Annotated in this window: 70 protein-coding genes and 2 tRNA genes (2 of these 72 running past the window's edge); 12 read left to right on the forward strand and 60 right to left on the reverse strand. The window is 54.0% G+C overall.

Features of this window, described 5'->3' with window-relative positions; translation table 11 throughout:
- The 50 genes from TK_RS07485 to TK_RS07725 all read right to left on the reverse strand — a co-directional run.
- Window positions 1-78, reverse strand: the 5' end (the start) of a protein-coding gene (locus TK_RS07485) for a 30S ribosomal protein S9 (protein WP_011250451.1). The gene continues 330 nt to the left of window position 1, outside the view; only the first 78 of its 408 coding nucleotides appear in the window; it begins with the start codon at window positions 76-78; the stop codon falls past the left edge of the window.
- A gap of 10 nt (window positions 79-88) precedes the next feature.
- The gene (rplM, locus tag TK_RS07490) at window positions 89-517 is read right to left on the reverse strand and encodes a 50S ribosomal protein L13 (protein ID WP_011250452.1); all 429 of its coding nucleotides are present in this window, start codon (window positions 515-517) and stop codon (window positions 89-91) included.
- Between the two features lie 6 nt (window positions 518-523).
- Window positions 524-889: a 50S ribosomal protein L18e gene (locus tag TK_RS07495; protein ID WP_011250453.1), complete on the reverse strand. Its 366-nt coding sequence runs from the start codon at window positions 887-889 to the stop codon at window positions 524-526.
- A gap of 61 nt (window positions 890-950) precedes the next feature.
- A tRNA-Leu gene (locus TK_RS07500) sits at window positions 951-1,038 on the reverse strand.
- Between the two features lies 1 nt (window position 1,039).
- The gene (locus tag TK_RS07505) at window positions 1,040-1,819 is read right to left on the reverse strand and encodes a DNA-directed RNA polymerase subunit D (protein WP_011250454.1); all 780 of its coding nucleotides are present in this window, start codon (window positions 1,817-1,819) and stop codon (window positions 1,040-1,042) included.
- A gap of 30 nt (window positions 1,820-1,849) precedes the next feature.
- Window positions 1,850-2,272, reverse strand: a complete 423-nt coding sequence (locus TK_RS07510; RefSeq protein ID WP_011250455.1) for a 30S ribosomal protein S11 — start codon at window positions 2,270-2,272, stop codon at window positions 1,850-1,852.
- Window positions 2,269-2,811 (reverse strand): 30S ribosomal protein S4, encoded by a 543-nt coding sequence (locus TK_RS07515; RefSeq protein WP_011250456.1) that lies wholly within the window; start codon window positions 2,809-2,811, stop codon window positions 2,269-2,271. Before TK_RS07515 ends, TK_RS07510 begins: the two co-directional genes overlap by 4 nt.
- 10 nt (window positions 2,812-2,821) lie before the next feature.
- Window positions 2,822-3,271, reverse strand: coding sequence for a 30S ribosomal protein S13 (locus TK_RS07520; protein ID WP_011250457.1), 450 nt, complete (start codon window positions 3,269-3,271; stop codon window positions 2,822-2,824).
- 42 nt (window positions 3,272-3,313) lie between these two features.
- Window positions 3,314-3,400: transfer RNA gene (locus tag TK_RS07525), tRNA-Ser, on the reverse strand.
- The gene (locus TK_RS11750; RefSeq protein WP_011250458.1) at window positions 3,386-3,973 is read right to left on the reverse strand and encodes a class I SAM-dependent methyltransferase; all 588 of its coding nucleotides are present in this window, start codon (window positions 3,971-3,973) and stop codon (window positions 3,386-3,388) included. Before TK_RS11750 ends, TK_RS07525 begins: the two co-directional genes overlap by 15 nt.
- 40 nt (window positions 3,974-4,013) lie before the next feature.
- Entirely contained in the window at window positions 4,014-4,811 is a 798-nt protein-coding gene (locus TK_RS07530; RefSeq protein ID WP_011250459.1) for a hypothetical protein, read from the reverse strand.
- 30 nt (window positions 4,812-4,841) lie between these two features.
- Window positions 4,842-5,858: an RNA-guided pseudouridylation complex pseudouridine synthase subunit Cbf5 gene (locus TK_RS07535; RefSeq protein ID WP_011250460.1), complete on the reverse strand. Its 1,017-nt coding sequence runs from the start codon at window positions 5,856-5,858 to the stop codon at window positions 4,842-4,844.
- A 9-nt stretch (window positions 5,859-5,867) separates the two neighbouring features.
- Window positions 5,868-6,107: a type II toxin-antitoxin system HicA family toxin gene (locus tag TK_RS07540; RefSeq protein ID WP_011250461.1), complete on the reverse strand. Its 240-nt coding sequence runs from the start codon at window positions 6,105-6,107 to the stop codon at window positions 5,868-5,870.
- On the reverse strand, window positions 6,079-6,300 hold the full coding sequence (locus TK_RS07545) for a type II toxin-antitoxin system HicB family antitoxin (RefSeq protein ID WP_011250462.1): 222 nt from the start codon (window positions 6,298-6,300) through the stop codon (window positions 6,079-6,081). Before TK_RS07545 ends, TK_RS07540 begins: the two co-directional genes overlap by 29 nt.
- Before the next feature lie 44 nt (window positions 6,301-6,344).
- Window positions 6,345-7,055 carry an SDR family NAD(P)-dependent oxidoreductase gene (locus TK_RS07550; RefSeq protein WP_011250463.1) on the reverse strand — a complete coding sequence of 237 codons (711 nt, stop codon included), beginning with the start codon at window positions 7,053-7,055 and terminating at the stop codon, window positions 6,345-6,347.
- Window positions 7,056-7,162: 107 nt separating this feature from the next.
- Window positions 7,163-7,414 carry a 50S ribosomal protein L14e gene (locus TK_RS07555; RefSeq protein ID WP_011250464.1) on the reverse strand — a complete coding sequence of 84 codons (252 nt, stop codon included), beginning with the start codon at window positions 7,412-7,414 and terminating at the stop codon, window positions 7,163-7,165.
- The gene (gene cmk / locus TK_RS07560; protein WP_011250465.1) at window positions 7,415-7,996 is read right to left on the reverse strand and encodes a (d)CMP kinase; all 582 of its coding nucleotides are present in this window, start codon (window positions 7,994-7,996) and stop codon (window positions 7,415-7,417) included. It abuts the gene before it with no gap.
- Between the two features lie 11 nt (window positions 7,997-8,007).
- On the reverse strand, window positions 8,008-8,280 hold the full coding sequence (locus tag TK_RS07565; RefSeq protein WP_011250466.1) for a 50S ribosomal protein L34e: 273 nt from the start codon (window positions 8,278-8,280) through the stop codon (window positions 8,008-8,010).
- A 41-nt stretch (window positions 8,281-8,321) separates the two neighbouring features.
- Window positions 8,322-8,846, reverse strand: coding sequence for an EMC3/TMCO1 family protein (locus tag TK_RS07570; RefSeq protein ID WP_011250467.1), 525 nt, complete (start codon window positions 8,844-8,846; stop codon window positions 8,322-8,324).
- Window positions 8,839-9,429, reverse strand: coding sequence for an adenylate kinase (locus TK_RS07575; RefSeq protein ID WP_011250468.1), 591 nt, complete (start codon window positions 9,427-9,429; stop codon window positions 8,839-8,841). Before TK_RS07575 ends, TK_RS07570 begins: the two co-directional genes overlap by 8 nt.
- 82 nt (window positions 9,430-9,511) lie before the next feature.
- A complete protein-coding gene (gene secY / locus TK_RS07580) occupies window positions 9,512-10,960 on the reverse strand; it encodes a preprotein translocase subunit SecY (protein WP_011250469.1) in 1,449 nt (482 codons plus the stop codon).
- Between the two features lie 40 nt (window positions 10,961-11,000).
- A complete protein-coding gene (locus TK_RS07585; protein ID WP_011250470.1) occupies window positions 11,001-11,447 on the reverse strand; it encodes a large ribosomal subunit protein uL15 in 447 nt (148 codons plus the stop codon).
- Between the two features lie 11 nt (window positions 11,448-11,458).
- Entirely contained in the window at window positions 11,459-11,926 is a 468-nt protein-coding gene (locus TK_RS07590; RefSeq protein ID WP_011250471.1) for a 50S ribosomal protein L30, read from the reverse strand.
- 11 nt (window positions 11,927-11,937) lie between these two features.
- A complete protein-coding gene (gene rpsE, locus TK_RS07595; protein ID WP_011250472.1) occupies window positions 11,938-12,645 on the reverse strand; it encodes a 30S ribosomal protein S5 in 708 nt (235 codons plus the stop codon).
- A complete protein-coding gene (locus TK_RS07600) occupies window positions 12,642-13,247 on the reverse strand; it encodes a 50S ribosomal protein L18 (protein WP_011250473.1) in 606 nt (201 codons plus the stop codon). The genes rpsE and TK_RS07600 overlap by 4 nt, the downstream gene beginning before the upstream one ends.
- Window positions 13,248-13,257: 10 nt before the next feature.
- Complete coding sequence (locus tag TK_RS07605) at window positions 13,258-13,710, reverse strand: 50S ribosomal protein L19e (RefSeq protein WP_011250474.1); 453 nt, start codon at window positions 13,708-13,710, stop codon at window positions 13,258-13,260.
- Window positions 13,711-13,714: 4 nt separating this feature from the next.
- Window positions 13,715-14,095 (reverse strand): 50S ribosomal protein L32e, encoded by a 381-nt coding sequence (locus TK_RS07610; RefSeq protein ID WP_011250475.1) that lies wholly within the window; start codon window positions 14,093-14,095, stop codon window positions 13,715-13,717.
- 16 nt (window positions 14,096-14,111) lie between these two features.
- Window positions 14,112-14,666, reverse strand: a complete 555-nt coding sequence (locus TK_RS07615) for a 50S ribosomal protein L6 (RefSeq protein ID WP_011250476.1) — start codon at window positions 14,664-14,666, stop codon at window positions 14,112-14,114.
- Between the two features lie 10 nt (window positions 14,667-14,676).
- Window positions 14,677-15,069, reverse strand: coding sequence for a 30S ribosomal protein S8 (locus TK_RS07620; protein ID WP_011250477.1), 393 nt, complete (start codon window positions 15,067-15,069; stop codon window positions 14,677-14,679).
- Between the two features lie 11 nt (window positions 15,070-15,080).
- The gene (locus TK_RS07625; protein WP_011250478.1) at window positions 15,081-15,251 is read right to left on the reverse strand and encodes a 30S ribosomal protein S14; all 171 of its coding nucleotides are present in this window, start codon (window positions 15,249-15,251) and stop codon (window positions 15,081-15,083) included.
- Between the two features lies 1 nt (window position 15,252).
- Complete coding sequence (locus tag TK_RS07630) at window positions 15,253-15,804, reverse strand: 50S ribosomal protein L5 (protein ID WP_011250479.1); 552 nt, start codon at window positions 15,802-15,804, stop codon at window positions 15,253-15,255.
- Window positions 15,805-15,817: 13 nt separating this feature from the next.
- Window positions 15,818-16,549, reverse strand: a complete 732-nt coding sequence (locus tag TK_RS07635; RefSeq protein ID WP_011250480.1) for a 30S ribosomal protein S4e — start codon at window positions 16,547-16,549, stop codon at window positions 15,818-15,820.
- A complete protein-coding gene (gene rplX / locus TK_RS07640; RefSeq protein ID WP_011250481.1) occupies window positions 16,549-16,914 on the reverse strand; it encodes a 50S ribosomal protein L24 in 366 nt (121 codons plus the stop codon). Before rplX ends, TK_RS07635 begins: the two co-directional genes overlap by 1 nt.
- A gap of 11 nt (window positions 16,915-16,925) precedes the next feature.
- Window positions 16,926-17,351, reverse strand: coding sequence for a 50S ribosomal protein L14 (locus tag TK_RS07645; RefSeq protein WP_011250482.1), 426 nt, complete (start codon window positions 17,349-17,351; stop codon window positions 16,926-16,928).
- Window positions 17,352-17,354: 3 nt separating this feature from the next.
- Window positions 17,355-17,699 carry a 30S ribosomal protein S17 gene (locus TK_RS07650; protein WP_011250483.1) on the reverse strand — a complete coding sequence of 115 codons (345 nt, stop codon included), beginning with the start codon at window positions 17,697-17,699 and terminating at the stop codon, window positions 17,355-17,357.
- Window positions 17,696-18,073, reverse strand: coding sequence for a ribonuclease P protein component 1 (locus TK_RS07655; RefSeq protein ID WP_011250484.1), 378 nt, complete (start codon window positions 18,071-18,073; stop codon window positions 17,696-17,698). The genes TK_RS07650 and TK_RS07655 overlap by 4 nt, the downstream gene beginning before the upstream one ends.
- A complete protein-coding gene (yciH, locus tag TK_RS07660) occupies window positions 17,959-18,225 on the reverse strand; it encodes a stress response translation initiation inhibitor YciH (protein WP_232500643.1) in 267 nt (88 codons plus the stop codon). Before yciH ends, TK_RS07655 begins: the two co-directional genes overlap by 115 nt.
- 36 nt (window positions 18,226-18,261) lie before the next feature.
- Window positions 18,262-18,462 carry a 50S ribosomal protein L29 gene (gene rpmC, locus TK_RS07665; RefSeq protein WP_011250486.1) on the reverse strand — a complete coding sequence of 67 codons (201 nt, stop codon included), beginning with the start codon at window positions 18,460-18,462 and terminating at the stop codon, window positions 18,262-18,264.
- On the reverse strand, window positions 18,449-19,078 hold the full coding sequence (locus TK_RS07670) for a 30S ribosomal protein S3 (protein ID WP_011250487.1): 630 nt from the start codon (window positions 19,076-19,078) through the stop codon (window positions 18,449-18,451). The genes rpmC and TK_RS07670 overlap by 14 nt, the downstream gene beginning before the upstream one ends.
- A gap of 5 nt (window positions 19,079-19,083) precedes the next feature.
- Entirely contained in the window at window positions 19,084-19,554 is a 471-nt protein-coding gene (rplV, locus tag TK_RS07675; protein WP_011250488.1) for a 50S ribosomal protein L22, read from the reverse strand.
- Between the two features lie 10 nt (window positions 19,555-19,564).
- On the reverse strand, window positions 19,565-19,966 hold the full coding sequence (locus TK_RS07680; RefSeq protein WP_011250489.1) for a 30S ribosomal protein S19: 402 nt from the start codon (window positions 19,964-19,966) through the stop codon (window positions 19,565-19,567).
- Between the two features lie 5 nt (window positions 19,967-19,971).
- On the reverse strand, window positions 19,972-20,691 hold the full coding sequence (locus TK_RS07685; RefSeq protein ID WP_011250490.1) for a 50S ribosomal protein L2: 720 nt from the start codon (window positions 20,689-20,691) through the stop codon (window positions 19,972-19,974).
- Window positions 20,692-20,704: 13 nt separating this feature from the next.
- Window positions 20,705-20,965, reverse strand: coding sequence for a 50S ribosomal protein L23 (locus tag TK_RS07690; RefSeq protein WP_011250491.1), 261 nt, complete (start codon window positions 20,963-20,965; stop codon window positions 20,705-20,707).
- Window positions 20,966-20,971: 6 nt separating this feature from the next.
- Complete coding sequence (gene rpl4p / locus TK_RS07695) at window positions 20,972-21,739, reverse strand: 50S ribosomal protein L4 (protein WP_011250492.1); 768 nt, start codon at window positions 21,737-21,739, stop codon at window positions 20,972-20,974.
- A gap of 10 nt (window positions 21,740-21,749) precedes the next feature.
- Window positions 21,750-22,790, reverse strand: coding sequence for a 50S ribosomal protein L3 (locus tag TK_RS07700; protein ID WP_011250493.1), 1,041 nt, complete (start codon window positions 22,788-22,790; stop codon window positions 21,750-21,752).
- A 1-nt stretch (window position 22,791) separates the two neighbouring features.
- Window positions 22,792-23,562: a putative RNA uridine N3 methyltransferase gene (locus tag TK_RS07705; protein ID WP_011250494.1), complete on the reverse strand. Its 771-nt coding sequence runs from the start codon at window positions 23,560-23,562 to the stop codon at window positions 22,792-22,794.
- Between the two features lie 621 nt (window positions 23,563-24,183).
- Window positions 24,184-25,560, reverse strand: a complete 1,377-nt coding sequence (locus tag TK_RS07710; RefSeq protein WP_011250495.1) for an ATP-binding protein — start codon at window positions 25,558-25,560, stop codon at window positions 24,184-24,186.
- A 63-nt stretch (window positions 25,561-25,623) separates the two neighbouring features.
- On the reverse strand, window positions 25,624-26,766 hold the full coding sequence (locus TK_RS07715) for an RNA ligase (protein WP_011250496.1): 1,143 nt from the start codon (window positions 26,764-26,766) through the stop codon (window positions 25,624-25,626).
- Between the two features lie 148 nt (window positions 26,767-26,914).
- Window positions 26,915-27,463 carry a 50S ribosomal protein L16 gene (locus tag TK_RS07720; RefSeq protein ID WP_011250497.1) on the reverse strand — a complete coding sequence of 183 codons (549 nt, stop codon included), beginning with the start codon at window positions 27,461-27,463 and terminating at the stop codon, window positions 26,915-26,917.
- Window positions 27,464-27,557: 94 nt separating this feature from the next.
- Window positions 27,558-28,721 carry an MFS transporter gene (locus tag TK_RS07725; RefSeq protein WP_011250498.1) on the reverse strand — a complete coding sequence of 388 codons (1,164 nt, stop codon included), beginning with the start codon at window positions 28,719-28,721 and terminating at the stop codon, window positions 27,558-27,560.
- A gap of 163 nt (window positions 28,722-28,884) precedes the next feature.
- Here TK_RS07725 and TK_RS07730 point away from each other — a divergent pair, with 163 nt between their 5' ends.
- Window positions 28,885-30,042: a pyridoxal-phosphate-dependent aminotransferase family protein gene (locus tag TK_RS07730; protein ID WP_011250499.1), complete on the forward strand. Its 1,158-nt coding sequence runs from the start codon at window positions 28,885-28,887 to the stop codon at window positions 30,040-30,042.
- A gap of 80 nt (window positions 30,043-30,122) precedes the next feature.
- Here the strand turns inward: TK_RS07730 and TK_RS07735 are convergent, their stop codons facing one another.
- The gene (locus tag TK_RS07735; protein WP_011250500.1) at window positions 30,123-30,704 is read right to left on the reverse strand and encodes an ATPase, T2SS/T4P/T4SS family; all 582 of its coding nucleotides are present in this window, start codon (window positions 30,702-30,704) and stop codon (window positions 30,123-30,125) included.
- 212 nt (window positions 30,705-30,916) lie between these two features.
- Here TK_RS07735 and TK_RS07740 point away from each other — a divergent pair, with 212 nt between their 5' ends.
- Window positions 30,917-31,816 carry an asparagine synthetase A gene (locus tag TK_RS07740; RefSeq protein WP_011250501.1) on the forward strand — a complete coding sequence of 300 codons (900 nt, stop codon included), beginning with the start codon at window positions 30,917-30,919 and terminating at the stop codon, window positions 31,814-31,816.
- 2 nt (window positions 31,817-31,818) lie between these two features.
- Here the strand turns inward: TK_RS07740 and TK_RS07745 are convergent, their stop codons facing one another.
- The 3 genes from TK_RS07745 to TK_RS07755 form a co-directional block, all read right to left on the reverse strand.
- Window positions 31,819-32,649: a 7-cyano-7-deazaguanine synthase gene (locus tag TK_RS07745; RefSeq protein ID WP_011250502.1), complete on the reverse strand. Its 831-nt coding sequence runs from the start codon at window positions 32,647-32,649 to the stop codon at window positions 31,819-31,821.
- A 93-nt stretch (window positions 32,650-32,742) separates the two neighbouring features.
- Window positions 32,743-35,004: a 6-pyruvoyl-tetrahydropterin synthase-related protein gene (locus tag TK_RS07750; protein WP_011250503.1), complete on the reverse strand. Its 2,262-nt coding sequence runs from the start codon at window positions 35,002-35,004 to the stop codon at window positions 32,743-32,745.
- Complete coding sequence (locus tag TK_RS07755; protein WP_143598702.1) at window positions 35,001-35,432, reverse strand: hypothetical protein; 432 nt, start codon at window positions 35,430-35,432, stop codon at window positions 35,001-35,003. The genes TK_RS07750 and TK_RS07755 overlap by 4 nt, the downstream gene beginning before the upstream one ends.
- 50 nt (window positions 35,433-35,482) lie before the next feature.
- On the opposite strand from TK_RS07755, the gene TK_RS07760 reads away from it, so the two are divergent.
- The gene (locus tag TK_RS07760; protein ID WP_011250505.1) at window positions 35,483-36,763 is read left to right on the forward strand and encodes a glycosyltransferase family 2 protein; all 1,281 of its coding nucleotides are present in this window, start codon (window positions 35,483-35,485) and stop codon (window positions 36,761-36,763) included.
- 54 nt (window positions 36,764-36,817) lie between these two features.
- Here TK_RS07760 and TK_RS07765 read toward each other — a convergent pair whose 3' ends face one another.
- Genes TK_RS07765 through TK_RS07775 form a run of 3 tightly spaced genes read right to left on the reverse strand, consistent with a single transcriptional unit; the run spans window position 36,818 to window position 39,740 of the window.
- Window positions 36,818-37,315, reverse strand: coding sequence for a hypothetical protein (locus TK_RS07765; RefSeq protein ID WP_011250506.1), 498 nt, complete (start codon window positions 37,313-37,315; stop codon window positions 36,818-36,820).
- Complete coding sequence (locus TK_RS07770) at window positions 37,312-38,226, reverse strand: tRNA-5-methyluridine(54) 2-sulfurtransferase (protein WP_011250507.1); 915 nt, start codon at window positions 38,224-38,226, stop codon at window positions 37,312-37,314. Before TK_RS07770 ends, TK_RS07765 begins: the two co-directional genes overlap by 4 nt.
- A 47-nt stretch (window positions 38,227-38,273) precedes the next feature.
- Window positions 38,274-39,740, reverse strand: coding sequence for an NAD(P)/FAD-dependent oxidoreductase (locus TK_RS07775; RefSeq protein ID WP_011250508.1), 1,467 nt, complete (start codon window positions 39,738-39,740; stop codon window positions 38,274-38,276).
- 159 nt (window positions 39,741-39,899) lie between these two features.
- Here TK_RS07775 and TK_RS07780 point away from each other — a divergent pair, with 159 nt between their 5' ends.
- The 5 genes from TK_RS07780 to hisS all read left to right on the forward strand — a co-directional run bounded on the left by TK_RS07780 (window position 39,900) and on the right by hisS (window position 44,869).
- Complete coding sequence (locus TK_RS07780) at window positions 39,900-40,457, forward strand: CBS domain-containing protein (RefSeq protein ID WP_011250509.1); 558 nt, start codon at window positions 39,900-39,902, stop codon at window positions 40,455-40,457.
- 48 nt (window positions 40,458-40,505) lie between these two features.
- Window positions 40,506-41,648 carry a cation:proton antiporter gene (locus TK_RS07785; RefSeq protein WP_011250510.1) on the forward strand — a complete coding sequence of 381 codons (1,143 nt, stop codon included), beginning with the start codon at window positions 40,506-40,508 and terminating at the stop codon, window positions 41,646-41,648.
- 10 nt (window positions 41,649-41,658) lie between these two features.
- Window positions 41,659-42,783 (forward strand): cation:proton antiporter, encoded by a 1,125-nt coding sequence (locus tag TK_RS07790; protein ID WP_011250511.1) that lies wholly within the window; start codon window positions 41,659-41,661, stop codon window positions 42,781-42,783.
- A gap of 100 nt (window positions 42,784-42,883) precedes the next feature.
- Window positions 42,884-43,495 (forward strand): MarC family protein, encoded by a 612-nt coding sequence (locus TK_RS07795; RefSeq protein WP_011250512.1) that lies wholly within the window; start codon window positions 42,884-42,886, stop codon window positions 43,493-43,495.
- 63 nt (window positions 43,496-43,558) lie between these two features.
- Window positions 43,559-44,869 carry a histidine--tRNA ligase gene (gene hisS / locus TK_RS07800; RefSeq protein WP_011250513.1) on the forward strand — a complete coding sequence of 437 codons (1,311 nt, stop codon included), beginning with the start codon at window positions 43,559-43,561 and terminating at the stop codon, window positions 44,867-44,869.
- 59 nt (window positions 44,870-44,928) lie between these two features.
- On the opposite strand, the gene TK_RS11835 is transcribed toward hisS, so the two are convergent.
- Together TK_RS11835 and TK_RS12305 are read right to left on the reverse strand one after the other, a co-directional pair.
- Window positions 44,929-45,879 (reverse strand): phospholipase D-like domain-containing protein, encoded by a 951-nt coding sequence (locus TK_RS11835; RefSeq protein WP_011250514.1) that lies wholly within the window; start codon window positions 45,877-45,879, stop codon window positions 44,929-44,931.
- Window positions 45,880-45,922: 43 nt separating this feature from the next.
- Complete coding sequence (locus tag TK_RS12305; RefSeq protein ID WP_269763431.1) at window positions 45,923-46,048, reverse strand: hypothetical protein; 126 nt, start codon at window positions 46,046-46,048, stop codon at window positions 45,923-45,925.
- A 100-nt stretch (window positions 46,049-46,148) separates the two neighbouring features.
- Between TK_RS12305 and TK_RS07810 the strand changes: the two genes are divergently transcribed.
- The 4 genes from TK_RS07810 to TK_RS07825 all read left to right on the forward strand — a co-directional run bounded on the left by TK_RS07810 (window position 46,149) and on the right by TK_RS07825 (window position 52,704).
- On the forward strand, window positions 46,149-46,427 hold the full coding sequence (locus TK_RS07810; RefSeq protein ID WP_011250516.1) for a hypothetical protein: 279 nt from the start codon (window positions 46,149-46,151) through the stop codon (window positions 46,425-46,427).
- Between the two features lie 223 nt (window positions 46,428-46,650).
- Entirely contained in the window at window positions 46,651-48,054 is a 1,404-nt protein-coding gene (locus tag TK_RS07815; protein WP_048053736.1) for a hypothetical protein, read from the forward strand.
- Between the two features lie 158 nt (window positions 48,055-48,212).
- A complete protein-coding gene (gene alaS, locus TK_RS07820) occupies window positions 48,213-50,966 on the forward strand; it encodes an alanine--tRNA ligase (RefSeq protein ID WP_011250518.1) in 2,754 nt (917 codons plus the stop codon).
- 271 nt (window positions 50,967-51,237) lie between these two features.
- Window positions 51,238-52,704, forward strand: coding sequence for a sodium/proline symporter (locus TK_RS07825; protein ID WP_011250519.1), 1,467 nt, complete (start codon window positions 51,238-51,240; stop codon window positions 52,702-52,704).
- A gap of 67 nt (window positions 52,705-52,771) precedes the next feature.
- Here the strand turns inward: TK_RS07825 and TK_RS07830 are convergent, their stop codons facing one another.
- Window positions 52,772-52,961, reverse strand: the end of a protein-coding gene (locus TK_RS07830; RefSeq protein WP_011250520.1) for an iron-containing alcohol dehydrogenase. 875 nt of this gene lie beyond the right edge of the window; the window shows 190 of its 1,065 coding nt (coding positions 876-1,065); the start codon falls outside the window, past its right edge; its stop codon occupies window positions 52,772-52,774.

Genomic DNA, 52,961 nt, shown 5'->3' on the forward strand with positions numbered 1-52,961 from the left:
GACGCGGCCCTTTCCTTCCCTTATGGTGGCCCTCGCAACGGCCGTCTTCCTCTTACCAGCAGTCTGGATGACCCTCATCTTTCTCACCTCAGAACTTTCCACCGAGGAACTTCGCGACCTCTCCAACGGTAACGTACTTCGGAGTGGCAAGCCTCGACATGTGGGCCTCGCTTATGGTCTCGAACTCCTTGCCCTCGAACTCCTTGGGAACTCCGACGTAGACCTTGAGCCTCTTGAAGGCCTTCCTTCCGCGGTCGGTCTTCCAGGGGAGCATGCCCCTAACAGTTCTCCTGACGATCTCGTCGCTCCTCTTCGGATAGAACGGGCCCCTCCTCGGGTTGGTCCTGGTTCTGAGCTCGGTCCTCTGCTTGTACTTGGCGAAGATGTCCTCCCTGTTGCCGGTGATGATGGCCTTTTCGGCGTTGACGATGACTACCTCCTCGCCCTCGAGGAGCATCTTGGCGACCTTCGAGGCGAGCCTTCCGAGTATGAGTCCTTCAGCGTTAATTATCCTCATGGCCCATCACTCCATTATGATTACTCCACTACCCTTCGGGTTTCTCTCCATAAGCTCCTCAATGCTTATGGCCTCTCCACCGGCCTCGATTATCTTCCTCCTGGCTGCCTCGCTGAACTTCCAAGCTGCAACGACGACCTTGTGCTCAAGCCTTCCTGCACCGAGGACGCTTCCCGGGACGATAACAACGTCGCCCTCCTTGGTATAGCGGTTGATCTTGCTGATGTTCACCTCAGCCCTCTGCCTCCTGGGCCTCTCAAGGCGCCAGGCGATGTCCTTCCATATCTTGACTCCTTCCTCGTTTGACTTTTTCCTGAGGGTGCGGATGAGCCTTCTCAGGTTAATATCGGTCGGTCCAGTTCTCTTAACCATGAACATACCTCCTCAAAGCTCTCGCAGGGAAACCGACAGTCGGACGGGGTGAGCGTAATTATGGTGCGGGGGCGGGGATTTGAACCCCGGAACCCCTGCGGGACGGGACCCTGAATCCCGCGCCTTTGGCCAGGCTCGGCTACCCCCGCGTCAGTCGGCTAATTTATGGAGCTCGTTTATAAATCTATCGCTCTTCCTCATGAGTATTTTGAGCGCTATGCTCACGATTTCCTCAACGGGAAGTTCACCATTCGTTTCGACGGTAAACACGAATGAACCGGGCACTATCTCCTCTCTGATCCCCTTACCCATGTGCTCCTCGAACTTCCTGGGAAGGTAAAAGGCCTTTATCGTGGTTATGACTATCTCCTCATCACTCTCCTCGACGGGGAGTCCACGCCTCTCAGCGAGCTCTTTGAGCTCCTCCCAGTCGGGAACGTCTTTGCTGACGTGTATCTTGGTCAGGTACTTGTAGTAAACGAAGCCCGGTTGCCACTTGGCGTGATCCTTTCCGCGGCCGAGCCTCGCATAAGCGTTGAACGTTAGCCTTTGTCCTTCTGCGAGCTTTACTATGGGGATGTTCGGGTTGGCGGGCTTTACATCTCCATCGCTACTCTTGAGGTCGCCCGAGTACACCATGCCAGGGCCCTCAGCCTCAAGCGAGAGGGTAACCGTGTAGTCATCAAGCTCAAGGGCATCGAGCGAGAACCTCTCATGAGGAGTCGTGAGCGGTATCATGGCAAGCCTGTGCGCTATTATCTCGTCGAAAAGTGCAGAATCGTTCTCTAGGAACTCGACCTCATCAACGGCAAAGGTTGGGACTTCCGAGAGAATAGTCCTTCTAAGGGCGTTCGCGAACGGTACATCAACGCCGCTGACGATGAACTTTATTGAGTCGGGCCTCTTCTCAAGAATCTTGAACTCTACCATTGGCATCACCAAAAAAGAAGTTGTAGGGGATCAGACGCGCCTGCCCCTTCTCCCGCCCTTCGGCCTGGTACCGTCGTGCGGGATCGGGGTGACGTCCTCAACCCTTCCAATCCTAAGGCCGGCCCTGGAGAGGGCCCTAATGGCTGCCTGAGCACCTGGTCCCGGGCTCTTGCTCTTGCTTCCTCCAGGGGCGCGGACCTTGATGTGGACGCCGGTGATGCCCTTCTCCATAGCCTCTTCGGCGGCCCTTCTCGCGGCTATCATAGCAGCATACGGTGAGGGCTCGTCCCTGTCGGCCTTGACGACCATACCACCGCTCCACCTGGAGATGGTCTCGGCCCCGGTGAGGTCCGTGATGTGGATGATGGTGTTGTTGTATGAGGAGTAGATGTGGGCGACACCCCACTTCTCCTTCTTCTTTATGTTAACCTGAGTGGTCTGCTCCTCGCTCATGCCTCACCACCCTGCTTAGCCTGTTCGATAACCATCCTCTCGGGGTGGCCCTCCTTGGCGAAGGGTGAGCCCTTGGCGTAGGTTATCGTGTCCTCCTCCTCGCGGAGGACGAGGTAGCCAGGAGAGCGGATGACCTGACCGTTAACCTCGATGTGGCCGTGAACGATGAGCTGCCTAGCCTGCTTCATAGTCCTGGCGAGGCCCTTCCTGTAGACGATGGTCTGAAGCCTCCTCTCAAGGACGTCCTCAACGGTGAGCGAGAGAACGTCATCGAGGACTGCATCGGCCGGAAGGAGGCCAAGCCTGTAGAGCCTCTGGAGGAGCTGCTGCCTCTCGATTTCGGCCTGCTTGCCACGGGCCGCAAGGAGCCTTCTAGCCCTACGCCTGAACTCCTTGAGCTGGGTCTCGTGGCGCCAGAGCTCCTTCTTGTTCTTGAGGGCGTAGTTCCTCTTCAGAACCCTCTCGCGGTCAAGCCTCTCCTTAATCCACGGGTGAGAGGGAGTTTCGTACTTCTTCCTCTGCCTCTTCGGGTCTCCCATTTACACCACCTCACTTCTTCCTTCTGCTCACACCGACGGTTGTACCGTGCCTGAAGTTGGACCTGGTCCTCTGTCCCCTGACAGGGAGACCGAGCTCGTGCCTTATACCGCGGTAAGCCCTGATCCTCCTGAGCCTGTTGACATCCTCACGCCAGGCCATAACGAGCTTGGCAGTGATGAGGTGCATGTCCTTGCCAGTCTCGTAGTCCTTCGGCCTGTTTACGGCCCAAGCGGGTATTCCGTGGGCGACCGGGTCAGCGAGTATCTCCTCGATCTTCTTCACCTGCTCGTCGGTGAGGTAACCTGCCTTCATGAACGGGTCTATTCCTGCAACCCTGAGCACCATTGTTGCGAAGTTTATGCCGATGCCCTTTATGCCCGTAAGGGCCCACCTAACCTGCTTATGTCCGTCTATATCCACTCCCGCAACACGGACGATGTGCCTAAAGTTCTCGGTCATTACGAATACACCTCCACATCCCTTTGAAACGATAAGGGATTTTGGCGCCGGGACGGGGATTTGAACCCCGGTGGCCATACGGCCACGGGCTCTCAAGGCCCGCGCCATCCCAGGCTAGGCGATCCCGGCATACACCCGATAGCCGCTCCCCTTCGCGAGCTCTCTCACTTCGGTGAAAGTCTCATCCATGAGGGACTTAATATACTTTGCCCCCTGCTTGGTCTTGATGACCAGCTGGAGGTAGCCACCATCGTTCAGATGCCGTGGAGCGTTTATAACTATTTCCCTCAGGACTTCCTTCCCTGCGTGCACAGGGGGGTTCGTGATTATGGAGTCGAACTTTTCTCCAGCGACCGGTTCGTAGAGACTCCCCCAGCGAACCTCTGCGTTCCTAACGCCGTTGATTTTTAAGTTTTTCTTTGCTATGCTGACCGCCCTGCGGTTTACATCAGTCATGACGACATAATCCACAAAGCGAGAGGCAACGATGCCTATGGGACCGTATCCACAGCCGAGGTCAAGGACCCTCCACCCTGGCTGAAGAACCATGCTCTCGATGAGGAGTTCCGTTCCCCTGTCGAGCCTGCCGAAGGAGAAAACCCCGCTCGCTGTGATGAACTTGAAACAGTGCCCTCTAACGCAGACTTCGATAGTCTTCGTCTTCAGCGGAGTGCTCGGCTCTTCTGAGTAGTAGTGGCTCATGGTCGGGGATTCGATAAGGGGTTTATAAAGGTGAAGGAGCCTAAAATCCCCGTATTATGTCCCACACAACAGCCACACCTACTGCTCCAACGACAAGGAGGACAAGGAAGCCAAGCTTTTTGTGCTTCGGGAATACGTAGGCTTCAGCGGCACCGAAGGCAACACTCTGAGCGGACAATAGGAGAAGGTTTTTGACGAGATGCTCACTTCTGCCCAACCTCAAAAGTTCATCGACCATCTCAAGAGAAGAGCCCCCTACAGTGTGTCCCAGGAGATAGACACCAACCAGCAAACCGGCACCGAAAAGGGAGGTCTTTATAATCCACAGGCCGAGGTCCCTAGCCGATGTTACCGTCCATTCCTTCCCAGAGGCGAGAGCATACAAAGTGAGGGGAATGTCTAATATCCACTGCACCATGAGGAGGAAGATAGGGATAAACGAAAAAATTTCCAGAAACATGGCGACCACGGAAATTGCCGCCCCCACAACGTTTCCGGTTAAAAAGAGGGCCATGCCGAGCAGATACCAAACGATTATGTGATGACCAATTATTTCCTGTACATCCTTCACAAACCTGTCCCTGCCCCAGTTCTCCTCGAGGATTACGTGGAGCCGCTTAAAGTCTTCCCTCCGATATCCGTGCTTCTCAAGATGGCGGCCGATGAAAAAGAGAGCAGAAACTCCGAAGAGCGGGAGAAGTGCAAACATCGTCACGAGCAGTCCAGCATCTATGGTTTCGCCACCACTGCGGGCCCCCAAAAAGAGGAGGGCCATTAATATGGAAATCATACCAACAACGGTCTCAATTATCAGCTTGAGGCCCTTCCTCCCCTCCATGAAAAGCACCCCAAAGAAGGGAAAGAGAAATCACTCTTTCTCCTTCCACAGCTTGGGATACCAGTCCCTTGGCATGAAGACTTTGTCCACATCGACCGCTATGCCCTTGCTCTTCTGGAGCATCTCCCCGGTTGTCATCATGGCTTTGCCCAGTGCAACAAGCTCGTCCTTGAGGGTCATTATTGCGACGAGGTCTCCCTTCTTTATGCCCTTGTGGAGCTTGACTACGCCGGGAACTGCTAAATCAGCGCCGTGAGTAACAGCGGCAACTGCGGAGTCCCTTATCCAGACCTTGGGCAGATGTTCCACTGCCTTCTCCATCGGCTGGATTGCCTTCCTGAAGTACTCCTCAACCCCGTCCTCCTTCCAGAAGTGGTAGTAGTCCACAAGGTCATGGAGGGTCACGAGGGTCTCATCCTCCTTGAAGGGGCCACTTCTGGTCCTTCTAAGTTCGGCCATGTGGGCGCCGACCCCAAGGGCAAGGCCAATGTGGTGGATGAGCGAACGGATGTAGGTTCCGGCCTCGACTCCAACCCTGAAGAGAACGTCCCTACCTTCTATCTCCAGCACGTCTATGTAGTAGACCTTCCTCGTCCTAAGGCGTCTCTTGACGGCACTCCTCAGGGGCGGCCTCTGGATTATCTCCCCCTGGAACTCCCTCATAACGGCGAGTATTTTGTCCTCGGGAACGTCGCCGTGGAGGTGCATTAAAGCCACGTACTCCTTTCCAGCTGGCAGAAGGGCCTGCACAACCCTTGTTGCTCTCTCCAGGGCAACCGGAAGGACTCCACTGACCTTCGGATCTAGCGTTCCACCGTGTCCTGCCTTGTTAAGGTTCAGTATCCTCTTGACCCAGGCGACGACCTCGTGGCTCGTCGGCCCGGGCGGCTTGTCGAGGTTGATTATGCCGAACTGGATGTGCATCTCGATTGGCCGTTTCTCCGGCGGAAAGCCCCACTTCGGATTCGTCTCGGCCTTCTCGTCCTTCACAACCACTTCCCTCTTGATGTCAGCGGGAAGGATCCTCCTCACTTCGTCCCTCGCCATGATCATCACCTACAGATCTTTAAGAGCCCCAACAAATTCATCCTTTGAAATTCCAGCAAGATGAAGCACTCCGAGCAAAGTTCCGGGCTTCAGCTCCTTGTGAAGCGGAACCACGGTACCAATTTTTCTCCCGTTTTCATATTTAACTAAAACGACATGACTGCCCCTCTGACGCGAGACCTTAAAGCCGAACTTAGATGTCAGTACTTTGACGACCTCTTCACCCGAGAGCCTTGGCAATCTCGACATTGAAATCGCCCACGAACTTTATCTTCCCAAGTTCCTCTTTGAGCTCGGGGAACTCTTCCAGGTAAAGCTCCACCGCCTCCCTGAGGTTCTCAAGTGCCTCCTCTATCGTCTCGCCCTGAGTAGTTACCCCCGTGAACACTTCCTTGACGACGTAAACTCCCTCTTCCTCCCAGATAACGGCATGAAGGTTCATGCTCCCCACCGTTTTCTCTACTGTAGCCCTCTTTATAAATCCACCTAATATCTGAAGCGGTATGTAAAGACGGGCCAGTTGGGCAGGTATTTAACGAGCTTCAGGTAGCCGGGCACAAAGACCTCACGCTTGTTCTTTTTAATGCCGTTAAGCACCGCATCGGCTACCCGCTCAGGTTCGATTGACCCCCTGGGAATCTTACCCTTCCAGAACTCGCTCTTCACCTGCTTGGGATAGACTCTAATCGTGCTTATTCCCAGCTCCGCCAGCTCCTTCTCTAAGTTTATCGTGAGATAGTGGAGCGCACCTTTGGTGGCGCAGTATGAGGGGATCTCAGGGACATTGACAAAGGCAACGCCGCTTATTACAAAGACGACCTTTGAGCCCTTCCCGAGAAACGGGAGGAGCTCCTTCGTAAGCCAGATGGGAGCAAAGACGTTTACTCTGAATATGTTCTCAAGCTCTTCACTGGAATGCTCCAGGAGGGGCTTTCTGATGGCGTAGCCAGCGTTGTTTATGAGCAGGTCGAGCTTTCTTATTCCCATACTAGCTAAAGCATCCCTGATTTTGGCCGGAGCTTCCGTGTCGGAAAGGTCAGCAGCTATGTAATCAAAGCTTTTCAGGGCCTTGGATAGCTCCCTGAGCTTATCCTCTCTCCTCGCAACACAGATTACGTGGTAGCCCTGCCTAACAAGCCTCTCTGACAGTGCCCTCCCAATGCCGCCGGTGGCGCCAGTAATTAGGGCAGTCTTCATAACCTCTCACCAAAGTTTATGCCCAGAACAGGGCTATAAAATCTTGGGATACAAAAGGCAGAACAAAGAACCAGAACCGAGAATGAGAATTGTGAGGGGAAGGCCCCTCACTCGAGGCTGATTCCAGCCCCCTCGAGGGCGGCCTTGATCTCCTCGTCGGAAGCGCCGCGCTGAATGTTGACCCTCTCCGGAAGGGGCTCGAGGTGCTTAACGTTCATCCTCCTGCGCTTGACCTTGTTGAGGCCAGCACCGGTAACGAGGACGAAGTTCTTGTCGATTATGTCGGCAACGACGACCTTCTGTCCAGCCCTCCTTCCGGCGATAACGACGGCAATCCTTCCAACCTCAATAGCTGGCATTCATCCCACCTCCTTTTCTTTTTCATCCTCCCCCGCGTCACCGCTGGGGGAAAGGTGGTCGATGGCGGCCTTCACAATCGCGAAGACGCCATCGGGGCCCCAGTGGGCCGTGTTAATAATCAAGTCATAAATGGACTTGTCCTCGATGTCGATTCCGTAGAGGTTTAAATACCTTTTCCTGTTCTGCTTCTCCCTCTCGGCTATCTTAACGAATGCCTCCTCAACGGAGATGCCTTCCCTCTTGGCAACCCTCTTGGCGCGCTCCATTATCGGAGCGTCAAGCCAGATTTTCAGGTCAGCATTCTTGACCATCCAGCCAGCGAGGCGGCCTTCAATAACGACATTGCACTCCTTGGCTGCCTCGATCTGCCTTCTGTCAATTTCCCTGTCTATCTCTGGGTGGAGCTCAACATACTTCTGGAACTCCTCGAGGGTCATGCCCATTTCCTTGGCCATCTGCCTGAATATAAGCCCAGCATAGATGTGCTTGAAGCCGTAGTGCTTGGCGAGGTTCCTGCAGAGGGTCGTTGTGCCGGACCCTGCCAGACCGCTGACGGTTATGACGAGGCAGCCCTTGGGCATTCCGCACCACGTCAGGCAGTGATTGAAGCCCTAACCTGGGCCTTCATGACCTTCCTCATGCAGCTCGGGCAGAGGTTCGGGTAGGGCCTCTCGGGTCTCTTCTTGGTCTTCGGGAGCTTCCTGAGCTCGCTCGGCCTGCCGCGCGGGACGCCGTTGAGCGGCCTGCCGCACATGGCGCAGTGGGCAACCTTCGGCTTCCTTCTCTCGAAGTGGATGACGGTCCTTCCACCGGGAGTCCTGACGTACTTTCTCCTCCATGACCTTGACCTGTACATGGGCTTCATACTCTCACCTCGCAACCTCATTTTGCAGAGCGTTTTTAAATTTATCCCATATTAAGGAACTTCCTCAGTATCATGCCGACCGCGTAGCTGGTCAGGAAGTACCAGCCGACGTATCCGAGCTGGTCGGGCGGCAGCGCCGAGTGCTGCCAGCTGTGGAACCAGTCAAAGAGGAAGAAGTTGAAGGGGGCTTTGACTATTCCAACCTCGACGTACCAGCGCCTGAGCCACGCGAAGAATATCCAAAATACGGGAAGCGTCAGGAACATTGGGATCATCTGCTGCTGCATAAGCTCACTCTGCATCTTCATAAGCTCCATCTGCTTCTTTTGAACTTTTTTAAGCTTCTTTTCGTCGCCACTCTTCTGAGCTTCACGCATCTCCTTCTGGAGCTCTTTGGCAAGCTTCTGCATGTGCCTCTGCTTCTCAATATCCGTGAAGAAGTAGTAGATCAAAGTGTAAGTCCCGCCGATTATTGCCCCAGCTACCGTAATGACCCACATGGGATGGTAGCCAGTTATGAACGGTCCAAACAGGTTGTCAAGGAACGCGTATATTCCCTCAAGCATACTCACTCACCGCCAGATCGAGTACTTTAACGAGCTCGTTTACGGCCTCTTCAAGACCTTTATCCTCGTGGTTTTCAATGATTTTGATGAGCGCGTTAGAGTGCATTGCGTACGCTATGGCCGCGGCCCTGTTGAGATCCTGATGCCTCGCTATCTGCTCCTCGGTCTCAACGTCCCTATCCCTCTTGAGGTCACGCAGGCGCCTTCCAAGGATTTCACTCGGGGCAGCCTCAATAATGACTATAAAGTTCGGATTGAGGATTTCTATAACCTCCCTTGGAAATCCGAGAAGGTATCCAGCGGGGGTCCGGATAGTCGCGTGGGTATCGAGCAGAACGGGTTCTTTCCTGGCAATCTCAACAATCCTCTGGGCGACTTTAAGCTGAAGTTCCTTCTGGGTCAGGGGGTCAAGCTTTCTCATCTCGTCCCTGTGCTTCACAAGCCCCATATTGACGGCCTCTTCGAACATCAGATCCCCAAAATTGACGAGTCTAAACTTGGCTCGGGTCTTTTTGAGGGCCAGCTTCGTTATGGTGCTCTTGCCCACACCTGGAATACCCGTGATCACGACAACAAACGGCATGGCTCTCACCCAGAGGACTCAAAGATTTACTCCAAAAGGATACAGAAAAACGAGCTTAAAAGGTTTTGCAAAAAGGAAAGGGTCACTTGGCGAAGAACTTCCTGAGTGCCGGGAACATCTCGGTGGCCTGTTCCCTGGCTATCTCCTCGTAGAACCTGTAGAGTATACCTACCGTCAGGAGAATTCCTGTTCCAGTACCGAGGGCACCGAGGAAGTCCGCCAGCACTGCCACGAGGGCTATGGTGAAGGAGCCCCAGAATGTCACGTATGGAATGTACCTCTGAAGGACCCTCTCGAGGATTCTTGGATCCCTCCTGAAACCGGGTATCTGGAGGCCAGCGTTCTGGAGCTGCCTTGCAATGCTCCTAGCGTCAAGGCCCGTGAGTTCAACCCACAGGAATCCAAAGATCAGCGACCAGAATATTGTCATTAACGCGTACACCAGCGCCCTCACTGGGTCGTTGATCACGTGGAAGATGTCCCTGGGCGGGTAGAGGTATATGACGAAACCACCGACTGGATTGCCTGCGCTGTCGAACTGGCCAAGGATTGGGTGGCCGTAGTTGGCGAGGAGCCTAGCCCAGAGCTGTATGTTGGCGTAGAGTGCCATAGTAAGGATGATCGGAATGTTGCTGACGTACATGAACCTTATCGGATACCTGCCGCGGACAGTAACACGGCCGTAGCTGAGGGGTATCTCGACGCGCATGCTCTCCAGATAGACGACCACGAGGAAGACCACTATCGTTCCAATCAGCTTTACGATGTCTGGGAGGGTTCCACCACGGTATATTGCGCCGCTTATGTCCCCTTTGAGGATGTGCTGAATGAAAGCAGGAATCGCACCAATCAAGGCAGGCTCTCCCGTGAGTGGGTCTATGTACTGGTTGCTCTGAACGGGAGCCAGGGATCTATAGATAACCGTCTGGGAGACACCCGCGGCAATGAATAGGCTGATACCGCTTCCGATGCCCCACTTGCTCACCAGCTCGTCCAGGAGTATGAGCAGTGTCGAGGCTAGACCGAGCTGGAGAACGATGAGGAGTGCAAGGCCTATTCCAATGTAGATCGGCCCGTTGGGGATTGAAACGGTCTGGAACGCACCTATTCCGGTGTTCACCTTACCGAAGGCACCGGCGAATACATAGATGAACGCCTCGAAAAAGCTCATGAACACGGCGAATACCCTTTGGGTGGCCTGGTAAAAGCGCCTGTCCTCGGGATTTGAGAGGTCAAGCCTAACTATCTCGGAACCAACGAGAAGCTGCATGATTATACTGGCGGTAACGATTGGACCGATACCGAGGGTCAGGAGCGAGCCGCTCCTACCTGCGAGCACGAAACGGAGTGTTGCAAAATAATCCTGAACCTGCTGGGGTATTCCATAGAGGGGTATCTCGGCCAGAACGAAGTAGAGCAGCAGGGCAATCCCTGTCCACATGAATTTTTCCTTTAGGGGAACGTGCCTCTTGGGCCTTTCAACTTCTGGGAACCAGCGTTCGATGGCGTAGACTACTTCCCGGACTCCCATCTTCAACACCTGTGGGATTGTTAAAAGTTAAAGAAGACAGTCAGGCGAGGAGAACCTCGCCGCCAGCAGCCTTGATCTTCTCCTCTGCCTTGGGGGTAACGTAGTAGGCCTTCACGACGAGGGCCCTTGTGAGCTTACCTGTGCCGAGTATCTTGTCAACGCCGAGGGCAGTCGCGTCGAAGACGAGCTTTCCGTCCTCCTCGTATATTATGCCCGCATCCTTGAACAGTTCAAAGTTCTCGTCTATGTCGTTGAGGTTTATGACCTTCGGGATGTACTGAACTGCTTTCGGCCTGTGGAAGCCCCTCTTACCGAGCCTGTCCGGGGCGTACTTGATGGTCCAAGTCCACTTCTGATCCTTCCTCTTACCGGTGCCCGCCATACCGCGGCCACCCTTGCTTCCACCGCCGCGGTGCTTCTTCTTGCAGCCCCATCCGTGAGTGTGACTTCCGCGGAGCTTCCTAACCTTCTTCCTCCTCCTAATCATCTCTCGCCACCTCAGAGCATTCTCTCAATGAGCTCGTTTATCTTCTCGCCGCGGTAACCGAGTGCTCCGCCCTCCTTGAAGGAGCGCTTCTTGCTGCCCTTAAGGCCGCCCCTCGGCGGGTGAAGCCTGAAGACCGGCTTGATGTTCGGCAGATCCCTGAGCTTCATCTCGCCGTTGACGACCTTCTCGGCGAACTCCTCGATCGTCATTCCGAGCTTCTCCTTGACGTACTCGTCGGTTATCGGCTTGTTTCCTATGAGTCTGCCCCTCTTCCTGAGGAGCTTGGCTAGGGTCTCCTTGTCGATCTCGCCCCAGGTTATGTAATCCTTGACCTTCTGAATCATTCCGCGGTAGCTCGGGGTGTCGTCAACTATGACAAGGTGGTTGATCCTGTGGAGGCGGAGCATGGCGAGGGTGTCTCTCACTTCACCCCTCGCCCTAATCCCGCTCCTAAGCCTGATGAGCGCAAGCTTTGCCATCTTCTCTCACCTCACTCAACCTCGAAGGTCGTGGGCATCGCCCTACCCACGACGATACCGTAGCGCTCGATGTCCTCGGGCTTGATGGCAACGCGGTTGGTGTTGTAGAGGGCGTTGAACACTGCCTTCGCGAAGTTGACGGTGGTTCTAGTCTCACCGAGGGTCTGTGACCAGACGTCCTGAACGCCAGCCAGCGTGAGTATCTTCTTGCCCACGTCACCGATAACGAGGCCGAGGCCACGCGGTCCGGGCATGAGCTTGACGCGGACGCTGCCTTCCTTCCCCTCGACGGCGAACGGAATTGAGTGCGGCCTCCTGCACCTGCACTCCCAGCTTCCACAGCCGCGCTTGATCTCGATGATGTTCATCTTGGCGTAGTTGATGGCCTTCCTGATGGCTATACCGACTTCCCTTCCGTGGCCGATTCCAAGGCCGACGTAGCCGTCCCTGTTGCCAACGGCAGCGAGAACCCTGAACCTGATCCTCCTGCCGCTGTCGGTCATTCTCACCGTGAGGGCTATGTCGAGTACTTCCTGGTTCTCCCTGAGGTTGACCTCCGGAAGGAGGACGTCAACGATCTCGGGCTCCTTTATCTGGTAGCCCTTCCTAAATATCTCGTGAATGTCAGTGATCTGGCCTTCCTTAACGAGCCTGCCGAGCTTGGTCTTTGGTTCCCACTCCTCAAGAACCCTCTGGGCTATCTCTCTCGGGTCGCTCATTCTCTCGCCCCCTCAAACTTCTCGATTATCTTGGCCTTAACCTCTTCAAAGTGCTCGGGGAGCTTCTCAGGCTCGAGGCCCTTGACGAGATATCCAGAGAACTGCTTCCTGTAGAGGGCCTCGTCCTCCTCCTTGAGGGCCTTGGCGTAGTTGGCTATGTGCTCGCCGTTTATCCTGTAGTCCTCTGGATAGATCTCCTCGCTGTGCGGGACGTTCAAGCCGGCGTCAACCGCACCCTTGAGGACCGCGAATATGCTCGAACCCCTGGTCGGCGGGTGGAGACCTATGTCGAGGATGGCCTCCTCTATACCAGCCTGCTTGGCCTTGTAGCCGATGAGGAGACCGAGTAGGTAAGCTGAGGGAGTGTTTCCTCCGTGTCCCTTCCAGCCGAAGTCCCTCATGAGCTCCATGGTGTGAGCTGAAACGAGCGTTTTGTCTCCCTTCGGGTCGTAGACAACGATCTGAGCAATGTGGTGGTTGAGGGTCTTCCTCACGACGAGCCTCGGCTTCTTGCTCTTGAGGAGCTTGAGCCTCTTGTGATAGTTAGTCTTACCCTCTCTCCTCCTCCTGAACGGAACCCTATACCTCGGTCCGTGTGCCATCTCTCTCACCTCACTCCTTCAAAATACCGTGCTCCTGCATGAACATGTAGAGCTGCCTCTTGTTCTTGAACTGGCCGCCCTTGGCACGGATGTAGAGCCTCCTGTAGGTGTGGGCATCGAGCTTGCCCTCGGCCTTGAGCTTCCTGAGCTCCTTTCTGAGGGCCCTTATGGTCATCATCCAGACTTCCTTCTTGCCCATCCTGGCGGTCTTCTTGCCCTTCTTGCTTCCCGGACCGCGGTGGCGGCCCTTCTTCCTGGCCTCCTGGAAGGCCCTAGCCCTGGCCCTGCTCTGACCCTTGATGGGCTTCTTCTTGATGACGCCGTCGTGGATGAGCCTCTTTATGTCCTCCCTCGTTATGGCGGCAGCAACGTCCTCAATCCTCTCCGGGTCGATCCATATCCTGTTCTCGCCACACTTCAACAGCTCGGCGGCAATTCTCCTCTGGGTCTTGAGCATGATCATCACCTCACGGGTTGAGAACCTTCACTCCGAGCTCCTTGGCCCTAGCGAGTATCATCTCTCTCTTCCTGGCGCCGACTGTTCCCGCTATCCTGGCGGCCTGCCTGGTCGGGTCTATGGCCTCAAGCTCCTTGACGTTGTGGACGAGGACTTCCTCGTAGCCGCTCGGGTGGAGCCCGCGAACTGCTTTGGGTGAGCTCCATCCGATGCTCGGTGAGCGCGGCTTGCCCTTCTTCTTGAGCCTCATCTTGCTGTCGATTCCCTTAGGCCTTCTCCACTTCGGGTCGTTCTTGAACTTCGGGTACCTCCACCACTCCTGGCGGAGGAACCTCGGCTTCTTCCTCTTGAGCTTGGCCCTTATCCTCAGGAGTCTCGCCTTTTCGTTCATCTCTCACACCTCACCATCAGAACTTTATCGGCTTGCCAGCCTTCTCAACTATGTAGATACCGTCCTGGAAGACACGCCTGTCCCACTTGGTTATCCTCGTGGCCTGCTCGATGTTCGCAGCTGTCTGACCGACGGCTTCTTTGTCAATGCCCTCAACCTCGATCTCGCTTCCCTTGACCTTGACGGTAACACCCGGAAGGATCTTGGCCCTCCTCGGGTTCTTCTCACCGAGGAAGTTCTCGATGACAACCTCATCGCCCTGAACCTTAACGGTCATCGGGAAGTGGCTGTAAACCACTTTAAGCCTGTACTTGAAGCCCTCGGTAACGCCCTTGATCATGTTGTTGATGTGGGCCTTGAATGTTCTCACGATGGCGACGTCCTTCTTCCTTGGAAACTCCTTGTAGATGACGACCTTACCGTCCTCGGTGAAGATTTGAACGCCGGGGTACTTGAGCTCCCTCTGAAGCTCTCCCTTCGGCCCCTTGACCTTGACGGTGTTACCCTCGACGGTGACCTCGACTCCCTCTGGTATCTCAATCTCCTCACGAATCCAAGCGTCCACCGGCATTTTTCTCACCTCAGTAGACGTAGGCTATCAGCCTGCCGCCGATTCCCTTTTCGAGCGCTTCCTTGTGGGTCATAACACCCTGGGACGTTGAGACAATGAGGATACCGAACTCGAAGGCTGGAAGGAACCTCTTCTCCCACTTCTCGTAGTCCCTGGCCTTGACCGGGAAGCGCGGCTTTATTGCGCCGGCCTTGTTGATCTTACCTATGAGCTGAACCCTGTATATACCAGCCCTTCCGTCGTCGATAAGCTCGAACTCGCCGATGTAGCCGTTCTCGAGCATAACCCTGAGAACCTCACCGATGAGCTTCGAGGCGGGCTTGATGTAGACCTCCTTCTTCCCAACTCTCTCGCTGTTCGTTATGTGTGAAAGCGCGTTTGCCAGAGGGTCAAGCAGAGTCATTTTCTCTCACCTCACTCATACTTCTTGAAGCCGAGCTTCGGGGCGACCTCGCGGAAGCAGTGCCTGCAGAGCATAAGGCCGTGTATCCTGATTATCGGCCCGTACTGGCCGCAGCGCATGCACCTTCTCGCTCCCTTACCAAACTTCCTCGGCTTCCTCTTGTTGTAATCGGCCTTCGCCATCTCACAATCCCTCCACCTTAGCCTTGAGCTCCTCCATAGCGAAGACTATACCCTCTTCCTTAGTCAGCTTGTGTTTGGTCGGTATCTTCCTCCTCTGCCTCTTCCTCTTGGCGACCCTAAACCCTGGCCTCTCGAGGGTGACGCAGACATCCATACCGAAGATACCGATCTCGGGGTCGTACTCGACGCCCGGTATGTTGATGTGCTCCTGGATTCCAAAGCAGAAGTTTCCGTGCTCGTCGAAGTTGCTCGCTTTGAGCTTTCTGTCAACGGCCTCAAGGAGCCTGTCGAGCATCTGGTAGGCCTTCTCTCCACGGAGGGTGACCTTGACCGCTATCGGCTCGCCCCTCCTGATTCCGAAGTCCCTGTTGGTCTGCTTGGCCCTCCTCCTTATAGGCTTCTGGCCGACGAGCTGCTCAAGCATGGTCTCGGCCTTGGTGAGCCTCTCACCGCTCTCGCCAACACCTATGTTTATCGTGACCTTGGCTATCCTCGGCTTCCTCATCGGGTGAGCTTCCCAGTCAGCCAGGATTGCCTCTCTGTTGATCTGCATCTCATCTCACCTCTCACGGAAGGGAAATCTCAGGCTTGTCCTTACCAATGACGAAGGCGTACTCCTTCAGGGTGTCGAAGAGCTCGCCGTTCTCGTCCTCGATTGTAACGACGTCGGGCCAGCCCATCGGGAACTGCCTGACCTCGACGATCTTACCCTTTCTGGCAACGTTCTTACCCTGGGTAACGAAGACGTAGGCACCGACCTCGAACGGGAGCACCTTGACTATCTGCCTCTCCGGAACCTGCATTATGACCGTGTAGGAGGTCTTGTAGGCGTCCTTCTCGGCAAGGCTGACGAGGTGGTTGCTTCCGTCGTGGAGGTTTAGCTGAACCTTAGCGCCCTTGACCATCCTCTTGTTGTTGATCCTGAAGGGCTTGAGCTTGGCCTCTTCCTCGCTTATCGGGTGGAGTATAAGCTTGCCTATCCTGTTCGGGAGAACCCTGTAGTGCTCACCCGTCTCTGGGATTGAGACGACGTCCATGATTCCAACGGGGAACTTGTAGTCCTTCCTGACCCTACCATCAACGAGGATCTTGCCCTCGTTGAGGATCTTCCTGGCTTCCCTGGCGGTCTTGGCGTAGCCGAGGTAGTCCCTGACTATGTAGATCAGCGGTATGGAAGTCTTCATGCTGTGCGGACCCGGACTGGGCCTGACGGCCCACTTGTAAGCCTTCCTGTGAATGTACCAGGAAGTCGGAGCGGCAAGCCTCTTAAGGTGCCTCTTCGGACCCTTCCTCGCCATCAAGCAGCCCTCCTCTCAATTATCTTCTCTCTCTTTTCGTCTTCGAGGTTGAGCTCAACAATCATGACGTTCGAGGGGTGGAGCGGGTAGAAGACCTCGGTACCGTCGGTCTTCTTGTGGGTAACGCCCTCAACGTGAATCCTGTACCTCCTGAGGTCAACCTCCACGACCTTACCCTCGACGCCCTTGAAGTCACCGCGCATAACCTTGACCTTGTCGCCAACCCTAATGGGCAGGTTTCTCACTCCGTACTTCTCCCTAAGCTCCTTGCTGAGGGGGGCGCTCATTATCTTGCCCCTCAGGTGAAGGGGAGCGTTGTAGAGGAACTTCCTCTGCTTCCTCGGCTGCTTCATATCAAGCTTCATCTCATCTCACCTCACAGCACTATGCTCGCTATACTACCGAGCCTGACCCACCTCTCGGCGGCTTCCCTCGCTATTGCACCCCTGATTTCGGTTCCCCTCGGGACACCTTCGGGAGTGACTATCGCAGCCGCGTTGTCCTCGAACTTAACGCGCATGCCGTCGAGCCTCCTGTACTCCTTCCTCTGCCTGACAACGACAGCCCTGACGACCTGGTGCCTCATGTCGGGCCTTCCCTTCTTAACGGTGGCGACGACCATGTCGCCAACGCCAGCGGCCGCGAGCCTCCTCCTGGTTCCCTTGTATCCAACGACGCCTATGATCTGAATGACCTTGGCACCGCTGTTGTCGGCAACCTTGAGGTAGGCACCTATCGGGAGGGCGCGCGTCGGCCTGACGGGGCTAATACCCCTGGTTGCACCAGCACCCTTCTTGGCCATGCATCACACCTCCTCAGCCCTCTCGGCCCTCTGGAGGACGGCCACGACGACCCAGCTCTTGGTCTTGCTTATCGGCCTGGTCTCGGCTATGAGCACTTTGTCGCCAACTTTAGCGTTGATGCACTCCGGGTTGTGGGCGTGAACCTTGCTCTTCCTGAGCTCGTATCTCTCGTATTTCTTGAGGTAGTGGTAGTACTGCCTCTCGACGACGACCGTCTTCTTGCCCTTGTCGCTAACGACTATACCCTCAACGTATCTACCGTGTATCTTGAGGTTCCCGTGCCAGGGGCACTTGGGATCGTTACAAACCTCAGCGGGAGGCTGAACCCTCAATCCAATCTCTCTCATTTCCGCCACCTCTTTTTGAGTCTCATCTCGGGTCTTCCCACCAGATCCTTTCCGTTGACACGGATCTTCTCATTGCCAAGGTCAAACTCGATCTCGACCACGTCCTTCGGGACTACCCAGACCCTATCTCCCACCAGGACGAGAGTGTTCCTCGTCTCATCAAGGACGTAGCCCTCGATGCCGACCAGCTCTGGATGAGATGCCCTTATAACCTTTGCTTTAAGGCCTATCAGCTCGTGCCAGATTATGTTTTTCCGGGTCACTCGACCTCTATGAGCTCCTCTGAAAATCCAAGCTCTGCCAGCAACTTCTTGACCCTGTCTCTGTGGTCTCCCTGCAGTTCTATCCTTCCGTTCTTTGCCGTTCCGCCGCATGCCAGCTTCGCCTTAAGCTTTTTTGCGATGTCCTCAAGGTCGAACTCCTTCTCGTCTATGCCCTCGATTATGGTCTTGAGCTTGCCGTAGCGGGCCCTCTCCACGTAGACCCTTATCCTCTGCTGCTCCTTCAGGACCTCCTTAAAGAGCATCTCATCCAGAGGGTTCACAATCCTCGGCACCTAACCTCACCTTTTCTCCCTAAGCTTCTCCCTCTTTATGGTAAGCAGGCGCGCGATATCGCGCCTGAGGTTGCGGATGACCATGGGGTTCTCCATGGAGGCCCCCATGGTGAGCACGCCACGCTCCTTGGCCAGTTCGAGGCGGAGCTCCCTTATCTTCTTGTCGATCTCCTCGATGCTCATCTCCCTAATCTCACTGGGCTTCATTGGCGCTCACCTCTTCCTCAACGATCTCCTTAATCTCGATCTCATCCGGAAGCTTGGCGTCGGGCGGCATGATGGAGACCTTAACACCGATGACACCGAGCTTGAGCTGGGCCTGGGCGTAGCCCCTGCTGACGAGGGTCTCGGCCGGGTTTCCGACCTTAGCGAGGTAGCCCTGGTAGAACCTGACGCTCTTGGCCCTCTCACCGGTGAGCTTTCCGCTGAGCCTTATCTCAACGCCACGAGCACCGTTCCTCATGATGGCCCTGATGGCAGAGTAGGCAGCCCTCCTGAAGTGAATGCCCCTCTCAAGGGCCTGGGCGAGCCTGACGGCCTGAACCTTGGCGTTGAGGTAGGGGTTCTTGATCTCCTCGACCTCGATCTGCGGGTTCTCAAGGCCGAACTGCTTCTCAAGGATCCTCGTGAGCTCCCTTATCCTCCTGCCACCCCTTCCGATAACGTAACCGGGGTTGGCGGCGAAGATAGTGACCTTGGTTCCGAGGGGAGTCTTCTTTATGTCGAGGCCGCCGTAGCCGGCCCTCCTAAGCTCCTTCTCGAGGAACTCGTCGATGAGCATCTCCTTAACGCCTTCCTTGATGAAGTACCTCTCGATCGCCAAAGGTCTCACCTCCTAATCTCCTCGACGACTATCTCTATGTGTGTGGTCTGCTCGTTGAACGGTGTGGCCCTACCGAAGGCCCTCGGGATGTATCCCCTGAGGACTGGGCCCCTGTGGGCTGCGGCGTGGATTATCTTGAGCCTGTCAACATCAAGGCCCTTCTGCTCGGCGTTGTTCTTGGCGTTGAGGAGTATCTTCTTGACTGCCTTGGCGACCTTGACCGGGTACCTTCCTGGGCCAAAGCCCTTGCCCGGCTTGTGGCCCTGGCTGTCGTTGAAGCGCTTCATCGGAACCGGCCTCTTCTTGGCTATGACGTCGTCGAGGTAGCGGAGAGCGTCGTTGAGCATCATGCCCCTTATCTCCCTGAGGAGCTCGACGCTGTGCTTGGGTGAAATCCTGAGGTCCCTTCCGCTGGCCCTCGCCATCCTCTCGGGGTCAAAATTTTGGAATGAGTAGGAAAACCTGCCCCTGCTCATCTAAACCACCTCACTTGACCGCCACGAACATCGAGGACCTTGTAGCACCGACACCAGGTGAGCCGTGCTGGACGACCTTCCTCGTCATGGCGAACTCGCCGAGGTAGTGGCCGATCATCTCCTCCTTGATCTCAACGGGAACGAACTCCTTTCCGTTGTAGACGTGGATGGTCATGCCAACCATCTCGGGGAGGACTATCATGTCCCTGCTGTGGGTCCTTATCGGCTTGTTGTACTTGCCCTTCTTAGCGAGCCTTATCTTCCTGAGGAGCTTCTTCTGCTCGGGTGAAAGGCCCCTCTTGAGGCTCCTCCTCTGCCTGCTCGGGAGGAGCTTTGCGAATTCCTCCAGTGACATGTTGAGAAGCTCATCAAGGGTGTAGCCCCTATACCTAAACTCCTTCTTTCTCGCCATCTTCATCACTTCCTCCTACCAGTTCTTCTCGCGGCTATGTGACCGACCTTCCTTCCGGGCGGAGCGCGCCTTGAAACGGTTGATGGCCTTCCAATGTGGTGCTCCTTACCACCGTGCGGGTGGTTGACGGCGTTCATCTTGACACCCCTCGGCTTCGGCCAGAACCTGTTCCTGGCCTTGGCTATGTAGTAGGCCTTACCCGCCTTGACGATCGGCTTCTCAAGCCTTCCACCGCCGGCAACGACACCGATGGTAGCCCTGCACATCGGGTTGAAGGCCTTGAGCTCACCGCTCGGGAGCTGGACTATGACCTTGTCCTTCTCCCTGCTGACGACGAGCGCGTAGGTTCCTCCAGCTCTAACGTACTTTCCACCGTCGCCCGGAACTCCCTCGATGTCGTAAACGTAAGTACCCTCCGGGATCTTGGCGAGCGGGAGGGTGTTGCCTATTGCTATCGGGGCCTCGGGGCCTATGTAAATCTCCTGCCCGACGAGGACTCCCTCAGGGGCTATGATGAGCTTCTTGGTTCCGTCCTCGAACTTAACCCTCGCGACCGGGGCGGTTCTGCCCGGGTCGTGGAGTATCTCCTCAACGACGCCCCTGAGTGTCCTCTCCTGGACGAGGTTGAGCGGGACGTACCTAACGGCACCCCTGTACCTGTGTGAAGGGGCCCTAAATGTGGTAGTTCCCTTACCTCTCCTCTGCTGGATCAGACTCTTTCCCATCTCACTCACCCCTTCAGAACAATCCCAATCTGGCAGCTATCTCACTTGCATCGTACTCAGGCTTGAGCTTAACGTAGGCCTTCTTCTCGCCCTTCATAGTCACGAGCGTGTTGACCTTTGCGACCTTGACGTTGAACATCTCTTCCACGGCCCTCTTGATGTCCTGCTTGGTGGCCCTCCTGTCAACTATGAAGGTGAGCTTGTTCTCCCTCTCGATGAGGGAAACGGCCTTTTCGGTAACGAGCGGCCTTATGATGACCTTGTACGGATCCATCTCTCATCACCCGTAAATCTCCCTAAGCCTCTCTATAGCACCCTTGGTCCAGATCGTAAGCCTTCCCGGGTGGGTACCCGGTGCGAGGTACTCAACGCCGAGGTTGTCAACAGTTACAACGTCAACGCCCGGGTGGTTCCTCGCTCCCTGGACGATGCCCTCGTTCTTGGCAACGACGATGAGCGGGCCCTTGGCCTTCTTGTACCTCCTTCCGCGCATCTTGCCCTTTCCTGCCCTGATCTTGGTGTTCTTCTTGGCCCTCTCGATGTCGTCCCAGACACCGAGCTTCTTGAATATCTCCCTGGTCTGAGCAGTCTTGAAGACCTTCTGCAGGTCGTCGGTAACGACGAGCGGGATCTGAACGACGTTGTCAACCACGTGGCCCCTGGCCCTGACGAGGTCGTAGTTGGCCGTTGCAGCTATGGCGCTCATTATGGCAAGCCTTCTCTCCTTCTTGTTGATGTCCTCCCAGATTATCTTCTCGACCTTGGGCGGGTGGGTCCTCCTTCCGCCAACGGCGAACGGGACGAAGGCGGCGAACCTTGGGGAGGTCTTTATCCTCTCAACCCTTGCCATTCCGTGGCCTTTTCCAATGTTCTCGGTGACGCGCCTCTTACCCGCCTGCGGGTCCCTACCCTGCGGCTGAATCCTGTGAGTCCAGGAAGCGATGACAGCCCTCCTTATGAGGTCCGGCCTGAAGGGGGTGCTGAACACCTTGGGAAGCTCGATCTCCTCAACGGGCTCGCCTTCGAGATTGAAAACCTTGACCTTCATCTATCTCACCTCACTGCTTGGACTCCCTACTGACGTAGGTTATCTGCGGCCTCTCAACCGGCGGCTTCTTCTTCGGCGGCCTTATAGCCGGCCTGACCCTTATTATCCTCTTGAATGAACCCGGAATCGTACCCTCGATCATGAGGAAGTCGCTCCTAACGATGCCGTAGTGCGGGAAGCCGCCCTTCGGGGTGATCTCGATCTCGTTTCCGTCGAGAACCAGCTTGCCGTTCTCACCTATGGCGATGAGCCTCTTGTTGAACTCGGTCCTGTGGTGGAAGCCCATCTGACCGGCCTGCGGAACGGTCCACATGACCCTTGCCGGGTGCCACGGACCGAGGTTACCGATGTGCCTGCCCTTGCCAGCCCTCTGGGCCTTGTGGAACTGCACCTTGACGCCCCACCTCTTGACCGGGCCCTGGGTTCCCTTGCCCTTGGTGACGGCTATGACGTCGAGGAGCTCGCCCTCGTGGAGAACCTCTCCAGCGCGGAGCTCCTTGCCGATCTTCTCCTTGGCGTAGTCGAACTTGGCCTTGACGTCGTCGCCACCGATGGCGTACTCCATAACTTCCGGCTTCTTCTTGAGGCCGATGAGCCAGGGCTGGGTGTGGACGAGAAGCCTGACGTCGGCTATCTCGCCATCGTTGACGAGGTCCTCAAGCTGGCCGAGCTTCGCCTGGAAGGCCTCCTCGTTGTAGTTCTTCGGCAGGGTCTTTATCCTCCTGGCCACGTTCTTGTGAAGGTCGTGGAACCAAACCTCGGTGGCCGTTTCAAGGCCGAGGTATCCCTGCTTGTAGGCCCTTATGCCGTAGACGAAGAGCGGCGGAACCTCGACTATGGTGACCGGCACGAATATCTCCTTACCCTTGGTGAGCCCTGGGCTGTCGTCGATCATGAGGATGTGGGTCATGCCAGCCTTGTAGCCAGCGAAACCGAGCATCCTGACTTCACTGTCCTTTGGCCAGCTCCTAATCCTGGGCACTATGCTCTTTGCCCTCTTCCTCGGGGAATATGCCAGTGAACCTCTCCTTGGCCTGTGTATTTTTCCCATCTCAATCCCTCCTTATGAGATTAAATATCGCGAGGGTTGCAAGCAATGCCTCCTCGGTGCGGACCGTTTCAGTCCGCTGATTTGGAATGGTGTTGAGGATCAGATGGAACTCAAACTTCTCCTCGCCGAGGAGCTCCATCACGCCTTTCCTCGGTGAGCCGAACACGAAACCGACCTCCCCCTCGAGCGGGGGGATCTCAACCTCTCTTATGTCGCGACCCTTCCTCGAGGTCGCGATGACCAGATCAAGCCCGGCCTTTTTAAGTGTTTTCGCCAGCGACTTCCTCGTGAGGTGAACCCTGTAGCCCCAGTAGTCCTCCGGTTTTGTCGGGACGACCCTCAGAGGTCTCGTCGAGACGATTTTGAACGTTGCACGCCCTTCAACGTTCCCTTCAACGACCGCCAGCTCATCGAGGCCGATGTCCGCGTAAGTTCTTTTCCCCCTTCTGAAGGCGAAACCCTCTCGGATTTCGCCGACCCTTGGCCTTCCCTTGAGTTTGTGGTGCGGCGTCCTCAGCGGCGGTATCACTCCCACGTACTTGAGCTCGGGCATCAGCGGGAACAGCCTCTTCCTGAGGTACTGGGGGGTCTCCGCGTACTCGAGGACGGTCTTGATGAACTTTCCGTCCCTGCCGCCGGCCCTGTAAATCCAGATGTGCTCAACGCCGAATATTGAACAGGCCCTGGCTACCTGTCCGACCTTGTACGTTCTGATCTTTGGGTCGTCGGTCTCTTCGAGGAGCGAATCGGGAATGAAGACGTGCCAGGCCATTTTTCCGTCATCCTTTGATGTGGTAGCTCCAATGCTGAACTGGGGTCTATGGAGACTATTTAAAAGGCTTTCGAACCTTTCCACCCTCTTTTGGGTTGAGGAGTGTGAAATTTTTTTGCAAAGGAAACTTTGCAGGGCAAAGTTTCATCAAAGAGTGAATGTCCTTTTGAGCGCCCTGCGTTCAGTGATTCTCAATCATTAATTGGCAATTCTCAAGGGTTTACTCACAATATAACGCCCAAAGGGCGTTAAAAAATAAGAAAACCCGCACTTCTCCGCCCATCTATCAAGAGAATCTAACCGTATCAAGCCAATCCTCGGAGACATTCAAACTTTGGTGAAGCTTTTCCCAAAAGCTTCCTGCGCGACGTTGAAGCTTCGCTTCAACGCACGGGACGATAGTCCCGTTGAGTTTGATCAAGGTTCGTAGCTCATCCTTAAAAAGCTAGATTTCACGCGATTTTCTTCTTTGGAAAGCCAGTTTGAACATGAAAACACTTGAAATACCTTAGTTGTGTTGGTTTTAACTCCAAAACCAACGCCCAAAGGGGCGTCAAAAGAAAAATTAAAAAATTCCTGAAAGCATCCGACGAACGGCAAGAGCGACAAGGGAACCACCCCTTAAACTTGGGTCTTTGAGGAAATAAGCCTTTCGAAGTCTCCTAAATCCCATACTAACCAGCCATCATCCCTGAGCTCTTCCTTTCCCTCGACGCTTTTAGCCACAAGCCCATAGCTCTTCTCCCATCCATCGAGGCCCGTAAGCTCGGCCTTCCTCTCCAAGTCCTTCAAAACCCCCCTCGCTTCCCTCTCTTTGAGCTCCTTCCACTTAACCTCAACGAACAGCGCCTTCTTTTCACGCTCGTTGAGGGCAACGAGGTCAATCTCCTCGCCCTTGTGCCACCAGCGGCCGAAGCGGTGGTACAAGCTGGGAAGGTGCCCCTTGGCCGAGAGCATTATCAGGAACTCCCTCGCAACCTTTTCGAAGGTAGTCCCCAGGTAGGTGTTGAAGTTCTTCCTGAAGTCCTCTATGGCGGGCTCAGGATTGAGGCCCTCAATGTCCTCATAGTGCGGGCTGACGAAGCGGTAGTAGAAGCGGAAGTACTCATCCTCGATTGTGTAGATCCCCCTCTTCGAGACCCTTTTGGTGACCGGAACCTCGCGCTTGACTATTCCAAGATTCTGGAGAACCCGAAGGTAGGCCGGAAGGTCCTTCGCCTCCATCATCGCGTACTGGGAGATCTCGGTGAGCCTCGTCTTCCCCAGGGCTATGGCCTCGATGATCTGGGCGTAGGTCGTCGGGTTTCTAAGCTCCTCCATTAGCAAAAGCCTCGCCTCGTTGAAGAGGAAAGCCGTTGGCTCAAAGAAGTTCGCGATTATCTCCTCGTCGCTCCCGTCCTTTAAGAGCTCCATGTACCTCGGAACTCCCCAGGTGACGCCGTAGAGGCGGACGAGCCTCTCAAAATCGCTCCCGTACCATTCCACCATGTCAAAGAACCTGAAGGGCTTCAGCTTCATTATACCCCTGGCCCTGCCGTAGAGGGGAGCCTTGTAGCCCAGAACCTCCCGCTCCATCATCCCCACACTTGAGCCCGAGAGGATGAGGGTGACCTGGGAGTCCTTGATTATGAGGTCTACTATCTCCTGGAACACTGAAACTATGGGTCTGTAGGCCTCTATGAGATAGGGAAACTCATCGATTACCACTACGAGCTTTCCCTGCTTTGTAAGGAACCTAAAAGCGTCCTCAAAGCTCCCGAACCTCACTGGCATACCAATGAACTCGCTCACTTCCTCCGAGAACCGTTCGAGGTCCTTTTCATACCCCCTCTGAGAGCACAGGAAGTAAATCCCCCTCTTGCCCTCAAGGAACTTTCTAAGGAGTGTTGTTTTCCCAACTCTCCTCCGCCCGTACACTACAATCAGGTTTGCCCCTCTGTTGTAGAGCTCCTCCAGCACCTCAAGCTCCCGTTTTCTGTTCACGAATTTACGGATCATAATTATAATAACCGTGATTCGAATATTTAAACCTTTCCCAGCTTGGAAATGAATGGAAATCCTTCAGTCCACGAACGCCAGCCCGTTCCACAGCTCCCGGATTTCCCTCGTCGCGTCCGGATAGACCCGCTTGAAGGTTATCCTCCAGTAACCGTTGCCGAGGTCTTCGATGTCCTCGATATGTATCTTAACCCCCAGCCTCTCAAAGTGGGTCACCATCTTGTGAGCGGTCGTTATGTTCTTGACGCGGACGGTGAAGGTCTCGTCAACCTCGCCGCCGTTGGCAACTTCATGAATGCTCTCGACGAAGGGCCTCAGAAGGGCAGTGCCGAGGGCCTTTGCATAGTTTTCGAACTCCTCTCCCCTAACGTGGTTTTCGGCGAGATAGAAGGCGAGCCTCTTTATCCTCCCCATGAAGTAGCCGTGAGGTAAGTCGAAGAAGATGTGTGAGCCTATCTTTATGTCGTTTATGTTGGCGTAGGGAGTGACGTACTTCGCGATTCTCCTCATGTCGGGGCTTTTCATGACTATGCCCTCTCTTTTTTCCTCGCTGAGCCACTCAATAAGCTCTTTCAGCTCCCCAACCTTGGAAGAGTCGTAGAGGCCGAAGCGCTCCACCTGCGGGATTCCGTACTCCTCAGCCAGCCTGTACCTTTCCTCCGCCGGAAGACTCCTCCCGGTTCCCTTCTCTTGAATATCGAAGAGGAAGAACTCAATGTCCTCCTTGACGTAGGGCGGCCCCTCAACGAGGTAGGGGCTTTCAGGCCCGGCCATCTCACCGACCAGGACGAGGTTTGGATAGTCCTTGAAGAAGTCGAAGTTCACGAAGTCCTCAATCCTCTCGGTCGTGAAGGGGCAGACGAAGCCGCCTCGCGTTATCGCAAGAATCTTATCCTTTACCTTGACGACGCGGACGTTGTACCCATCAACCTTCTCCTCCACGTAGAAGGGTTTGTTCTTGAAAACGCGCCTTATGCCGTTTTCAAGCTGGACGACGCGCTTTATGTGTGGAAAACCGAGAACAGCTTCCCCAGTTTCGAATACCACAGTCCCCCTCCTGAAGTTCCTCGCCGAATCCCTGAAGCGGACGTACCTGATTCCCTCGAACTCGTCCTCGGCTAAGGCCCCCTTTCCTTCAAGGACTTCCAGCCTCTCCTCTGGAAGGCCCAGCTTGAGGAGCAGGTTCCTGAAGTACGAGCTTACCATCCTCTCACCACCAGTAAGTATGGCAGCATCATTAATAATCATTATTATGAATCTGCATCACCCAGAAACACAAGACAAAACGTGAGGACTGAAGGCAGTACAGAACCTGCTTGAGGGATAAAGCATAGAAAAGTAGGGAAAAGTCGGTTCAGAGCTTCATCGTGGAGAGAACCTTGGTGGTAACGTCGTTGCCTTCCTTGTCGTAGATCCTGTAGTAAGCACTGTACGGAAGCTTCATCTTGGCCCTGTGCATTGCACCAAGGGCGAACTTGAGGTGCTGGCCGTTCACCCAGACGGTGAGTATCTTCTGGTCCTTCCTGACGCGAGCAGCTAATCCAATCGGCTTTCCGAAGGGCCTGCGCATACCGTTTCCGTAACGGTCGGCCTTCCTTCCGGTAGCCATCGGGTTCTCACGGAGAACCTGGAACGGGTAAACCCTTATCTTGAAGTGGTAGTTGCTCCTACCGACGTTCTTCTGGAGGTATCTGTTGACCTGGATACGGATGGCCTCGAGGGCGTTCTGCCTGATCTGCATGGCCTGCTCGGCGTGAAGGCTCACCTCGTACTCGAACTCGGCTGAGAGGTTGCCCATGTCGAAGATCGTTATCTTTGGACCGGGGGCACCGCGGATGTATTCCCTCCTCGTGTAAGCGGGCTTGTCAACGTCCCTATCAATCTTTGCTGGCCTAAGTCCCATACTCTCACCTCCAAATGAGCGTAAGTTAAAGCCTAAACTTAGCTGGCCATCGCTTTTATAAAAGTTTTGGATGGTGAAATCTCCAACAGAGTCCTTACTCCCTCCCACCTTTAAGCTTAACGGCCTGAATTAGAAGGGCCAGCGAGACCGGCGTAAATGCCAAAAGCGCCCCGTTCAAGGTAACCCCAATGTGGATTTCTCCTATTGAGTACACAAGGCCAAAGAAAACCCCTCCGATGAAAGTCGATAGGTTCTGGACACCGTTAACCCCGCCTATGGCCAGGGAGGAGCGGTGGTAGCTGGCGAGCACCTTCCTAGATATGGGCCTAAAGCTCTGGAAGCCGAAGAGCGCGAGGAATATTCCGAGGAAAACGGTGAACGATGTTTTAACGGCCGCGAGGATCGGAGAAATCCCCGCAAGTACGGCCGTCAGCTTTACCATCCCAACCTCGCTGACCTTATCCGCGAACCAGGAGGAGAAGTAGCTGAGAAGGGAAGCGAAGAAGCCAACCCACCCCAGCAGGGTCGCGGTAGTTGCCTTTTCCAGTCCAAGGGCCTCGGAGACGTAGACGTACGTTATCTCTCCGGAGGTAAAGGCCACTATGACCGCCATCAGGGAGGCTATCACGAGGACTTTTCTCGGGTCGAGGGAGGGCCTTTGAGAGCTCTTTTTCTCCCTTTTCGGTGCTACCCAGTCGTTCAGGAGGATGTAAGCGATTATCATTATCAGCCCGGTCAGCACAAAGAAGACAGAAGATACCCACATCTGGCCAGAAAGTCCCAAATCTATTGTGTAGGCATAAACGTAGTTGCCGAGGAGGGAAGCGATGCTGCCGAAAAAGAAGTAAACGGCCGTAACCCGGGCCCTTATCTCCTGTGGAGCCGCCACGGCAACGACGAACTGGGCCATGGGCCAGCTGAGGCCGTTGAGAAAGCCGTTGAGGAGCTTTATTCCAGCCACCTGAATCCAGTTAGAGGTGAGGGGGTAGAGGTGAACGGCCAGGGCGTTCCCCATCATGGCGATTCCGCCGATGTGGAGGATGGACTTCCTCTTCTCAAGGAGGAGGCCACCGAACACCGAGGAAAAAGCCCTCGCCAGAACAAAGGACATGGAAACTATTGAAACCGCCAGCATGCTCGCGCTGAGCGTGTCCCTCGTGTAGAAGGCTATGGCGGGTGTGGCGAGACGAAAGGCGAGAGTGCCCGTGAAGGCAGAGAGCACGAGCAGGACGATGCCGGCGAGTCTTCTCCGTTCCATCAGACCACCGACTGAACGTTTGAGTACCTGTTTAAAAGTCTTGGGTGGAGTGAATGAAATTCTCATTAAAGATGAAGTTTCCGATTAACTTTCGGAGAGCCTTTGATAGGTCTAAAGCAAACCCTTTTTACCCCCTTGAGCAACTAAGGGCGAGGTGATAACTATGGAGCTCCACTTTGACATGACCTATGAGGACGCCTACAGAGAAGTTTACGAGATGGTGAAGCCGAAGTACAAGCTCTTTACAGCCGGTCCCGTCGCGTGCTTCCCCGAGGTTCTCGCTATTATGAGCGTCCAGATGTTCAGCCACCGCTCTGCCGAGGCGAAGGCCGTTCACGTTGACACGCTCAACAGGCTCAAGGCCTTTCTCGAGGCCGACAAGGGGGAGATAATACTATTCCCGAGCTCCGGAACAGGCTTCATGGAGGCAGCAGTCAGGAATACGATTCCACGCGGCGGAAAGGTTCTTGTCACGGTTATTGGAGCGTTTGGAAAGCGCTTTGCAGATGTTGTGAACGCCAACGGAAGGGAAGCCGTTATCCTTGAGAAAGAGCCTGGAAAGGCCATAAAGCCCGAGGAACTCGACGATGCCCTCAGGAAAAATCCAGACGTCCACGCGGTTACGATAACCTACAACGAGACCTCAACCGGTGTCCTCAACCCGCTCCCCGAGCTGGCCAAGGTGGTTCAGGAGCACGACAAGCTCCTCTTCGTCGATGCGGTCTCAGCTATGGGCGGAGCGGACATCAAGTTCGACAAGTGGGGTCTCGACATGATATTCGCGAGCTCTCAGAAGGCCTTCGGCGTCCCGCCGGGACTGGCCGTAGCGGCTGTCAGTGAGAGAGTCTTCGAGATAGCCGAGAAGATGCCGGAGCGCGGCTGGTACTTTGACTTGCCCCTCTACAAGAAGTTCAACGAGAAGAAGAAGGGAACGCCCTCGACTCCACCGCTCCCGCAGATATTCGGTCTCAACGTCGTTCTCAGGATAGTTGAGAAAATGGGCGGCAAGGAAGCCTGGCTCGACATGTACAGGAAGAGAAGCGAGATGATAAGGGAAGGCGTGAAGGAGATGGGCCTCGGAATCCTCGCCGAGCCGGGCTACGAGAGCCCCACTATTACAGCTGTCGTTGTCCCGGAGGGAATGAAGGGAGTTGACGTTTACAACGCGATGCGCGAGAGGGGCTTCGAGCTTGCCAAGGGCTACGGAAGCGTCGCCGAGAAGACCTTCCGCATTGGCAACATGGGTTACATGACCTTCGACGACATAAGGGAGATGCTCGACAACCTCAGGGAAGTCATAGAGGAGCTCAAGAAGAAGTGATTCCAATTCTCCCTCTTTTCCCCTTCTTATCCCCCATAATTGAAGAATTTGGCTAAAGTACGAGAAAAGAAAATCGATGGTTAAAGAATCTGGATCAGCTCCCCGTCCTTGACCTTGTAAATCCTGTTTATCTTCCTGAGCCCGGTTCTCCAGTCCCTCGCCAGCTCGACAACCACGTCAAACCTGTTGAAAGTGTCCTCGTCTATCCTGAGCCAGTGCATAACCTCGCCTTTGATGTCATCAGTCAGCGCGAGTGACGTCACAATAAACGCATAGTCGTCTATTAGGGTCTTGAGTATCGTAGCGACGTCAACCGTGTGAACCGTATCGATGACAACGTAATCCGGGTTGATGCGCCTTATTTTCTCTATGACTTCAGAAGTTCTAACATCCGTAGAGCGCCTGTCGAACTCCGTGTCAACGACCTCGATGTTGGGCCTGAAGGGCTTGAACTCACCGTAGGCCGTGATAACGGCGATCTTCCATTCGTCGGGGACGTAGTGAAGGAGAGCCTCAACGAGCTTTGTCTTTCCGCTCCTGCTCGTTCCAACTATGAGGATGTCCTTTTTTTCGAGAACTGCCTCCCTGAGAACTTCCAGCTGTTCGGGCCTTGCGGAACCGTACCTGACGAGGTCTTCGGGGGTAAAGATGTAGACTCCCATGATACCACCGATTTTAGTTGTTTCTCAGTGGTTATAACGATATCGAGTCTCAAAACCCGGAAAAGATTGAACACTGCTATCCTGATTGGCACTACATTCTTGTCTTTATGTCAAAAATTTAGGAAATAATCTGTTAAAATTGGCCCAAATGACAGCTATTTTTGGATAAAAGACATAAAGAAGAAGCGCTCAATTATCCACCGGTGATGCTCATGAACGCAGTCCAGATGGTAAGCAGGAGAATAGAACCCGTTGTTAGGGTGCAGACCGAGGCCATAAGATACCTCACCAGCGAGCTGACTTCCAGAGGGTTTAGGTGGCTATTACCAGTCATGCTCAGCTCGATAACAGACCCGCTCTGGCCCGACCCGGCCGCGAGCAAGATGAGAGCGCCTGAGATTGAAGCGTATGGCAGTAAGCTGAAGCTCATGCACAGCATGATCCTCCATAAGCAGTTTGCTGTAGCAATGGGTCTGGAAAAGATCTTCGTCCTTTCGCCAAACATCAGGCTTGAGGAGAGAGAAAGCGACGACGGAAGACACGCCTACGAGTTCACCCAGCTCGACTTTGAAATATCCCACGCCAGCATGGACGACGTTATGAGGCTGGTAGAAGAACTAATCGTGGGCCTGTTCAGGGAGCTCAGGGGGCCAGTGTGGGAAACTTTTGAGAGAGAACTGCCGAGAGTGAAGCGGCCCTTCAAACGCTTTACCCTTGAAGAAGTTATTGAGGAGTTTGGCAGTGAAGAGAAAGCAAGCAGAGAGATGGGCGAACCCTTCTGGATAACAGACATACCAAGGGAGTTCTACGACAGGGAAGTCGATGGAGTCTGGAGGAACTACGATCTCTATCTCCCGGAAGGCTACGGCGAGGTCTCCAGCGGCGGCGAGAGGGAGTGGGAGTACGAGAAGATACAGAGGAAGATTAGGGAAGCGGGGCTGAGCGAAGAGGCCTTCAGGCCCTACCTCGAAGTTGCTAAGGCCGGGATGCTGAAGCCGAGTGCGGGGGCCGGGATTGGCATCGAGAGACTGGTCAGGTACATAGTCGGGGCGAAGCACATCGCCGAAGTTCAGCCATTCCCGAGAGTGCCGGGAATTCCGGCGGTGATATGAGCTTATCGTTCAATTTTTCCCTCAAGGTTCAGCTTTTTCAGGACGATTTCCCACTGCCTCTCGGGAACTTCGGGGGGAGCGGTAAGCTTCTCAGCCCTCTCCCTGTCCATTAAGCCGTACCTCACGAGGGCCGCTATCCTCCTGTGCTCAAAGGAGTGCCCGTGAACCTTGTAGTAGCGCTCAAGAGCCGGGCCAAGAACGAGGCAGTTGGTCGTGTAGCCTGGGAGCTCAGGGAACTCAAAGGGGAGCTTTTCCAGGATTTCAAACCTCTCGCGCTCCGTCATCAGGGAGAGTAGCCTTATCTGGATAACACCACCGCTCATGAGCCTGTAGGGCTTGTGGCCGAAGGGAAGCTCATGGCCGGTGATGATGTAGCGGTAGCCGTTTTTCAGGGCGTACTTTCGGAGTCTCTCCATCGTCCTCCTCGAACAGGCCCTGCAGGGACTTTGGGCCTTCAGCAGGGCCTCCCTGAAGATGTCCGAGTAGTCGTAGCGGAGGATTTTGAAGAGGACTCCAAGGGCCTCGGCCATCCTCCGGGCGTTCTCGATGGCTTCCTCTGCCATTAACCCGTGGTCTACCATTACAGCCTCAAGCTCCGGGACTTTGTAGACTTCCTTCGCCAGATAAAGGGCAACGACGCTGTCCTTCCCTCCAGAGTAAGCCACGATGGCCCTATCAACTTTCTCCATCAGCTCATCAAGTTCTCTTCTGATTTTCTCCCTGTCAAAGGGATGCTTTAGATAAACCTGGCACTCCCTACATATCGGATTTCCGTTGATTATGTCTATCGTCGCAGTCCTCTCATCATGAATGCAGATTGAACACTTCAGCACCACTAACCCCCACTCGGTCGGTGAATGGGGGTCTTAAAAACACTTCTCTCTTTACTTCTTTTGAAAGCCTCGCCGTTCACGGCGGGGAGAAGGTCAGCTTGATTCGTTTATCACCACCTTTAACCTGCGTCTCCAGAAGAACTCGACCAAGAGGTACGCGAGGACAACCACCCACCCGATTGCAGAATACGCCCTAAGGCGCATAAACGGGTCGCGGAACTCGGCGTCCACCGTGGATTTCCCCGAGACAGTAATCAGCGTAAGCCCCGTGCGGTCGTCCCTAATTGGTTCCACAAGCTTTCCGTTCACCCTAATTTTCCAGTGGGGGTAGTAGCTCTCGGATATCCGCACAAGCATCGGTCTCGACGGTGAGAGTCCAAGCGAGTACTCACCGTCCGATCTGGAAAAGAGCGTGTAGTTCAGGCTTCCATCGATCCCTGCGAGGCCGAAGATCAACTCCGCCTCCTTCTTTGAGTTCCAGTAGAGGCTGTGGTACAGGAGGTTGCCCCCAACGAGGTAGAGGGTGCCGTTTCCAAGCTTCACCAAACCGATTATAGCCTTATCCCCAACCGAGAGGAGCGGCGTCACGTTCTCAAAGACGGGACCGTACCAGGGCATTCCCTCGTACTCGAAGGGGGCAAAGATCGAGACGTTGAAGACATCAGAGCTTAGGCGAGAATTATCAATGCGCTCCATTACGCCGCACACACCAAAGAGGCATCCGCTCCCCTCGGGAACCCATACGACCGTACCGCCGTTCCTCACGAAGTTCCAGAGAAGACCCTCCTCTTCCTTTGACGGGTTTCCAGCGTAAACAACGCCAACGGAACCTGGTGGAATCGCAGCAAGGTTAGACGGATCCTCAAAGTAGGCGTAGTCCACCGGGAGGTCATAGAAGTTTCCAAGGAGCACTGCCCCAACGGGTTCAACGAAACTGACGTTGGAGGTGTAGATCCAATAGTTACCTATCCTCTCAATCCGAGAATAGTCTTTCACAGTGACGTTGATGGACGCCATCAAAAACTTCGCAGCGTAGATCTTGAGGTATAAGGATGCATCATTACCAGTGGACAGAGCATACCACATCCTAAGGTGTCCCTCTTCTGCGGGATCCCCCTCGTGGTACCATCCGTTTAGAGTAGATTTACCCGTAAGAACGGGCAGGTAGCTATGGTGTGAAACACCCGGATGCACTACAAACCTCCAATCTTCCCCTGGCTGTTCGCGGAGGAACTCGGCGACCTCCATCAAGTCCCCGGGATAAGGCGGGATGGGCTCGGCATAGGGCAGTGCACCGAAGATCAAAATGCCCACAGATAAGGCTCCAGCAACGAGCCTCCACTTAAGTTCTACTCCCGTTAAGGCGTCGGCAACGATGAGGGGAACCAGCAGGTTGACCATGTCCATCCATCTATACTGGGGTATCATCGAGAGAACCGGAAGGGAATGAATCCATGGGGTCGGCGAGTAGTACCCGAGCGCGAGGTAGATATAAAGTGCGATGAGGCCAAGGGTGCGGCGCTGGAGAGTCCCCCTGAAATAAGCAACGATAAGGAACGCTGAAAAGACGGCGGTTGATGCTATCCCCACCGGCTCAAGAAAGCGCGAAGGCGACACGCTGTAACTCTTGAAGAGCCAAGAATACTGGTATATCTTCCAAAAGTTTGTCCATTCTCTCTCTAAGAGGAATGGGACGTACCAAAAAGATGTAAGTGCCACGACGATTCCGCCGACCTTGAAAAAGTTTGAGAGAACGCGGGTTTTCCTGAAGTTTTCAAAGAGCAGTACGAGACCAGTGATAACGAGCGGAACCATGGCCGAGTGATGGATCAAAGAGATAACCGAGATCGCCACGGCGGATGCCGCCAGGTACCTTTCACGAATGTCAACCGCCCAGAGAAGTGCGAGAAGAAAGAGGGGAAACAGGTTTATTGAGTTGGCCCTCGGAAAGTTGGCCTCGATATATGCAACTCCAAGGTGCCAGGGAAAGAGCAGAAAAACAACGGGAGCAACGTACGGCTCGCGTCCGGTCCTCCTCAGGTAGAAGTGTAGCGCGACAGCACCCACGAACGAGGTCAGCATCAGGGTTGCGGCGTATCCCCTTATATCGCTCCCGAGCAAGATGCCAAGGAAAGCCCCTATGAGGTACGACAGGGGAGGATAAAATCTGAGGAACGGAAAGCCTGAGTACCAGTCTTCAATCCACGGCTCCCACCCATCGCTCATGAGCTTGTGTATCTTGAATAGATGACCGTTGCCGTCCGTATTGAGGGCCGGGGGAGACGGAGCAGTGAACAGCGGGAGGTATAAGAGCACCGCAATTACCGCCAGAAGGATGAAGTAGGCTCTCCTCAAGACGATCCCTCCAGGAGTTCGACGAGCTCAACAAGCCCCTCCAGGTTCGAAGCGAAGAACGTTGAGTGCCCATCGGTGCCAAGCCAAAGTCCCCTAACAACCTTCAGGATTTCAACCCTCCCCCAAGAAGCATCTATGAAGCCGCTCGGCACGCCTTTAACTGGAACGTTGGCGACACCTATTATCACCGCCTTTCGAAGGTGCTCTTCGTGGAGGATGAGGTCACTGAGAACGAATTTCAATAAATCAGGTTCAAACCACACCGTTACCGTGTTTTCGGGATAATGACAAACGAGACGTACGTTCCCGCCGTCAACTGAGTACTCGGCTAGGTACCTGTCCCTGCCCTGCCAAGCACTCACCCTGTTCTCCCTCAGAAACTTGTCCAGGAACTTCACAAGGTAGGCAACGTTTCTTATTTGTACCACCGCCATTTCAACCAGTAGGTATTTTAAGCACCTCAAATAAAACCCTTACCATGAAACCGGCCCTGAAGTTTCAATCAGCCCTCTATCTGTACATTCTGATAACCATCGGACTGACACTCATAGTTCCGCCGGCCTATGCACTAGAGGCGGTCCTGATATTCCTGTTCCTAATTGTGTTTTCTGGAACGATATTCTACTCCTTACTGATCGCTGCCTCAAGACGTGACTATCCCTTTAAAGTTGAAGCCCATAAGGGAAACCCCTTCTTTGAACCGCTCGTTTACGTCCTGATTCCTGCCCACAATGAAGAGAAAGTCATAGAGATAACGGCCAGAACCGTACTCAACCAGGACTACCACAACTTCAAGCTGTTCCTGATAAACGACAACTCCACTGACTCAACGAAAGAGATCATGGAGAGAATAGCCTCTGAAAATCCAAAAAGGGTCGTTGTAATTGACGTTCCCCCCGAAAGGGGAAGGAGCAAGCCAAGGGCCCTTAATTACACCCTTGAACTAATAGAACAGTCAAGGGATCACCCCGATTACGTTTTCATTCTCGATGCAGACTACCTCTTACCTTCCAACGCCCTCCGCACCCTCGTCGGGATAATGGAAAATGCCCCCGAGTACGTCCTGGGCGTTCAAGGGAACGTGAGGCCTAGGAACTGGGACAGGAACTTCGTAACAAAATTCATAACCCTTGAAAGGCTGGTGGGCTTCAACGTCGCCATAGAGGGGGACATGAAGCTAAACGAAAACGGGAAATACGGTGGGACAGTTGCCCTCCTGAGGTTTTCACACCTTCTCAGGCTCGGCATGTTCAGGGAGGATTCCGTCACTGAGGACACAGACCTGTGGGCCAGGGCCATGATTTCGGGCTACCGCTTCTGGTACTACCATGGGGTAATCGGCTGGGAGGAGGCCGTAGAGACCTTGAAGGACTACATAAAGCAGAGGTCGCGCTGGGCACAGGGCCACTTCCAGGTAATGCTCGATTACTACTGGAACGTCCTGAGGAGCTGCTCCGGAATCACGGAGGGGTTTATAGAGCACTTTTATCTAATAAGCTACCTCGTTCCAGTGTTCTGGTTCCTCTCGGTTGTCTTGAACGGCTACATCATCCTGTCAGGCAACGTACCGCTCATGCTGGCCAAACCCGGGCTGTTCCTTGCCGTCTCGATAACCGCGTTTTTGGTGTTCTGGGCATCGGTAGCGTATTCCAACTGGGTGGAGATGAAGAGACACAACTACCACGTGCCCTGGAGCTTCGTCGCGGCGTATCCCTGTACTTCATGGTTTTCGTCCTTGCGGGGGTTGTGTACACCATGAGGGGCCTCACAAAGCTCCTGATAGGAAAACTCACATGGGAGAAGACGCAGAGGTTCACTTGAAGGGGTCTTTGAGGGAGAGCCTATCAAAGTCGCCTCCTATTACCGAGGCATAAAGAACGGACGCCACTTTCAAGTCATCCCTAAAGAGTCCCAGGACGTACTCAACTATACCCTTTAGCAGCAGCAGGGTGGCAACGAGCGCATACCCACCCCTGAGCACGTCGGCAGTGTAAAAGATTACGGAAGCAAGGACGTGGACTGAGGCGTATGCCCCAAAGGGAGGGCTGAAATATTCCTCAAGGGCACGGAAATATTGGACAAACCTGGTTTTCCTTAGAGAGAGGTAAACCTCACGGTACATCAGGAACGAGGCAAAGAAAAACATCGACGCTACAAGGTAAACGATGGCATGGGGGAGACTGGCCTCCATAACCCAGAACGCGGTAAAGGCCGAACAAATAACCGCACTAACAAGCAGCGCTACCATGTAGAATCTTAGAAGGGCCAGCACGCGCCTTCGTTCCCCAGGAAACTTTACCACGACCCTCATTTTTCCACCCTGAAGTCAATCGGCTTTTCCAGCCTCCAGAAGCGGCAGAACGAACAGACCTCTCCGCTCGACGGCATACCGCAGACCTTGCACTCCCTAAGCTCGGTCTCTTTCAGCTCGGCCTCGAAGAGGTGCTTCTTCCTCAGGTAGCCCTTGACGAAGTTTATCTTCGTTCCGGGCCTCTTCTCCTCCATCTCGTTGAGGATTGCCTTCCACTCGAGGGTCGTGGCTCCCCTCGCATAGGGACACTCGTCTATCTCGTACTCTATGCCGTTGGCCAAAGCGTAGGCAACAACCTCCCTTTCGGTCACCTCGTAGAGGGGCTTTACTTTCTTCACAAGCTTTCCGTTGAACTGGGAGGGGGTTACCGGGCCCTGCTTCGCCAGGTACTGCGTGTTCCAGTTCATTATGTTGTTGAAGATGAAGCTCGCCTCATCGTCGAGGTTGTGACCGGTGGCAACTGCGTCGAAGCCGTTGTCGTAGGCGAACTTGTTGAAGATATAGCGCTTGGTTAAGCCGCAGTAGGAGCACGTCGGCCTCCTCGTTCTCACCTCGCCGATACCATAGCCGAGAAGCTCTTTGAGCCTGACAATGTGAAGGGGAGCACCTATCTTCTCGCACTGCTCCCTAGCGTATCTCTCACCCTTCTCCGAGTACTCGCCGATGCCGAGGTTTATGTGGAGGCACTCGATATTGTAGCCGAGCTTCTTGAGGACGTGGGCTGTAACTGCCGAGTCCTTACCACCACTGACGACGACCAGGACTTTTTCGTCGGGTTTGAGCATCTTGTAGCGCTCTATCGTTCTCTTTACTTTCCTCTCAAAGTACTCGGTGAAGTGCTCCTCGCAGAGGTACATTTTTGGATAGTGGAGCTTGATGAAGGCTGGTCTCTCACAGAACTTACATTTCATCGGCATTTTCTACACCAGCAGAGAAAAAGAAGGAGAGTTTAAAAAACCTATCCATTGAGGGACTCAACAACACTCTTCCAGTTGCCCGGCTTCCTGAAGTCCTTCTCAGTGTAAAGACCTTCCTTCTTGAGTATCCCCCTCGCGGCGAGAAGGCCAGTCGCGGCAGCGTTCACTATGTCCCTGCTCAGCCCGGCCCCGTCTCCAGCGGCAAAGATGTTCTCGATGCTCGTCTCAAGGTTCTCATTCACCTCTGCTCTCATCGCGTAGTACTTAATCTCCGGGGCGTAAAGTAGGGTGTGGTCGCTGGCAACGCCCGGAAGGACTCTGTCAAGCTTCTCAAGGCCCTCTATGATGTTTGTGACGACGCGGTGTGGCAGGGCCATCGCTATATCTCCCGGAGTAACGTGCTTGAGGGTCGGCTCAACGTCGCTCCTCCGTATCCTGGCCCAGGTGCTCCTCCTGCCCCTCCTCAGGTCTCCAAGGCGCTGGATTAGGGGTTTTCCGCCGCCTATAGTTGTAGCAAGCTGGGCGATGCTCTTTCCGTAGGCTGTCGTGTCCTCGACCGGCTCGGTCAGTTCTATCCTCGTCAGGAAGGCGAAGTTGGTGTTGTTGCTCTTCTTTTCGTGCATGGAGTGGCCGTTCACGCCGACGTAGGAATCGTACTTCTCCTCAACCACGAAGCCGTTCGGGTTTGTGCAGAAGGTCCTCACGAAGTCGTCGTAGGTGTCTGTGTAGATGTGGAACTTGGGGTCGTGGTTTATGCTCGTTATTGGCTCCATAACTATGGCCGGAACCTCGACGCGAACTCCAACGTCAATCGGCCCGTGCCTTGCCTTCAGCCCAATCTTCTGGGCAACGTCGTGGAACCAGTCGGCGCCTCCCCTCCCCGGGGCGACTATGATGTATCTAGTTCTAATCTCAAAGACGTCCTTTCCGCGCTTTACCTTCACCCAACCCTTGTTGAACTCAAGGGCCTTCGTCCAGAGAAGGAATTTGACACCCTTGCTCTCCAGGTATCGCTTAATGTCGCCTATTACCTCGGGCGTCCTGTCGGAGCCTATGTGCCTCTGGATTATCGGGATGAACTTCACCCCAGCCTGGGCAGCCCTCTGTTCCCAGTACTTGACCTGCTCTGGATCGCCCTTGAAGAGGTTCCTTGGGGCCTTATGTCTCAGGAGAATCTGGTCGACCTCCCAGACGAGCTGCCAGGCGTAGTTCTCGTCGTTGGTCAGCTCCCTAAGGTCGCCGCCGATGTCCGGGCGGAGGTTTATCGTGCCATCGCTCAGCCCGCCCGCGCCACCGACGCCGCTCATTATGTGGCAGGGCTGGCAGCCGACACAGTAGCCGAGCTCGTACATTGGGCACTTCCTCTGGTCAACGTCGCCACCCTCGTCGATGACGAGAACCTTAAAATCGCTCTTTTCGGCAAGCTCGTAGGCTGCAAAAAGGCCAGCGGGGCCAGCACCGATTATAACAACATCGTACGCCTTTCCGCTTCCGTTTCCAGAAACCATATTTCCCTTACCGATGTCTATGGCCATTGCCTTAAAAAGTTTTTGGCTAAAATTAGTCAAAAAATTCAAAAGATTTCGAGATATTTAAACATTTTTATGTCAAAAAACGCCCGAAACATTTAAACGCATTCAGACAATAGACTTGTACCAGTGAGTACAATGGAGGACGTTTCAGGTGTCTCGAATACAAAAGCAACCAAGGCCAAGAAAGTCCACATAATCCACAGCAAGAGGCGCCTTCTGATGCTCCAGAGAAAGGAGGAGCTGAGCCACAACATCCGCTACATCTCAAAGGTCCCGGTGAGCCTCGTGATGGATACGGAGTTCCTGACGCTTCACCCAAGTGACTCATTATCCAAGCTCGTTCAGGAGTTGAGGGGAGAGGAGAGCTCCGCGGTTGTCATCGACGGGGAAGGTAAGCTTCTGGGCTTCGTAACCATGAAGGATCTGCTCAACTTCTTTGCACCGCCGAAAAGGTACTCCATAGTGGGCTTAGACCTGCTGAAGAGGTACTCCATCAACAGAGCTTCCCGCGTTGAGGACATAATGGTTAAGAAGCCGATAACGATTCACGTTGACGAAAACCTGGGAAGGGCCATTCAAATCATGCTCGAAACCGGAAAACACCACCTTCCCGTCGTTGACGATGAAAACCGCGTCCACGGCGTCCTTGAGGTTAAGGACATCATCCGGCTCATCCGCATAGTTTCGTACTGAGGTTTGGCAACCACTGCAGGGTTGAATAAACTGCAGGGGATGACAATCATGGACGTGTTCCTGGAACTGGCGCTGATACTGGTAGTTGCAAAGCTGTTCGGATACCTCACTGTTCGCCTCGGCTTTCCAGCCGCTCTCGGCCAGCTCATTGGGGGGATTCTCATAGGGCCTTCTATACTCGGAATAGTCTCCTACGACGAGGCCGTCAGGCTCATTGGGGAACTCGGTGTCGTTATGCTCCTCTTTTTGGCCGGTCTTGAAACGGACATCGAGGAGTTCAAGCACGTCGGGATTCCTGCCTTTATAGTTGCGGCGATGGGCGTTCTCGTCCCCTTTCTCCTCGGCTATTTTGGCGCCCTCGCCTGGGGGTATTCGCACGTCCAGGCCCTCTTCCTCGGGGGTATTCTCACGGCGACGAGCGTCGGCCTGACTACCAGCATTCTGATGGAGATGAAGAAGCTAAGGACAAGGGTCGGGACAACGATTTTAGCTGCCGCCGTAGTTGATGACGTCCTCGGCATCATCGCCCTGACGATCCTCGTGGGGATAAACACGCGTGGAAGCGTCTACGCCAAGGACCTCCTCATAATCATTGGAGAGGTAGCACTATTCTTCCTCATTGGCCTTCTCGTGGGGACTCCCGCGGTTAAAGAGGCCCTGAAGGCGTCGGAAAAGATAACCCTGCCCGAGACGGTAACGGCCATGGCAATAGCAATCATGCTAATCTTCGCCTACCTTGCCGAACAGTTCCAGATAGCCGGAATAACCGGTGCTTACTTAGCTGGAATACTAGTGGCAACGACCGAGGAAGCCAGGAAAGTGGCCGACAAGACGGTGACGATAGGGTACTCCCTCTTCATTCCTGTCTTCCTTGTGAGCATCGGAATAGAGAGCGACGTCAGGATTCTAACCACGGCTGGAACCTTCGCCCTCGTCTATGCCCTGCTCGCCGTAGTTAGCAAAGTGGTTGGCTGTGGACTCGGCGCACTCTTTGCCAAGTTCAAACCCATTGAAGCGATCCAAGTCGGTGTCGGCATGGTTCCGAGGATGGAAGTTGCCCTCATCATGGCCAACGTCGCCCTTAGAGAAGGCGTCTTTGACAGGGGTGTTTTCGCGATTCCGGTCACAATGGTGGTGATAACGACGATTGTAACCCCGTTCCTCCTGAAGTGGGCGTTCTCAAGGGAGTAGAGGCGGTAACATGGAGATACTGCTCCTCATAGCCATAATGCTCGCAACGGCAAAGGTGATGGGCTACCTCTTCGAGAGGATCGGCCAGCCCGTCGTTCTGGGCCAGATATTCGGGGGTCTGTTAATCGGCATCTTCTTCGAAACTAACCCGGTCATCGCCCAATTCTCCAACCTCGGTGTCCTGCTCCTCCTGTTCATGGCCGGCCTCGAGAGCGAGCTCGAGGAGTTCAAGCGCGTCGGAAAGCAGAGCGTCTTCGTTGCTGGAGTAGGTGTCATAGTTGCATTTCTCTTTGGATTCGGCGTTGCATACTTCTTTGTGCCGTTCCATGAGGCGGTTCTCTACGGTGCATTGATGACGCCTACGAGTGTGAGCATAACCGTCAAAGTCCTAATGGAGCTGAGGAAGCTGAACACGCGCGAGGGGACGACGATTCTCGCTGCTGCCGTCGTTGACGATGTTCTTGGAATCCTCGTGCTCACCGTCGCGATATCAATGATTAAGGGAGGTTCGGTTAATTATTCTAGCTTGGCAGAGGTGCTCATCTCAGTTTCCCTTCTCCTGTTCTTCTTCCTCTACTTCGGCCCGGAGATTGCAGATAGAGTCTTCCGCTACGTCTCAAAGATCGACCTCCCCGAGAGCGAGACTGCCTTCGCCCTCGTCTTCCTGATAGTCTTTGCGTACCTCGCCGAGCACCTGAACCTCGCCTCGATCCTCGGTGCTTACCTCACCGGCCTTGCCCTCGGCCAGATTCCGAAGAAAAAGGCCATCATGGAGCATATGAACGTCCTCGGTTATTCCCTCTTCATCCCGCTCTTCTTCGTTGAGGTGGGCATGAGGATAGAGTTGTCCTACATCCTCCACGCGGGTCTCTTTGCGGTTCTCTACACCACTGCGGCAATAGTCAGCAAGGTAATCGGCTGTGGACTTGGGGCGAGACTTGGCGGCTTCGACTGGGCGGCTTCCCTGAGGATAGGCGTCGGAATGATACCGAGGATGGGTGTCGAGCTGGCTATGCTGGCCGTTGCGATGTCGAGCGGCGTAATAAGCGGCGATGCCCTTACTGTGGCAATCCTGATGATCTTCACGACGACGATAATAACGCCTCCACTCCTCAAGTGGCTCTACTCAAGGTAGCTCAGACAACCGAGTGCTCATCACTGATCAGCCAGTGCCGGTGTCATCATAGCAAGGGAAATTGGCATAGCTTTTTAAATCCCTTTTCCAACGCGACGATATGAGCGAACTGGGGACGATACTGAGTTCAGCTTTACTCATGCTCATCATGATAGACCCGAGCGACAAGATACTCCTAGTTACGTTCCTCCGCGAAGACTTCCACATAGAGGACATAAAAGCCCTCATAATCAGGGCAAACCTCATCGGGTTCATTCTCCTGGCCAGCTTCGCCGTCGCCGGCCAGATAATCCTCCAGGAGATATTCCACATTGATATAAACGCCCTCAAGGTTGCGGGCGGTTTCGTCCTCTTCAAGATAGGCCTTGAGGCCCTCGAGGGCGGTGGCATGTTCACACTCAAGAGGGAAAAGGACATACTGGCTTTGGCGGCCGTTCCGGTGGCAATGCCCCTGATAGCTGGCCCGGCCGCGATAACCGCCGTAATAACAATGACGGCTGAGTACGGCTACTTCGTCTCCCTCACCGCAACGGCCATAGCAATTCTAATAGTCGCGATCTCAATGTTCATAGCCCTCTACATGATGAAATCCGTGAACAAGAGCTTCCTCAGCATAACCATCAGAATAATCGGTCTCTTCATCATGGCAATCGGCGCCCAGATGATGGTGGAAGGGGTCATAGGGATATACCTTCTGATGACCGGAGCGTAGTTTCTGATTTTCATTCAGCAACCCTTTTAACCTCCAAAACCCTCCTTCTGCCAGGTGTTGAAAATGGCGAGACTTGATAAAGTCAAGGGGACGAGAGACTTACTCCCCGAGGAAATGGCGAAGAGGAGATGGGTGTTTGAGAGAATAAGGGAAGTTTTCGAGGGCTTTAACTTCCAGGAAGTTCTAACACCAACGTTTGAATATACCGAGCTGTTCAAGCTGAGGAGTGGAGAGGAAGTCGTCAAACAGCTCTACGCCTTCCAAGACAAGGGCGGAAGGGACATCTCTCTAAGGCCGGACATGACATCAAGCGTCGCCCGGCTCTACGTGAACAGGTTCCAGAACGCGCCGAAGCCGATAAAGTGGTACTACATAGCGAATATGTTCCGCTATGAGGAACCGCAGAGCGGCCGTTATCGCGAGTTCTGGCAGGCGGGAGTGGAGCTGATAGGAAGTGACAGAGTGGAGGCCGATGCGGAGGTCATAGCCCTCTTCACCCAGAGCTACCTCGCGGTCGGCCTTGAGGACTTCACAGTGAACATCGGGGACAGAATCCTCCTCGACGAGTTCGCCAAGATGCTGGGCGTTGAGGACGATATCGGCCTTATGAGGCTCATCGACAAGAAGGACAAGATGAGCAGGGAAGAGTTCGTGGGGGCGCTCAGGGAGTTCGGGCTGAACGATGATGGCGTTGAGAAAGTCCTCTCGCTGATCGAGATTAAAGGTCTCCCCGATGAAGTCCTTCCAAAGGCTGAAGAGCTCTTCACGAGCGAGGAGGCGAAAGCCGAAATAAAGAGGCTCTACGAGCTCGTTGACCTTCTCGATGCCTACGGTGTCTCCAAGTGGGTAAGGATAGACCTCGGCATAGCCCGCGGTTTCGACTACTACACCAGCGTCGTCTTCGAGGCGATAGCCCCCAACGACCTCGGAATAGGCTCCATCGGTGGCGGCGGCCGCTACGACAACCTCATCGAGGTTTTTGGCGGGAAGCCAACCCCCGCAACCGGTTTTGCCATTGGCATCGAGAGACTCATCCCGATACTTGAATGGAAAGGCCTCCTCCCTGAGATCAAGCTCAGGCCGGACGTTTACGTTATTCCAATCGGAGATGATAGAGAGGTGAAGAAGACTGCCATAGAGATAACCCAGGGCCTCAGGGAAGCCACCGTGAGGGCGGATATTGAGCTTACTGGGAGAAAGCTCAGAAAAGCCCTCGACTACGCCGGAAAGCTCGGAGTCCCCTACGTGGTTTTAGTCGGCAAGAAAGACCTCGAAGCTGGAAAAGTGACCCTCAGGGATATGAAATCGGGCGAGCAGAAGAGCATAGAGAAGGAAAGAGCCGTTGAGGAAATCCTCAACATCTTGGGAGTTTAACATTTCCTAGCTTCTTTTCCCGTTTTACTGTTAATGGATTGTCCTTGTAAAAAACAAAATCAGGGACCCCTAACACTCCAGAAGTAGTTGATCACCTCCTCCGCGAGCTGTTTGGAGATTATCTTAACGCTAACCTCGTGGTTCCAGTGGAGGGCGGATTCACTCCAGTTGTGGCTTCCAAGGAAGACTATCCTGCCGTCGACAACGACAATCTTGGCGTGGAGGGTCGTTGATGGGGAGTCGTATGAAACGTCGATTCCATTGGACTTAAGGTAGTTATACGCTTCCCTGTTGGTATCTAGGCTGTTCTCCAGAAGAATGTGGACCTCAACGCCGCGGCGTCTGGCGCGGATCAGTGCGTTTATCAAATCGTTGGCCTCGTCCGACCAGTCGTCTGGGTCGTAGAGCATCGAGAACATCATTACGTATATTTCCTGCGTTGCGCCATCAATTGCCTCAATCGCCTCCTCGTAGTAATCACGCTCTATGAGGAGTTCAACACTTCCATCGGTGTAAGTCCTGTTGAGGACGTCATAGGTTTCATTGAGCTTCAGTCGGCACTCTTCCAGCTCCGAAGAAAGCTGGTCAGAGGTTACCCTACACTCCTTGAGCTCCTCTTGAGCGCTTTCAAGCTCTTTCTGGCAGTTCTCAAGTTTCAAACTGGTCGAGTTGCAGGTTGAGAGATGAGCCAGACACCCATTATACTCAGAAGTCAGGACGGCCAACCTGCTCTGGGTAACGTTGAGCGAATACTTCAAAAGGGAGGCGTTGCTGCGGCACTCCCTCAGGCTCGCGTTCAAAAGCTCTACCTTAGTTTTGAGGTCGGAGAGCTCTTTACTAAGATCGCTTGAGACGTTGCGGACACACTTTTCTTCCGAAACGGTTGCTACCGTGGTCCTTGATGCGGGTGAATAGTTAGAGGAGTTAGAATGAGTTCCAGGACTAGGGGTGCCCAAGCATCCAGCCGCTACCAAAACCAGCACCATCAAAACTGAAATTATTCCCCTCATAATGGGTCACTGCGGAAGAACTAGCTTAAAAGTATTTTTGTAGTCAGAGCTTCACCTTAAACTCCTTTGCCCTCCTTTTCATCCTCCAGGCTTCTAACTTTCTCACGAATGGACACCTTGAGCGCCATTTCAGGTAGAGGACTTTAAGTCTGCTCTTCATTCCGACCACCAGGTTTTTATTCATGGAAAGGTTTAAGCCATTAACGGTTTACGGGATGATGAGTCTGGAGCCCCCTGAGAGGTGAAGAGGTTTCGCGGGGCTGACCGGCATGATAAAAAGAAAGCTCTGCAGGGAGTACGTTGAGGAGATAGAGAGGCTTGAACGCTCAATAGTAGAGTTAGAAGAGCAGATAAACGAGCTGAAGATGCAGCTCCGCCTTAAAGTAGAGGAAGCCAACAGCCTCGCGATAGAGAACACGAGCCTCAGGCACAAACTTGACATGATGAAGAAAAGGGAAAAGTACCTCATTGAACTTCTCAAGAAATTTGGAGTCCCCTTTGTCATCGTTGACGAAGACGAGTTCGAGGACGTGGATATATCAGAATGAACCGATGATACGTTTTGCTCAAAAGCTCTTGAGACTATATCAGCTTCGATGATTCTCCAGTAGCAGAGTCAAACGGTTTGTGGTACCAAGATCGGTTTTCATAAACATCAACATCGGACAATATAACCAAGCCATATCCTCAGACAGTAAATTTTTTATGAAAATGTGCTTATCTTATAACTAAGGTGGTTAGTAAGTGTTGGGGCGGAAGAGGGTTCTAGTGATGCTCTTGATAACGATCATTGGCGTAAGCATCGTCTCACTAGTAGTTGCGATAACCTGGAGACTTAGCGAGGAGGAACCCCTCCGAATCTTTGGTTATGATGTTTACAAGTTTGAAGGCTCGGGCCACTACGCCATCTTCTACCCAATGCCAGACGGGACAATAAAACTCCTAAAAACCGGAAAAATCGGAATCTTCCCAACTTTTGTCAAGGTTCCCAGAAACGCGTGGCTAAAAGAGTACGCTAACAGAGAAAACACGCTAAAAGCCATGCCAACCCCGATAGTGATATTCGTGAACGATAAAGGATTGGGAATAGCAAGCCTCAAAGGAAGCAAAGTAAAACTCAAAGAACTAGAAATCCCGGAGATCTCAAAAATTACCACTGCATCAGCCCACTCCTGTCCCAAGGATTACATCCCCGAAGGATACCGCTACTGCATCCCAAAAAACCCCGAAAGAAACTGGATTAGAGTGATCACCTCAAAAACTGTAACAGAAAAAATATCCTTCCTCGGACTCAGAATAGACAACCACGTCCTAAAAGACATAGACTTCGATATGAGGCTATTCCTAAGCGAAGCCACGTACTCGCACTGGACCGCTGGCATCGACGTCGGACCAGTAACACTCACCACGACAAAATTCGGGGAGAGCTTCAAAGGAAAGGGCCTGAAGCTGGAGTACACCACCCCCCGCGAAGTCAATCCTCAAAGCTCTATGTGGTCTCGTTATGTGAATCTGGACGTCAAGTATGTGGTTACCGTATATGGTGTTCTCGCCTATGACCGTTATACTGGTAAATATACTGAAATGCCATTAATCCTCACTTACCCACTCGAAATACTCACCACGGGCAGCTACAAAATCTACGAAACCCCGGACGGCAGTCAAAAGTATGTTGAGTCCAAGCCGGGATCAACGTTCTACACTCCAAGCATAACCAGAGAACCGCACTATCTAGAGATTCCTGGCTCTGCAGATTCAGAGAGGATATTGATAAATCAAGGGGACGGTAGGGGGCTCATAATTGACGAGTGGCTCAACGAAAGCTGGCACCTTTCGAGTGAGTCTAGCTTTTCAATACCGATAGGGCCGGCCGCGGTTAAGGCCCTGGAAAAAGAGGGAGTACTGAAGAAATACCCGCAAGTCCGCAGAATCCTAAACAGCATATCACTAACCATCGGATTCCACAAAACAGCAAACCAAAGGTCAATGCTGATTTACCGCCTGCAGGCGACTCCGCGGGAGGACTGCTATGCCTTAAGGTACTATCAAAAACTGGACGTTGCCGAGGACTACAATAAGGTGAAAGTGCCAATGTTCCTGGTTACAGTGACGAATGGAAAATCACCCGGGTTCTGCGACCCGAGAACAGGCCTCTGCACAACCAGCACTGGATAATCAAGAAGCAGGCCAATGTGGCATTGTTTTCTGTTTTTATCCTTCTATACCTCGCCTGTTCTTTCTTCCTATGCACCTCAAGTTTCAGCCAGCCGGAACGGAAACCTTAATTAACTCCCCCTCTTTTTTAGGTTCAGCTAAATGAACGGGTGATGCTTATGAGCATGGACATGACAACTCGAATGTTCAAGGAAGAGGGATGGATAAGGAAGAAGTGCCCCAAGTGCGGTAAGTACTTCTGGACGCTCGACCCGGACAGGGAGACCTGCGGAGACCCGCCGTGTGACGAGTACCAGTTCATAGGAAAGCCCGGAATCCCGAAGAAGTACACACTCGACGAGATGCGCGAGAAGTTCCTGAGCTTCTTCGAAAAGCACGAGAGCTATCCCCACGGCAGGGTCAAGCGCTACCCCGTCCTTCCGCGCTGGAGGGACGATGTGCTCCTCGTCGGGGCTTCAATCATGGACTTCCAGCCCTGGGTCATAAGCGGCGAAGCTGATCCCCCCGCAAACCCGCTCACAATAAGCCAGCCCTCGATTCGCTTTACTGACATTGACAACGTCGGAATAACCGGAAGGCACTTCACGATATTCGAGATGATGGCCCACCACGCCTTCAACTACCCCGGCAAGCCGATATACTGGATGGACGAGACTGTCGAGCTAGCCTTCGAATTCTTCACCAAGGAGTTGAAGATGAAGCCAGAGGACATAACTTTCAAGGAGAACCCCTGGGCGGGTGGCGGAAACGCCGGGCCGGCATTCGAGGTTCTCTACCGCGGCCTTGAGGTGGCTACGCTCGTCTTCATGCAGTACAAGAAGGCCCCGGCCGATGCTGACCCGAGCCAGGTCGTTGAGATAAAGGGAGACTACTACGTCCCGATGGAGACGCGCGTAGTTGACACAGGCTATGGCCTTGAGAGGCTCGTCTGGATGAGCCACGGAACCCCAACGGCCTACGACGCGGTTCTCGGCTACGTCATTGAGCCGCTCAAGAAGATGGCTGGAGTTGAGAAGATAGACGAGCGCATCCTGATGGAGAACTCCAGGTTGGCTGGGATGTTCGACATCGAGGACATGGGCGACCTGCGCTATCTGAGAGAGCAGGTTGCCAAGCGCGTCGGCATAAGCGTCGAGGAGCTTGAGAAGGCCGTTAGACCCTACGAGCTGATCTATGCGATAGCCGACCACACAAAAGCCCTAACCTTTATGCTCGCCGACGGAGTTATCCCGTCCAACGTGAAAGCGGGTTACCTGGCGCGCCTGCTGATAAGGAAGAGCATAAGGCACCTCCGCGAGCTCGGCCTTGAGATTCCGCTCGCTGAGATAGTCGCCATGCACATCAAGGAGCTCTCTCCGACTTTCCCCGAGTTCAAGGAGATGGAGGATGTAATCCTCGATATAATCAACGTCGAGGAGAAGCGCTACGCCGAGACTCTCAGGCGCGGAAGCGACCTCGTGAAGAGGGAGATAGCCAAGCTCAAGAAGAAGGGCATCAACGAGCTCCCGCTGGAGAAGCTCATACTGTTCTACGAGAGCCACGGATTAACGCCGGAGATAGTTGCGGAGGTCGCGGAGAAGGAGGGCATAAAGGTTAACATCCCGGACAATTTCTACACCCTGGTGGCGAAGGAAGCCGAAAAGCAGGCCGAGAAGAAAGAGGCGGCGGAATATGTCGTAGACTTCGAGCTGGTCAAGGACTTACCAGACACGAGGACGCTCTACTACGAAGACCCGTTCATGAAGGAATTCGACGCGAGAGTCCTGAAGGTCATAGCCGACTGGGTTGTCCTCGACCAGACTGCCTTCTACCCGGAGGGCGGCGGTCAGCCCTACGACACAGGCGTTTTGGAAGTGAACGGTGAGAAAGTTAAGGTCACGAACGTCCAGAAGGTCGGAAAGGTCATTCTCCATAAGGTTGAGAAGCCGGAGCTCTTCAAGGAAGGTGTCACCGTCCACGGGAGGCTCGACTGGGACAGGAGAATACAGCATATGCGCCACCACACTGGAACCCACGTCCTTATGGGAGCGCTCGTTCGCGTATTAGGAAAGCACGTCTGGCAGGCTGGCTCACAGCTCCACACCGATTGGGCCAGGCTCGATATCTCCCACTACAAGCGCATCACCGAAGAGGAGCTGAGAGAGATTGAGAGGCTCGCCAACAGGGTCGTCATGGAGAACAGGAAGGTCACCTGGGAGTGGCTCCCGAGGACCGAGGCGGAGATGAAGTACGGTTTCAGACTCTACCAGGGCGGTGTCGTCCCGGGAAGGGTCATCAGGGTTCTCAAGATAGAGGACTGGGACGTCCAGGCCTGTGGTGGAACCCACCTGCCGAACACCGGCCTAATAGGTCCGATCAAGATACTCAGAACCGAGAGGATACAGGACGGTGTGGAGCGCATCATATTCGCGGCTGGAGAAGCCGCTATCAACTGGATGCAGGAAACCGAGAGGCTCCTCAAGAGGACGGCAGAGATATTCCGCGTCCCGCCCGAGAAGGTGCCAGAAACTGCCGAGAGGTTCTTTAACGAGTGGAAGGAGGCCAGGAAGGAAGTCGAGAAGCTCAGGAAAGAGCTTGCAAAGCTCCTCGTCTACGAACTCCAGGAGAAGGTCGAGAAAGTGGGTAACGTAGAGTTCATCGGAGCTGTAGTTGAAGGAACAATAGACGACCTCAGGGAGGCTGCCAACAGGCTCAGGAAGGAGAACCGCGTCGTCGTGCTGATAAGCAGGGAAGGTCACTTCGTGGTTGCTGTCGGAGACGGCCTCGACCTCAAGGCCGGAGAGCTGGCGAAGGTGATAACGAGCGTCGCCGGCGGTGGTGGAGGCGGAAGGAAGGAGCTCGCTCAGGGCAGGATAAAGAACCCGCTCAAGGCCGAGGAAGCGATTGAAGAGGTCAAGAAGATGCTTGGATGACTTTTATTTTTCTATGCCCCAAAATTTCTCCATTCTTGCCTTTTTCTTTTGAGAGCTTGTCCTTAAGGGCGGGAAGTCAACCCCCTACAGCCTACCCAAAGTTTCTGTATGCCTGTGTGATTTACATTCCAAATTTAATGATTCATGAATACAACTGAGTGAATTGTCATACCTTAACGTATAGTTTAACACCACAAGTTGCAAAAAGCATTATAAAAACAATAAAGTACAATAGAGTGCATATTGGTACGTTGAAATGGGAGGGTGCACAATGGAAGCCCAGACTCAAATGTTGATTGTTCTGGTTGGGTATCTTTTGTTTTTGATAAGCGTCGGTATCTACCAGGGCAGGAAGACCAAGAGCAGTAAAGACTTCGCCATAGCCGGCCGACAGTTGCCCGGATGGGTCGCCGCACTGTCAGAGCGCGCCACTGGAGAATCTGCATGGGCTCTTCTTGGACTACCAGGGTTTGCGTTCGCGGCGGGCCTGGCGGCAATCTGGCCAGCTATAGGCTGTGTCCTCGGAATCGTCGTCGCTTGGGTAATCTTCGCTCCCAGACTGAGAAGGGAGGCCGAAAAATACGACGCATCGACTTTCGTGGACTACATAGCGAAGAGACATCCCGACGCTGAAAAGTGGATAAGGATTCTCGGCAGTCTGACGATAGCGTTCTTCTTTTTCTTCTACGTCGGTGCACAGTTCATAGGCGGCGGAAAGACCCTAAATGCCCTCTTCGACATTGACCCCAAGATTGGAATGATCATCACAGCGATGATAATACTCCCGTACACGGTAGCGGGAGGCCTGAAGAGCGTTGCGTACACGGACACAATCCAGGCAATCGTCATGATAGTCACGCTCATCATCGCCCCAATAGTTGGAATCCACTACATCTCCACGCACCATGATGTCTTTGCTCACTCGGTTACTGAGGCGCTCAAAGCTTCCGGACCAGAATACTCAACGATACTCGGGGGACTCGCCGGGAGTGCGGCAATCATATTCGTGATAGCCGAGTTCTCCTGGTTCTTTGGATACCTCGGCGGAATGCCACAGCTCAGCATAAGATTCATGGCAATAAAGGATGAGGAAAACGCCAAGCTGGCCAGAAACGTCGGCGTTGCATGGACGATAATAGCCTACATAGGTGCCCTTCTAATCGGCTGGATCGGCATAGCGATCTTTGGGCCGAGCGGACTCGCGGATCAGGAGCAGGTTATGCCGGAGGTAATGCTCAAGCTCTTCCCGCCTGCCTTGGCGGCGGTCTTCATAACAGGCGCTGTAGCGGCCATGCTCTCCACTGCGGACTCTCTCCTCATCCTCGCGTCAACGGAGCTCTCCGAGAATTTCCTCAGGCCATTTGTGCTCGCCAAAGACATGGATCCACGCAGGGGCCTGACGATCTCCAGAATCACAACCATCGCACTCGGAATAATAGCCCTCATAATGGCCTTCATTGTTCCGTCGGACCTAATCTACACAATAGTCGGCTACACCTGGGCAGGAATCGGGGACACGTTCTCGGTCATAGTGATCCTGACTCTCTTCTGGAAGAAGTTCCACGGAAAGGCGGTCCCACCGACGATAATCGCAGGACTGCTCTTCACGGTATTCTGGGTCAGCTCGGGTCTCGATGCAAAGGTCTCAGCGAGGCTGATGACGTTCATAGTGACTGCCATCGTGGCCGTTGTTGCAACGTACGCCATAAAGCCTGAGAACACCCGGACAGGGGCATGAATTCCCCAACGTTTCTTTGCTTTTTCAAAAGTCAAAATGGGAAGGTCTGTACCCCCAAATTCTGAACTCAGTATGCCCTCCTGTAAATCTCCTCAAGATCCTCAACGCTCAGATTCCCCGGCGTGACGTCTATAACACCCTTCATCATCCTGTAGGCCGTTTCCGCCATCTTCGGAATGTCCTCCTCCTTCACGCCGAGCTCCCTGAGCTTCTTGTTGACTCCAAAGAGACTCTGGAAGTCGCGGAGCTTCTTGACC

Source organism: Thermococcus kodakarensis KOD1, from assembly GCF_000009965.1.
GTDB classification, from domain to species: Archaea; Methanobacteriota_B; Thermococci; order Thermococcales; family Thermococcaceae; genus Thermococcus; species Thermococcus kodakarensis.

Bases quoted from the DNA above. Each gene is read 5' to 3' on its own strand.
- TK_RS07725 (WP_011250498.1), bottom strand. From the start codon at position 28,721: ATGGAACGGAGAAGACTCGCCGGCATCGTCCTGCTCGTGCTCTCTGCC.
- TK_RS07620 (WP_011250477.1), bottom strand. From the start codon at position 15,069: ATGACTCTGCTTGACCCTCTGGCAAACGCGCTTTCACACATAACGAAC.
- rplV (WP_011250488.1), bottom strand. From the start codon at position 19,554: ATGAGCAGGGGCAGGTTTTCCTACTCATTCCAAAATTTTGACCCCGAG.
- TK_RS07555 (WP_011250464.1), bottom strand. From the start codon at position 7,414: ATGCCAGCTATTGAGGTTGGAAGGATTGCCGTCGTTATCGCCGGAAGG.
- TK_RS11835 (WP_011250514.1), bottom strand. From the start codon at position 45,879: ATGAGGGGAATAATTTCAGTTTTGATGGTGCTGGTTTTGGTAGCGGCT.
- TK_RS07685 (WP_011250490.1), bottom strand. From the start codon at position 20,691: ATGGGAAAGAGTCTGATCCAGCAGAGGAGAGGTAAGGGAACTACCACA.
- TK_RS07735 (WP_011250500.1), bottom strand. From the start codon at position 30,704: ATGGGAGTCTACATCTTTACCCCCGAAGACCTCGTCAGGTACGGTTCC.
- TK_RS07625 (WP_011250478.1), bottom strand. From the start codon at position 15,251: ATGGCGAAGGCCGATTACAACAAGAGGAAGCCGAGGAAGTTTGGTAAG.
- TK_RS07565 (WP_011250466.1), bottom strand. From the start codon at position 8,280: ATGAAGCCCATGTACAGGTCAAGGTCATGGAGGAGAAAGTACGTCAGG.
- TK_RS07765 (WP_011250506.1), bottom strand. From the start codon at position 37,315: ATGAGGGTCGTGGTAAAGTTTCCTGGGGAACGAAGGCGCGTGCTGGCC.
- TK_RS07770 (WP_011250507.1), bottom strand. From the start codon at position 38,226: ATGAAATGTAAGTTCTGTGAGAGACCAGCCTTCATCAAGCTCCACTAT.
- TK_RS07590 (WP_011250471.1), bottom strand. From the start codon at position 11,926: ATGGCAAAGCTTGCGCTCATCAGGCTTAGGAGCGGGATTAGGGCGAGG.
- TK_RS07635 (WP_011250480.1), bottom strand. From the start codon at position 16,549: ATGGCGAGGAAGGGTCCGAAGAGGCACCTTAAGAGGCTTGCCGCTCCG.
- TK_RS07825 (WP_011250519.1), top strand. From the start codon at position 51,238: ATGGAAGCCCAGACTCAAATGTTGATTGTTCTGGTTGGGTATCTTTTG.
- rpl4p (WP_011250492.1), bottom strand. From the start codon at position 21,739: ATGAAGGTCAAGGTTTTCAATCTCGAAGGCGAGCCCGTTGAGGAGATC.
- TK_RS11750 (WP_011250458.1), bottom strand. From the start codon at position 3,973: ATGAGCCACTACTACTCAGAAGAGCCGAGCACTCCGCTGAAGACGAAG.
- TK_RS07810 (WP_011250516.1), top strand. From the start codon at position 46,149: ATGATAAAAAGAAAGCTCTGCAGGGAGTACGTTGAGGAGATAGAGAGG.
- TK_RS07720 (WP_011250497.1), bottom strand. From the start codon at position 27,463: ATGGGACTTAGGCCAGCAAAGATTGATAGGGACGTTGACAAGCCCGCT.
- TK_RS07520 (WP_011250457.1), bottom strand. From the start codon at position 3,271: ATGACCGAGAACTTTAGGCACATCGTCCGTGTTGCGGGAGTGGATATA.
- TK_RS07530 (WP_011250459.1), bottom strand. From the start codon at position 4,811: ATGGAGGGGAGGAAGGGCCTCAAGCTGATAATTGAGACCGTTGTTGGT.
- TK_RS07785 (WP_011250510.1), top strand. From the start codon at position 40,506: ATGGACGTGTTCCTGGAACTGGCGCTGATACTGGTAGTTGCAAAGCTG.
- TK_RS07775 (WP_011250508.1), bottom strand. From the start codon at position 39,740: ATGGTTTCTGGAAACGGAAGCGGAAAGGCGTACGATGTTGTTATAATC.
- TK_RS07585 (WP_011250470.1), bottom strand. From the start codon at position 11,447: ATGATTAGGAGGAGGAAGAAGGTTAGGAAGCTCCGCGGAAGTCACACT.
- TK_RS07600 (WP_011250473.1), bottom strand. From the start codon at position 13,247: ATGGCACACGGACCGAGGTATAGGGTTCCGTTCAGGAGGAGGAGAGAG.
- TK_RS07605 (WP_011250474.1), bottom strand. From the start codon at position 13,710: ATGATCATGCTCAAGACCCAGAGGAGAATTGCCGCCGAGCTGTTGAAG.
- cmk (WP_011250465.1), bottom strand. From the start codon at position 7,996: ATGCCCAAGGGCTGCCTCGTCATAACCGTCAGCGGTCTGGCAGGGTCC.
- TK_RS07550 (WP_011250463.1), bottom strand. From the start codon at position 7,055: ATGAAGACTGCCCTAATTACTGGCGCCACCGGCGGCATTGGGAGGGCA.
- TK_RS07730 (WP_011250499.1), top strand. From the start codon at position 28,885: ATGGAGCTCCACTTTGACATGACCTATGAGGACGCCTACAGAGAAGTT.
- rpsE (WP_011250472.1), bottom strand. From the start codon at position 12,645: ATGAGCGACCCGAGAGAGATAGCCCAGAGGGTTCTTGAGGAGTGGGAA.
- yciH (WP_232500643.1), bottom strand. From the start codon at position 18,225: ATGCTCTTTAAGGAGGTCCTGAAGGAGCAGCAGAGGATAAGGGTCTAC.
- TK_RS07655 (WP_011250484.1), bottom strand. From the start codon at position 18,073: ATGCGGCGGAACGGCAAAGAACGGAAGGATAGAACTGCAGGGAGACCA.
- TK_RS07780 (WP_011250509.1), top strand. From the start codon at position 39,900: ATGGAGGACGTTTCAGGTGTCTCGAATACAAAAGCAACCAAGGCCAAG.
- TK_RS07610 (WP_011250475.1), bottom strand. From the start codon at position 14,095: ATGAACGAAAAGGCGAGACTCCTGAGGATAAGGGCCAAGCTCAAGAGG.
- hisS (WP_011250513.1), top strand. From the start codon at position 43,559: ATGGCGAGACTTGATAAAGTCAAGGGGACGAGAGACTTACTCCCCGAG.
- TK_RS07645 (WP_011250482.1), bottom strand. From the start codon at position 17,351: ATGGCCAAGAAGGGTGCTGGTGCAACCAGGGGTATTAGCCCCGTCAGG.
- TK_RS07650 (WP_011250483.1), bottom strand. From the start codon at position 17,699: ATGAGAGAGATTGGATTGAGGGTTCAGCCTCCCGCTGAGGTTTGTAAC.
- TK_RS07740 (WP_011250501.1), top strand. From the start codon at position 30,917: ATGAACGCAGTCCAGATGGTAAGCAGGAGAATAGAACCCGTTGTTAGG.
- TK_RS07700 (WP_011250493.1), bottom strand. From the start codon at position 22,790: ATGGGAAAAATACACAGGCCAAGGAGAGGTTCACTGGCATATTCCCCG.
- TK_RS07715 (WP_011250496.1), bottom strand. From the start codon at position 26,766: ATGGTAAGCTCGTACTTCAGGAACCTGCTCCTCAAGCTGGGCCTTCCA.
- secY (WP_011250469.1), bottom strand. From the start codon at position 10,960: ATGGGAGTCCGGGAAGTAGTCTACGCCATCGAACGCTGGTTCCCAGAA.
- TK_RS07710 (WP_011250495.1), bottom strand. From the start codon at position 25,560: ATGATCCGTAAATTCGTGAACAGAAAACGGGAGCTTGAGGTGCTGGAG.
- TK_RS07570 (WP_011250467.1), bottom strand. From the start codon at position 8,846: ATGCTTGAGGGAATATACGCGTTCCTTGACAACCTGTTTGGACCGTTC.
- TK_RS07535 (WP_011250460.1), bottom strand. From the start codon at position 5,858: ATGGCGAGGGACGAAGTGAGGAGGATCCTTCCCGCTGACATCAAGAGG.
- TK_RS07510 (WP_011250455.1), bottom strand. From the start codon at position 2,272: ATGAGCGAGGAGCAGACCACTCAGGTTAACATAAAGAAGAAGGAGAAG.
- TK_RS07690 (WP_011250491.1), bottom strand. From the start codon at position 20,965: ATGGATCCGTACAAGGTCATCATAAGGCCGCTCGTTACCGAAAAGGCC.
- TK_RS07540 (WP_011250461.1), bottom strand. From the start codon at position 6,107: ATGTCGAGATTGCCAAGGCTCTCGGGTGAAGAGGTCGTCAAAGTACTG.
- TK_RS07545 (WP_011250462.1), bottom strand. From the start codon at position 6,300: ATGAACCTTCATGCCGTTATCTGGGAGGAAGAGGGAGTTTACGTCGTC.
- TK_RS07630 (WP_011250479.1), bottom strand. From the start codon at position 15,804: ATGCAGATCAACAGAGAGGCAATCCTGGCTGACTGGGAAGCTCACCCG.
- rplM (WP_011250452.1), bottom strand. From the start codon at position 517: ATGAGGATAATTAACGCTGAAGGACTCATACTCGGAAGGCTCGCCTCG.
- rpmC (WP_011250486.1), bottom strand. From the start codon at position 18,462: ATGAAGCCCAGTGAGATTAGGGAGATGAGCATCGAGGAGATCGACAAG.
- TK_RS07505 (WP_011250454.1), bottom strand. From the start codon at position 1,819: ATGGTAGAGTTCAAGATTCTTGAGAAGAGGCCCGACTCAATAAAGTTC.
- TK_RS07615 (WP_011250476.1), bottom strand. From the start codon at position 14,666: ATGCCGGTGGACGCTTGGATTCGTGAGGAGATTGAGATACCAGAGGGA.
- TK_RS07790 (WP_011250511.1), top strand. From the start codon at position 41,659: ATGGAGATACTGCTCCTCATAGCCATAATGCTCGCAACGGCAAAGGTG.
- TK_RS07680 (WP_011250489.1), bottom strand. From the start codon at position 19,966: ATGGCGAGAAAGAAGGAGTTTAGGTATAGGGGCTACACCCTTGATGAG.
- TK_RS07515 (WP_011250456.1), bottom strand. From the start codon at position 2,811: ATGGGAGACCCGAAGAGGCAGAGGAAGAAGTACGAAACTCCCTCTCAC.
- TK_RS07815 (WP_048053736.1), top strand. From the start codon at position 46,651: ATGCTCTTGATAACGATCATTGGCGTAAGCATCGTCTCACTAGTAGTT.
- alaS (WP_011250518.1), top strand. From the start codon at position 48,213: ATGAGCATGGACATGACAACTCGAATGTTCAAGGAAGAGGGATGGATA.
- TK_RS07705 (WP_011250494.1), bottom strand. From the start codon at position 23,562: ATGGCCTGGCACGTCTTCATTCCCGATTCGCTCCTCGAAGAGACCGAC.
- rplX (WP_011250481.1), bottom strand. From the start codon at position 16,914: ATGAAGCTTGATATGAAGCAGCCGAGGAAGCAGAGGAAGTTCCTCTAC.
- TK_RS07795 (WP_011250512.1), top strand. From the start codon at position 42,884: ATGAGCGAACTGGGGACGATACTGAGTTCAGCTTTACTCATGCTCATC.
- TK_RS07760 (WP_011250505.1), top strand. From the start codon at position 35,483: ATGAAACCGGCCCTGAAGTTTCAATCAGCCCTCTATCTGTACATTCTG.
- TK_RS07575 (WP_011250468.1), bottom strand. From the start codon at position 9,429: ATGCCGTTTGTTGTCGTGATCACGGGTATTCCAGGTGTGGGCAAGAGC.
- TK_RS07495 (WP_011250453.1), bottom strand. From the start codon at position 889: ATGGTTAAGAGAACTGGACCGACCGATATTAACCTGAGAAGGCTCATC.